Below are 46,574 nucleotides of genomic sequence, written 5' to 3'. Positions count from 1 at the left end.
GTCCGTAGACCAGCAGCAGACCAACTCCGTTGCCCAGCCAGAACAGCAGCGTCGCGGGCAGCAGCTTGGGGCTGAACAGCGCCTTGAGTCCGGACCGGCCACTTAGCTGCTTGTCGGTCGGGGCGGACTCGTCCAGTTCAAGGCCGAACCGGTCGGCAAGCGCGTGGGCTTGGTCGGCGCGGCCGCGGGCGAGCAGGTAGCTCGGTGATTCCGGTAGCAGGCGGAGCGTGAGCGGCACCAGGATCGTGCCGAGGGCCGCGCCGATCCAGAGCATGGCCCGCCAGCCGAAGGCCGGGAGCACTGCGATTGCGGTCAGCGAGGCGGTGATGCCGCCGATGGAGTAGCCGGAGAACATGATCGCGTTGGTCATCACGCGGCGCCGGGGGTGGGCGTATTCGACGGTCAGCGCGATCGCGGTGGGCACCACGCCGCCTAGGCCGAGGCCAGCGATGAACCGGGCCAGCCCGAACCAGGTCGGGTCGGGTGCCAGCGCGGCCAGTGCCATCGCGGCGGAGAACCAGGTGATGCAGCCGATCATGATGCGGCGGCGCCCGACGAGGTCGGTGATGGTGCCGACGCCGATCGCGCCGAGCAGCATCCCGATCAACGCGTAGGCGCCGATGTTGCCTGCTTGCTGCTTGGTGAGCGTCCACTCGGCGCTGCCGTCCAAGAGGGTCGGCAGCACGGTGCCGTAGACGATCAGGTCGTAGCCGTCGACGATGATCGCGGCGCAGCACAGCGCCACCACGACGAATCTGCTGGAGCGCTGCTCGGTGGCAGGCAATTTCTGGGTTGTCATTTGATCATTCCCATTCTTCGGGGCGGAATGCGCGCCAGAAATGCGTGCGCAGCGACGGGTTTTCACCGGTCTTCGTCGTAACCGTTGATCGTTTTTCTCCTGGCCAGTGACCGCATCCGCGGCTTCTGACCAAGCAGACTGCGCCTAGAAGTGGGCGAACTGGGCACTGGTCCTCCTCCGGGAGGCTGGACGTGCTGACCGGGCTGACGACGGTTGTTCTTGGGGGCGTCCGGGCCGCCGGTTCCATAGAAGATATGGCGTTCTTGTGACGTACGTCAATATTACGATAGCCATGGCCGCAGGAAAGAGTCGTCTTCGGACGGTGCGATCTTGTCTCCGGCAGCGGGCCAGGCCGGGGTTCAGGAGCGCCACCGAGGGCAGGTCGTGTCCGTCAGATACGAGGTGGTTGGCGTTGGCGAATGGATCAGCGCTCGGGCACGTTCGGGCCGAGAAGGCGACGCAGCGCTTAAGGTCTCGTTCGGCACGGTCTGTGGTTGCGGGAGACGTTATACGGTCTGTTCGACGACGACCAGCGCGCAGGTCTCGATGCACCTCGCCAGCGACCGGAGGATCTCACGGTGCTCCAGGCGGATCGGGATCAGGGCTGGGAGAAGGCCTATCGGGCGTGGGGTAATTTCACTCAACACTGACAGAATCCGAACATCGCCGCTTCAACGGCTTCCAGGTAGGTTTCACGCACCAGCACGGCGCCGAGAGGTGCGAGGCGGTTGGCCGCGGCGAGCAGCAGCGGTGGAGCATCCCGGCCGAGGATTACCGCGAACGCGATCCGGGCGCGCGGCGTCCAGCCTGGCCCGCCCGCGCCACTGGGCGAGGTTCGGGCGTGAGCTCGGTTGCAAGCGAGTAGAAGTCCGGTTCGCGCACATGTGTTCTGAGGGCGAAGGGCCATGTGACCGGGGCTTCGGCACGGGGAGCATCGGCGGGCGGGGAGGGATGTCTCATGGGGCAGCTCGAAGGGAAAGTCACCGTGATCACCGGCGGTTCCGAGGGCATTGGAGCGGCCACTGCTCGGCGTTTCGCCTTGGAAGGTGCGACCGTGTTCGTCACCGGTCGACGACAGGCCGAGTTGGACGCCACGGCGAAGGCGATCAACGCACAGAACGACCGCGGACAAGCCATCGCCGTGCGAAGCGACGTATCCTCACTCGAGGATCTCGACCGCCTTTACGCCCGGGTCGGGGACCACAGCGGCCGCATCGACGTGCTGTTCGCGAACGCGGGTGTGGCCGAGCTCGCGCGGCTGGAAGACGTCAGCGAGGAGCATTTCGACCGCCTCTTCGGCGTCAACGTCCGGGGGCTGCTGTTCACGGTGCAGAAGGCGCTGCCGCTGCTGGCGGATGGCGCGTCGGTCATCCTGACGTCGTCCATCGCCGCGTCCAAGGGCGTCGAGGCGTCGAGCGTCTACAGCGCCACCAAGGCCGCCGTTCGCAACTTCGCGCGGACCTGGGCGGTGGAGCTGGCAGGGCGCCACATCCGGGTCAATGCGGTCAGCCCAGGTCCGATCGAGACCCCGATGTTTTCCGGCGTCGCGGCCGATCCGGCTCCGGAAACCGACTTCAAGGATGCTCTCCTGGCCGGCATGCCCCTCGGCCGGCTGGGAGCCCCGGACGAGGTAGCCGCAGCCGCGCTCTTCCTGGCAACTGATGCCAGCAGTTTCACCACCGGTGCTGAACTTTTCGTCGACGGAGGACTTGCCCAGGCCTGAGCTAGCAGTCCCGCTCCTCACCTGAGTCCACTCCGGCGCGCATCATCAGGGATAGAACGCTGTCCCCCAACGTGCCTGTCCTTGATGCCGGTGGCGGGTATGGGAAAGGACCTCCGCTAGTGATCTGGACACCACATCGTGATCACGCGCCGTCGAGAAGATCACCGACGCGGGCGAACTGCTCGCGTTTTACGACTTCCCCGCCGCGCACTGGATCCACACGGATACCTCCACTGTGGACCCAACGGTGCCGGTCACTTCGTCAAGATGGTCCACAACGGAATCGGATACGGGATGATGGCCATCATCGCCGAAGGCTTGAGCATCAGCAGAAACGCCGACGGCGGAAAGCGGGGAACGCACCGTCGACACCGAAACAGCGCCGCTGCGCGACCCGGGCGCCTACCGCTACGACATCGACGGCGCCGAGGTGGCTGAGGTGTGGCGACGCGGCTCGGTGGCCGGACTACGACGTGGGCACCGAGTCCGGCAAGCGCGGTCGCGGTGGCTCGCCGATACCACTGGTGCCACCAGTCAACGCTGCGGTGTTCGGCAGCTCTGCCGCCATGATTCACCTCCTCGACGTGGTCGTTGATGTGTCCCGATAGGTCTCCAGCAGCCGCAGCCACACTTCACTGATCGTCGGGAAGCAGGGCACGGCGTGCCAGAGCCGGTCTATGGGCACCTGGCCGGCGACGGCGACGGTGGCCGAATGCAGCAGCTCGCTGACGCCTGGGCCGACGAAGGTCATGCCCAGCAGGGTGCCGTGGTCAGCGTCGACGACCATCCGCGCCCAGCCGCGGTAGCCGTCGGCGTACAGCTTCGCCCCGGCGACGGCCTGACCGAGATCGACATCGACCACCTGCACGCCGTAGCCGGATTGCTCGGCCTGCTCGGCCGACAGCCCGACCGCGACGGCCTCCGGGTCGCAGAAGAAGACCTGCGGCACCGCGCGGGAATCGGCGGTGGTGGCGTGCGCACCCCACGCGCTGGTGTCCAGCAGCTGCCCAGCGGCGCGAGCACCGATCGCGGCGCCGGCGATCCGCGCCTGGTACTTGCCCTGGTGCGTCAGCAGGGCGTGACGGTTGACATCGCCCAGCGCGTACAGCCAGCCATCGTCGACGCCACGCACCCGGCACGTGTCGTCGACCTCCAGCCAACTGCCGGGGGGTGAGACCCACCGTCTCCATGCCGATGTCGTCGGTCAGCGGTGCCCGGCCAGTGGCGAACAGGACCTCGTCGGCTTCCAGCTCACTGTCGTCGAGCATCAGCGTGACCGGCCCGGTCCCACCCGGGCGGCGCAGCCCGGTTACGGACACTCCGGTGCGCACGTTCACACCGGCCTCGGCGAGCCCGCGCGCAACTTCCTCACCGGCAAACGGCTCCATCCGCGGCAATGGGCGCGGACCGCGGACCAGCAGCGTCACCGAGGCACCCAGGCCATGCCAGGCGCTGGACATCTCCACCCCAACACCACCACCGCCGACGATGGCGAGCCGCCCCGGTACGGCGTGGGCGTCGGTGCCCTCGCGATTGGTCCACGGCCGGGCCTCGGCAATGCCGGGCAGGTCCGGCAACGCCGGGCGGCTGCCGGTGCAGATGGCCACCGCATGCCCAGCGGTGAGCACCACGCGCCCATCCTCACCGGTCTCGACGGCCACTTGCCGGGGCCCGTCCAGCCTCCCGTGGCCGCGAACCAGATCGGCACCGATCCCCCGCACCCAGTCCGCCTGCCCGTCGTCATGCCAGCTCGTCACGAACCCGTCGCGGCGGGCGAACGCCGCCGCCGTGTCGACCGGCGGGTTGACGATCTCCCGCGCGCCCTCGACTCGGCAGGTATCGGCTACCGAGACCACCGAACGCAGCAGCGACTTGCTGGGAATACATGCCCAATACGAACATTCCCCACCGACCAGCTCGCGCTCGACCACCGCCACGCTCAATCCCGCAGCACGGCTGCGCTCGGCCACGGTCTGGCCCACCGGACCCGAGCCGATCACCACCACGTCATAGCTACGCGTCGAAGAGCCTCCAGCAGACTCGATGCTCATGGCCTCCCCCTCCGTGCCTCCTCGGCGCCGCCGAAAAAACCTTTGGGAGGGCGCGGTTACCGGCGCCTGAGATCATCGCCTCGATTGCCACCAGCAGGTCTCATCAGCGCAGTCTTGGCTCCCGCACCCGAGCAGCGCCAGATTCGATGGCCCTCCCGCTGCCAGGGTCACCCAGGGTGCGCTGCTTCGCAGTTTTGCTCGAACGTCTTCGCGCAGGCTCGCGCACTGGCATTCGGCAAAACCGAGCTCCGAGGGCACCGAACCGGCGCTCGTGCCGCACCGCGTGATGGCGGGCAACCGTCCCACCAACGTGCTGCTCGCCGAAAAGCTAACCCGCGCCTGCTTGGCTGCCCGGTCGCACTCTACGAGCGGAAGTCGGAGTGGACTCTGTGCGCTGGATGCCGAGGAGCTCTAGCGGCGCGTAGACGTGCCGGTCATCGCGGAGCGGTACCGCTCGGGTGTCGCCGCCCCCGTGCGCACCCCGTGAATCAACTGGCGTCGACATGGCACGCCTTCACCGACGGCGTGTTGGTGCTCGACCGCACCACCAACGGTCCGACGCCGGTTCGAGCGTCATGGCGCGCTCCCAGTGCCACGCAACGACAGGGGCATTAGCCTCGGCGAAGCGGCCATCGCCGCCGGCAACGGGTGTGGCGTTCCACGGCTGCTGCGCAGGGGGTGCTGAGCCCGGGAGAGGGGGCCGGGCATGCCTGAGGTTTCGTTCGCGAACCTGTTCTTCGTTTCATTGATCGCCCTGTGCACGCCGACTTTTCTCGGCTTCTTCCCCCGCGTTCGCATCCCTTCCGTGGTTGTGGCCATCGCCGCGGGAATCGTGCTCGGTCCCTCCGGTCTGGAGGTGATCCAGGTTGACAGCCCGGTGCAGATCTTGGCGCTGCTCGGGCTGGCGTTCCTGCTTTTCCTGGCCGGCCTGGAGATCGACATGCGCCGCATGCGCGGCCACCTAGCCCGTGTGGCGCTGGCGGGCTACGGGATCACGTTGCTGATCAGTGTCCTTGCCGGACAGGTGTTCAGCTCGCTGGACTGGGTGCGCAGCCCGCTGCTGGTCGCCGTGGCGCTGTCGGCGACCTCGCTGGGCCTGATCGTGCCGGTGCTCATCGATGCCGACCAGATGGAGAGCAGAACCGGACTGCAAGTGATCGCCGCGTCCTCGGTGGCCGAGTTCGGCAGCGTGCTGCTGCTTTCCCTGCTGTTCTCCACGTCGGGAGGAAACATCGGCGAGCGGCTCGTCAGGCTGGTCGTGTTCGCGGCCCTGGTGGCGGCAGTCGGCGTCGCGGTATCGCTGGCCGACCGGTCGGTGCGGCTCGGCGGCGTGTTCCTCCGGTTGCAGGACACCACCGCAGAACTCCGCGTCCGGGCTGCGGTGGCGCTGCTGATCGGTTTCGTCGTGCTGGCCCAGCGGATCGGCCTGGAGACCATTCTCGGGGCGTTCGTGGCCGGCGTACTCGTCGGAACCATCGATCGCGACACCACCACCCACCCGAGGTTCCGGACGAAGCTCGACGCGATTGGCTACGGATTCCTGGTCCCGGTCTTCTTCATCACCAGTGGCCTGCAGTTGGACCTGCATGCATTGTTCTCCAGCACCTCGGCGCTTTTGCGGGTGCCCGTGTTCCTGCTCGCACTGCTGATCGTGCGAGGGGTGCCAGCCGTGCTCTACCTCAGGGTCATCGGGGTGTGGGCGTCGGTGGCGGCGGCGCTGCTCCAGGCCACCTCGCTGCCGTTGATCGTCACCGCGGCACAGATCGGGGTCGTGCTCGGTCTGCTGTTGCCGGTCAACGCGGCAGCGCTGGTCTGCGCTGGCCTGCTATCCACACTGCTCTTCCCCGCAGCCGCGCTCGCGGTGCTCCGGCGTCGGGACCTGGACAGCGCCGCACGACCGCGCAGATCCCAGTAATAGGCCGTATAACGGGCCTCGCCGCGCCGCCCGTAGCGCGGTCGGGAGAATCCCATTACTGATCACTGCTTGAAGTCGTTGGGCAAGGTGAATGACACCGAGGTGAGCCCAACGCCAGTAGAGCCGAGGCCGTAGCTCGATTCGCGGACATGCGCATGCACGAAATCCTGCCCGTCCACGTACGCGACTACCTCCCCCCGCCTCCGCGACCAGGGCACCTCCGCACACTGGAGAGCCAGGTCGGCGGAGGCGGCGGCATCGGCGCTCTCGCACTGTTCGCCTCGGTCTCCGGTGTCCCCTACGGAACATTGATCTCGAACTCGACCAGGGACTCCATGACCTCCTCCTTCAGGCCGGACAGCCGGCGTTCACCCAACTGCGAAAGAGCTCGACCCGCTCCTCCGGCCAAGGGCCGTCGCAGGGCATCGACCCATCCGAGAGCTTCGCGAGGATTCTGTCGGCGTTGGCACGAACGTCGTTGTAGGACGCGAGATCGAACGCCATTGACATCGAGCTGACGTCCTCTTCGCGGAACAGCGGACGGATATCGCGCTCGTACCCGACTACTTCTTGCTCCATCTCGACCTCCGTTCAGTGTCGTGTGTTCATGAGGAGACGAACTGCTGCCCACCATCAATGTCGTACGTCGCGCCGGTGGGCGCTGTGTTGGCCAGGAAGTCGGCCAGCACGCAAGTCACCTGTTGGCTTCTGCTCGGACGAGATCCACGAGCGGCTACCTTCTGTTGACAAGACCTGCCCATCGTGGATCACCTTCACTTGAAATGGGCATATCTCCGATTTCGAGTCTTCAATGTCCCGTCACTGGACGTAGCCTCACTACTTACTCGTTGTTCGTTCCGCTCGGGGAGGCGTCGTGGCGACCAGAAGCCAGAACGCGAAGTCTGAAGCCGGACGCTCCGGTGGTTCCCGTGGTGATCGCTCGCGGAGCGCCTCCGGGAAGGCCGACGGCCGGCGGCCCGCGACGGTGAGGCTGCCGTTTGTGACGGCGGAGTTCCGTCTCCCGGAGATGCACATCCCGGGTCAGGAGAATGTCACGAGCGTGGTCAACAGCGTGCGGGAGAACCTTCCCTCACCCGGGCAGCTGGCGTATTTCGGCGGCCTGGGTGCGCTGGCTGCGTTGTCGGTGATCGAGTGGCCGGTGGCGGCCGCGATCGGGATCGGCACGCTGGTCGCCCAGCGCGCCGCCAAGGGAACCTCAGGCTCCTCACCGGCGAGGTCCGGGGCTCGCTCGGACCGCACCAGCGCGTGACGCTGCTTGCCGGGTTGAGAACCCTGGCGTCGCAGCTCGCGGCACCGGCGGCGACTGTCGCGCGCGCCGTCATGGGCGGCGACGGTGGGCGGCGGGCATGGACCGCTGACGGGCGCGCGCACATCGAGGTACGGGGCGTGCACGAGCTGGGGACCGAATCGGCGGCCGAAGAGATCACCGGTCAGCTGAAGCAGCTGGCCGGTGTGCGGTGGGCCGAGGTCAATGCGGTGCTGGGCCGGGTGATCATCTCCTACGACGCGGAGCTGATCGAGCTTGCCGAACTGGTCAGCGCGGTAGAAGAAGCCGAGGTGGCCAGCGGGATGGCCGACCGTTCCCGCAGCGAGTCCAGCACTGTGCGCCCGGGCGATGTCGCCAGGGTGTTCGGCAACGCGGTCGTGATGGGGGCGAACCTGGCGGGCTTGGGTTACGCCGCGGCGGCCCACTGGCTGCCCGTACCCGCTCTGGCGCAGTCGATTCCGGCGTTGGTCTCCACCGCTGACTCCGTGCAGCGGATCCGCGGCGCTGTCCAAGCGCGGGTGGGCTGGGCGGCCACGGATCTGCTGTTCGGTCTCGGGAGTGCTGCAGCGAACACCTTGGCGCAGCGGCCGACGACCTTGTTGGCGGATGCCACCCATCGGTTCTGCCTGGTGCGGGAGTCCCAGGCGATGCAGCGGAGCTGGGCTCGGCGGGAGGCTGAGCTCGGGGACCGGCCCGAGTACCACCGGTGCGAGCCTGTCGAGGTGGGTACCCGCCCCGCGCCACTGCCCAACGGGCCGATCGAGCGGGTGGCGAACATTTCGGCGGTGGCCGGACCCGCAGCCTTCTTGGGAACCCTGGCAGTAACACGAAGTCCGCAGCGCGCGCAGGGGTTCCTGGTCGCGGGTGTGCCACGAGCGGCCGGGGTGGGCCGGGACGCGTTCGCGGCACAGCTCGGGATCGCGGTGTCCGAGCGCCACGCGCTGGTGTTCGATCCACGAGTTCTCCGCAGATTGGACCGGATCGACACGGTCGTGATCGACGCGACTGCCGTGCAGCCCGGAACGCAGCGGGTGCGCGACGTGATTCCGCTCAACGGTGAGGTCGACATCACGAGGTTGTGGGAGCGCGCACACGCTCTGGTCGGCGTGGTGGTGCACGCGGACGCGAAACGCGACGGCTGGGCGCTGTCACGGCTTGGCGACGAAGATCTGTCGCGCTGGGAGCGGGAAGGCACGTTCCGGCGGGCGGCCGGTTCGGGGGTGCGAACCTGTTCGCTCAACCGGGATGGGCACCCGGTTGCCATCGTGGAGGTCGAGGAGGAACTGGAGCCGCTGACCGGTGAACTCCTCGCGGCCGCCCGTGAGGTGGGCACCGTTGTGATCGCCGGAACAGACACGCGGCTCGCGGGGCAATTCGATGTCGATCGCGTCGTACCAGTCGGCGCGGACTTCGCAGCACTCGTGCGGGAGTTGCAGTCCGATGGCCGCAGCGTCGCCGTGGTCTCGGCGCGTAGTCGTGCGGGCCTGGCCGCCGCCGATCTCGGAATCGGCGTCACCGGCGACGGGCCGCCTCCGTGGGGCGCGCATCTGATCACTGGTCCCGGCTTGGGCGAGGCGTGCGCGCTGCTGCGATTGATCCCCACCGCGCGCACCGTCAGCCGACGCAGTGCCCAGCTCGCCGTCATCGGCTCCGCCTGCGGCGCCCTGCTGGCCGCACTCGGGCCTGCCGCGGGCAGCCAAGCCCGCGCGGCCGTGCCCGTTTCCACCTGTGCGCTGCTGGCCCTCGGCGCCGGTGCATATTGGGGCATGCAAGCGGGTCGACGCCCGGCACCGTCCGACACCGCCCGCACACCCTGGCACACCATGTCTCCGTCCACAGTGCTGGAACTGCTCCGCAGTTCACCGAACGGTCTGACCGACGCTGATGCGCAGCAGCGCGCACTCGGACGCCAGGACCACTCACAGCCGGGCCGGACCAGCCTGGTTCTCGCGAGCCTGGACGAGTTGGCGAGCCCGCTGACCCCCGCGTTGGCCGGCGGTGCCGGGATCTCCGCCAGCATCGGAGCGACCGCCGATGCGATCATCATCAGCGCCGTGCTGGGGTTGAACGCGCTGATCGGCGGCGTGCAACGGGTCAGCGCCGACCGCGCTCTGCGCAAACTCCTGGATGCCACGACGATCCCGGTCGCATTGCGCCGCAAGGAAAAACGCACCCGCGTGCCCGCCGATGAACTCGTAGTCGGCGACGTCATCGACCTGGTGGCAGGCGACGCCGTCCCCGCGGATTGCCGGCTGCTGGAAGCCGACGGGGTCGAGGTCGACGAGTCCAGCCTGACCGGCGAATCCCAGCTCGTGGCCAAGACCACCGCCGCCACGCCCGCGGCCGAGGTGGCCGACCGGCGCTGCATGCTGTACCAGGGCACCGCGATCGCGGCCGGGCGCGCCGTCGCGGTCGTCGTCGCCACCGCAGAGGCCACCGAAGCCGGCAGCGCGGCAGGCACCGACGACGCCACGGACCGGCCTGGAGGGGTGGCGGCGCGTTTGCGGACCCTGACCAAGGTCACCGTGCCGATCTCGATCGGAGCCGGCGGACTGCTACTGGTCGCGGACCTGATTCGGCGTCAGCCCTTCGGCGCGGCCTTGGGCCGAGCGGTGAGCCTGGCCGTCGCAGCAGTACCGGAGGGCCTGCCATTCGTTGCGACCGTGGCCGAGTTGGCCGCGGCCCGACGGCTGTCGAAACGCGGTGCCCTGGTGCACAATTCCTCGACGATCGAGGCGCTGGGCCGAGCGGACGTGCTGTGTTTCGACAAGACCGGCACCCTCACCGAAGGACGCATCGCCCTGCGCGGGGTATCCGATGGGGCCACCACCCGCACCGTCGCAAACCTATCCACAGTGGAGAGAAAGATCCTCGCCGCGGCGCTGCGAGCCAGCCCGCTGGCCGACAACTGCGAATTCCTGCCGCACCCCACCGACCGCGCGGTCGTCGAGGGTGCCCGCACCCTCGGTGTCCAGCCGAGCGAAGGCACCTCGGGATGGCAACTCATCGAAGAACTCCCCTTCGAACCCTCACGGGGCTACCACATGGTGCTCGGGCGGGTCGGCAGCGACCACCTGCTCAGCATCAAGGGCGCTCCGGAAGTCGTGCTCGCCCAGTGCACCCGCTGGCGCCGCGACGACGGGGACGTGGCCTTCGACGATGCCGCGCGCCGTGGTGTGGAAGAGGAATTCGACCGATTGGCGCGCCAGGGATACCGCGTGCTGGCCGTCGCCGAACGGCCCGCGACCGGCCGCCGCGACCTCGACGACTCCCGCCTGCGCGACCTCCACTTGACCGGCCTGATCGCCCTGGCCGACCCGGTCCGCCCCACCGCGGCCGCCTCGGTGCACCAGCTGCAGCAGGCAGGCGTGCAGATCATCATGATCACCGGTGACCACCCCAGCACCGCCGAAGCCATCGCCGCCGAACTCGGCATCCTGGGCGGCCACCAGGTCATGACCGGCACCGAACTCGACGCCCTCGACGACGACGAGCTGTCCGCCAAGGCCGCCGATATCGCGGTATTCGCCCGCACCACCCCAGCGCACAAGGCACGCATCGTCCAAGCACTGCAGCGCACCGACCGCGTGGTCGCTGTCACCGGCGACGGTGCCAACGACGCACCCGCGATCAGGATCGCCGACATCGGCATCGCGCTGGGAGAACGCGCCACGCCGGCCGCCCGTGAAGCCGCCGACGTCGTGGTCACCGACGACCGCATTGAAACGATCGTGGACGCCATCGTCGAAGGGCGCGCCATGTGGGCCTCGGTGCGCGACTCCCTGGCGCTGCTGCTGGGCGGCAACCTCGGCGAAGTCCTCTTCACCGTCGCCACAGGCCTGCTCACCCCCGGCGGCTCGATGAACGCCCGCCAGATGCTGTTGATCAACCTGCTCACCGACGTCATCCCGGCGATGGCGATCGCGGTACGCCCCCCACCGGAGATCACGCCCGAAATGCTCCTGGAGGAAGGGCCCGACGCCTCCCTCGGTGCCGCACTGCACCGCGACATCTACCGACGCGGCATCATCACCGCCTCCGCCGCGTTCACCGCCTGGATCCTCGGCCGCGTCACCGGCACCCGCAGACACGCCGACACCGTCGCTCTCGTCGCACTCGTCGGCGCCCAGCTCGGCCAGACCCTGGTCATCCGCGGACGCACCCCACTGGTCGTGGCCGGCGCGCTCGTGTCCATGGCGGCGCTGGCCGCGGTCGTGCAGATCCCCGGACTCAGTCACTTCTTCGGCTCCACACCCCTACTGCCGCACGGCTGGGCCATCGCCCTGGGGTGCACCGTCGCCGCCAGCGCCGCCGGCCTCCTCCTCCAGCCGCGGGCACGCGGCCACCAGACCACGCGGCCCGAACGCGACGAGAAAATCGAGGCCGTGGCCGATCACCACGACACAGACCGGGACGCAGCGCCCCGTAATCGCGAGGGCCGCAAGCCCCGCTCCGTCCGGATCGCTCGGGTTCAAGCGCCTACCCTGGCCGACCACACCCAACCCGAACAACACGACCGCCCCGACAACCGCGTCGAAGAAGATGCGCAGGACCACGCAGAGTCCGCTCCCGCTGACACCGACCTCCGGACATCCAGGCGTCGTCCGCATTACCTGCCACGTACAACCTGTGATCCCAGGTAGCAGCTGTGATCGCGATGCGGGAGCTGACCTCAGGGGATGAGGATGCCGCTCGCCGCGACTACGGATGCCGCCATGCCGCTGATCGTCACCGTTGTCGCGGCGGCCAGCGGTAGGCGGCGGCTCCACGTTCGCAGGCGGTGAGACGTCGATGCGCGCGTGAGCAGTGCGTCGCGGCCGCGGAGCACCGCCAGGCTGACAGCGGCGAGTGCTGCTGCCATTCCGATGCCGAAGGCAGCCACCATGAGCATTGCGGCACCGGCTCGACCGGCAAGCAGTCCGCTGAGGAGCACGAGGAAAGCCGAAGGCGAGGGCAGCAGTCCGCCTGATGTGCCGAGCAGCACGATGCCCCGCCAAGTCAGCAGCGATTCGGCCGGATGCCCGTGGCCATGCCCATGCCCGTGCCCGTGCCCGTGGCCGTGGCCGTGGCCGTGGTGTCGGGTGCGCAGGTGGCGGCGCAGGAGCGCCACGCCCACTCCGACGACGAGGAGCGCGCCGATCAGCTGCAGCCACCGTGTCACGGCGGCAATGTCCGGAACGTGTTCGGCGGCGATCCACCACCCGATGCCGAGCACTGTCACGGACACCGTGTGCATCAGGGCGACGATGGCTGCCAGCACCAGGGCGTCCCGGGTCCGGCCGCGTCCGCCGACGAGGTAGCCCGCCGCGAGTGCTTTCCCGTGCCCGGGGGCGAAGGCGTGGAAGGCGCCCACGAATGCCGCGATGAGCAGGGCCAACGGCAGGAAGACACCACTGTCCAGCAACTGGGTTAGATCGGTGGTCCAGATCGGCTGTTCAGTTCGATCGGTGGGCGCGGTAGCTGAAGAACCTGCGAGCACGAGCATCCGGCTCGGTTCGGTGGCGGTGTGCAGGCCGCCGTTCCCCGTTTCGGTCACCGACATCGTGCGATACGCGGGGTCGATGTCCGTCAAGGCGGTGATGGTGATCTCCACCGCACCAACGGTTTCCGGGCACGCATAGCGCAGCCGGGCGCCCTGCTGCGCGATGCCGCCGGTGTCCACTGTGTCCTCGCGGCAGGGAACACCGTTCTGGTTGACGCCGATGTGCGAACTCAGGTAGGCGGCCACGGTGGTCGATCCGGACAGCCGCTGGGCTTGGGCCGCGTTATCGGTCGAGACGTCCGAGGGCGGCAGGACCCCGGTCTTGCGGCCGAGCGCGACGAGGTCGTCGGCAGCGGCCGACCAGCTGAGCTCGACGACGGCATCGCGCGCTTCGACTTTGGCCACCGCCGGTGTGCCCAGCGGGTGTGCGGCGGCCTGGCTCGCGAAGCCCAGCAGTGCTGCGACGGCGAGCAGGCCGATGGCGGCTGCGCGAAGCGGCCTCCACGGCGCGTTGCGAGATTGCACGGTCGAACTCCTGGTGCGAAGAGTCGGTCAGAACGGGACAGGGCCTCACGAGCCGCGGCGGGCGCGGCTCGTGAGGCCGGGGTGTTGTTACGGGGTGCGGCGTGCTGCGAAGGCGTGGATCGTGCCGTCGTCGGTCAGGGCGTACACCCAGTCACCGCTGACAGACAGCGCCGAGGCAACGCCACCGCCGAGGTTGTGCTCGGCCAGCAGCTTGCCGGTACCGCGATCCAGGACGAGCAGGCGTCCGTCCCAGGTGCCCGCGTAAACCACGGTTTCGGTGGCCAGTGCGTGCATGGCCGGTGAACCGGCGGGCGGGGTGGTGCAGCCGGCATCGACATGCCACGCGTCCTGCGACGGGTCCTCCCCGGGCAGGTAGCCGACCGGCGTTTCCCACAACGGTTTGGTGGGATCGGCCGCGCGTGTGTCGTAGGCGCGGACGACGCCGTCGATGCTGGCGACGTAGGCGATGTCGCCCCACGTCGCCGGGCTGGTCACCGGCGGCGGGCCGGGCTCGCAGGACCAGGAGTGCGGGGCGGACTTCGCGTGCCAGGTCGCGGCCAGGCCGGCCTTCGGGTCGTGCCCACGCGCTCCGGACGACGTCATCGTCACCAGCTGGGGATCACCCTGGGGCGGGTCGGTGAACGCCGGCGAGGAGTAGCTGAAGAGATCGCCTTCGGTGTTCACCTCCGCCGTGCGGGTGCAGGTGCGCAGGTCCATCGCGATCAGCGACTGGCTGGACCCGGAGTGCAGGTAGGCGGTGTCCGAACCGGGCTGGCGGATTGCGGTGCTGTGGAACTCACCCCAGCCGCCCGGGGCGGAGAACCCGCCCGGCAGGCGTTGGCCGTTCCCGGCGTCTCGGCAGGTGACGCCGTCCCATTCCTGGTAGACGGCGACCGAGCGGTTTTCGGCGGGCAGGTCGAACACGCTGACCGGGCCGCCCGCACGTCCGTAGCGGCGGACGGTGTCACCGTGCTGTTGCTCGGCGTCGATCGTTTCCCAGACGACCTTGCCGTTGTTGGCGTCCAGCGCGTAGACCCGGCCCACGCCGGTCGTCAGGTACACCCGGCCGCCGTGGACGGTCGGGAACGACTCGGCGTCACCGTCCACATAGGTCCGCCACGCCTCACGCCCGGACTTCAGGTCGTAGGCGAGCACCATGTTGTACGGCGAGTCGAAGGCCTGCGATGCGACGATCGCCTTGCCGTCGACGATGGCGGCACCGTTGAGGTGGAACTGCTCGCCGGTGTTGGCCGCCCAGCGCAGGTCGAGCTGGGCGCCCGGGTCGTCGGCGCTGGCGGACCGACCGCGTTCATCGCCGCCTTGACGAATCCAGGACTGGCCGGTCTCGGCCTTCTTCACGTCCTTCTCCGGCACGACCTGGAACGTGGTTTTCGCCGCTGGCCAGGCTTTGCCGGTGGTGTCGACTGCGGTCATCTCGGCGGTGTAGGTGCCGGGCTTGAGCTCGCCGACGCGGTCGCTCACCCGTGTCCACGAGATCCTGGCCTCCGGACACGGTTCTGCCGTGCCGCCGGGTGCGGTGTAGCAGTTCACGATGCCCTGCTTACCGACCTTGGCGCCGAAGCGCAGGTCGCGTTCTTCGCGGACGGTCTTGCCGCGATCGTCGCGGATGGTCAGCGACGCGGTGGCCGGCGTGCGGCCGTTGTCCTCGGCGTAGAGCTCGACGGGGATGTCACGGCCAGTCGGGTGGACGCTGCCCTGCGCAGGGCTGACCAGCGCGGTGTCATCGTTCACATCGAACTGCCGGTGCGTGCCGGTGACGTAACCGGTGTCCTCGTTGGCCTTCGTGGCCGGGCTGTCGGTGATCTGTTTGAAATCGAGGATCTTGTAGTCCGGGTGGGCGCCGTCGATGCCATAGGTGCCCTGGTTGTTGACCTCGACAGAACGATCGAAGGCGCCCCGGCGGAACTCGGCCTGCTGGTTGTGCCCGGCCGCGAACATCCGGACGTCGTAGCGAGCCAGCTCGTCAACGATCGGCTGCATGCCGGCCCCTGGGCCCCAGCGGGTGAACAGTGACCGGTGGGCGAAGACGAAGACCTGCTTACCCACGGCGTGCCGCTTGAGGTCCTCGCGCAGCCACTCCAGCTGCGGTGCCAGGCCACTGGAGTCGTAGTTGTCCTCCAGCACGACGATGTGGCGGCCGTTGCGGTCGAAGCTGTACCACTCCGGCCCCATGTTGCGGCGCCAGTACTCCAGGCTCCCGCCGTAGCCCTGCGAGGTGGCGGTGCCACCGACGTCGTGGTTACCGATGACCGGGTAGAACGGCTGGCCCAGCGCGCCGTCGGTCAGGCCCTTGCGCAGCATGTCGTAGCCGCCCTGCCGGCGGGGCTCTGCGGCGTAGTCGGTGACGGTGAGATCACCGGTGGTGATCGTCATGGTCGCGCCGTCTACCTCGGACATCGCGTTGACCTGGCCGGTCCACTTGGGCAGCGCCGTGGTGGCCTGCTGGTCGGTGACGTTGCTGACCTCCGTGTCGGAGACCATCAACCACTTCTCAGTCGGGTTGGCCGCGTTCGCATCGGGTACGAGTGCGAAGTCGACGCCGGTCCGCGGGCCGTCACCGGCCGGGACCTCGCGGAAGAACTGCGGCACGAAGTCCGCGCGCAGCGCCGGGGTGTAGCCGTTGGGAGAGACGACGCTGACGAGGTCGGTTTCGCGCCGGGCCGGGTCGATGTCGATGCGGTAGGAACCGTCGGGTCCGCTCGTGGCCCACACCGCACCGTCGGTCACCGACACACCCGGCAGCGGAGCTTCACCGGGATCCCGCGCACCATTTCCGTTGGTGTCGGCGAAAATCGCGCCCTGAACGGGCACGGTCGCCGCCGTAGCCACCGGAGCCGCCGTAGCCACCGCAGGCGTCAGCGACGCGGTGGCCAGCACCCCCGCGATCGCCACGCGCACTGGGCGGCGGGTGTGAGCCACCAGTTCCCGGACCTGCGGCCCGTACCTGCGGATCCCGACGACACCCGCCAGCACCGCGGCAGCAAGCAGCACGGCCAGCAGCACGGGCAGCACCGGGAACTGCGGTGGTTCGTGGGCTCCGGTGTCATCGACGATGGGCAGCTGCGGCGTGGCGTTCGCGGTCGCGCCGTTGAACTCCACGACGACCTGCGACAACCCGCCCTTCTCCAACAACGGGGCCAAGTTGAGCTGCTCGACGGGGCAGTTCCAGGCCAGCTCGACGACGACACCTTCGGGGACGCCGCCATCGTCGCCCGGCACACCCGATCCGGTCACCGCGCAGGGCTGGGCCAGCAGACTCTGCGCCCACCCGCCCGCGTCCTGCGCCGAGACGACGTCGCGGTGCACGATCAGCCGACCGCTGGTGGTGTCGCCGTGGCTTGCGACCACGAGTTCACCATGCTGTGGGGAAACATGGGCGCCGGCTGGCGCTGCGCCCAGTCCGAAGACCGCCAACAGCGATGCGAGACCGAAGCTCGCCGCTGCGCGTAAGAGTCTGTTCACAACGCGGCACGCTATTTACGACAAATCACCAAGGGAATGGCTGCGGACGAGCCTTCACCCACTGGCCACACCAGTATCTGACCTGTTGTTGAACCGTGACATTAATTGTGTAACCTCCACCCCCCGGATCGATCCAGCTGGTCTCCTGGCCGCGCGGCGGCGGGAAGTGGGCGATTGGGTGGACGCGGTGACGCCGGGGAAGCCCACCGAGGTAACGGACGTGATCGAGCGAGTGACCCGGGTTCGGCACTCCCCTTCTGGAACGATTCTGCGTCAGCGGCTGGGCTGGAGCCGACAGCGCCCGGTGCGCCGGTCGAGCTCGTGGACCGGGTGTACCCGGGTGGCCAGCCGCTGCGGCAGGGCGCCGGTGACGATGGTGAGCACGATATCGTTCGTGGTGCCTCCCGCGGTCGTCCTGTAGCCAGGGCCATCTCGTCGTACATCCCCGATGCTGACGCAGCCGTCATGCGGTAGCCCTACACGACTTCCGCTGTGCATCGTTGGCCTCCGTGTCCGCCGAAGTGCTGCGGAGTTGGCTTCGTGGGCGCCGTGGCCAGCCCTGATGAACCGCGCTGTTCCCGACTCGCCGCGGTCATATCGGTGTGAGATAACTACCGGTGGGGTGGTGGAGGGTGCGAGGTCGAACGGGGCAAGAGCACGTTCATCGGCGCCCTGCTGGGCCGAGATGTCCTGACGGTCGGCTCACTTCGCCAACCGCGCTGGCGGCGTAGGCCATGGTGGGCTGCAACGCGCGGTCGTACATCTCGCCGACGGGCGAGCCAACATTGCTGTCGGGCGTTCGGGGAGCATTCCACCGAAAAAAAGGGGGGATCTGGATAACCGGCGCGGCATCTCCCGCGCCGGGGTACGTATGGATTTGCCCTTACTGGCCGCCGCCGAGGGCCTCGGCAGCTGCGGCGAGTCTGAGCGGAAAACCCGCCGGGCGCAGTTCGCCGCTCATGTCGACAAGCTGGCGTCCTTCGAACACGGCGGCAGCGTCGAGTCGTACCTGACTCCTGGTGACCTTCGCAGAGCCCGGCCGACCGGGGGTGACAGCAATGATCCTTCGTTCAGTGGCAAGGCTTTCTGTCACCGGTGTCGGTGTCGTGATCGGCACCTCGCTAGCAGTAGCTGATCAACTTGGAACCGCGGTTCAAGCGGCCAGAGGGGCCGTGAAAACCGCGTCAGGCACAGCGACATCCCCAGCTCGAGCGAGAGACGTCGTGCGTGACGCGATCGTGCCACGCACACACCCAGCGGTTTGGCACCGGGACGGGTGGGTGCACGTTCCCCTCGCCACACGCGGCAGGGACGGTGGGGAGGCACCGAAGCGCGAAGCTGAGGCGATAGCCCAGCAACTCGCCGGCCATTCGGATGTGCGCTTGGCATATTGGAACCCCGGCTTGCAACGCCTGGTAGTTCAGGGCGTCGACGACGCGGCCACGGACCGGGCCGTTGACACCATTGCCGCAGCTGCGAAGCAAAGCGGCTTGACCGTGCGGGAGCAGGACGGCGCCCGGCCGGCACACCCGGGCGATCTCGGTGATGTCCGGATCGCCGCCATGACAGTAGCGCTCAACACCGTTGGAGTGACCGCCGCGGTGGTAGGTCGGATGCTGCTGCTACCGCCGCTACCCCGCTGGGTCAAAGCCGCAAACGTGCTGCTGCGAGAGCATCCGGTGGCGCGCAGAACGCTGCGTCGAGCAGCGGGGCGGCGTGGTTCGGAGATCGTGAGAGCCACCGTGCATGCCGCGGTGAACGGCCTCGGTCAGGAGCCCGTGACACTGCTGTTGGATACGGTGTTGCGGGCGAATCAGTTGGCCGAGGCGGCGAATCGAGTGGCGGCCTTTCACGCCGTGCACGATGAGCTTTGTGCCCCAACGCGGGTCAGCGCTCCGGCACCACCACGGCGGCAACGGCCATCGCGAGAGTCGGCATCGGAGATCTACAGCAGAACGATAGTCAACGCCGGACTGCTCGCGGCTGCGGCCAGCTGGGTGGTGGCGCCCAACATCAGCGTGGCAGCCCAGGCGGTTTCGGCGAGCTCGCCCAGGGCGGCCCGATTCGGGCCGAGCGCGTTCCAAGCAGAGCTGGGCCGGTGTCTGGCCCAGGAGGGTGTGCTGGTGCGTACCCCTGAGCGGCTGCGGTTGCTCGCCACGGTCGACACCGTGGTGCTGCATCCGAGCGCCCTATGTGGGAAACGTCGCGTCGTGCGGGATGTCCAGCCCACCGCCGATGGATGGAGCCGGCAACGGCTGTGGCAGGCCGCGAGTGCCGTGCTGTCGCCTGTCGAATCGTCGGGCTCCTCCGCAGAGGCGCGGATGCGGCTGTCCCGCCTGCCCGATCTTGCGGAGACGGACTGGGTCACGGCGACAATCGACGGGACGACAACGGGCCGGGTGTTGGTCAGCTGGGAACTCGATCCGCTCGCTGACGCTGTGCTGCGCGCTGCGCACCAGGCGAACCTGCGGGTGGTGCTGGTGGGAGACCCGGACCGTCCGGAACTGGCGGCGCTGATCGATGAGGCCACCAGCCACTCCCTGGCCGAAACGGTGCACCACCTTCAGGACGACCACCATGTGGTGCTCACCATCGCCTGCCCGACCGGGCACACCTCCGGCGCGAAGGCCCGGTCGGACGTGGCCCAGGGGCTGGTGAACAGCGACATCGCGCTCGCCATCGCGCGCGACGACGGCTTGATCGCCTGGGACGCGGACCTGCTCGCCAGCAACGGATTGCCCGGCGCGTGGCGGGTGTTGACCGCTCTTCCCGAAGCCCGTCACACCGAAATCTCCGCCACGAGGTTGGCCAAAGCAAGCGCCGCAGTAGCCGGACTCCTACTGCTCACCGGCCGTACCGGCGGTCTGCTCTGGCGGCGTCTCACACTGGGACTCGCGATCAGCCCGGTCAACCTCGCCTCCGCCAGCGCCCTGGTTATCGGCTGGCTGGCCGCACGGAGAGTCGCCTCACAAGCCCTCCCACAACAACGACCGCAAGCCCTAACAGAATAACCACTGTGGACAGTGACACGTGGACACTCAAATGATGGGTGACCGGCGTGGAGTGGCCGTTTCCGATCAGCCTGCGAGCCCGGCGACGCGGGCGACGATGCCCAATTGCCACGCAACTGGAACATGGACGCTGCACCACGCAGCTGATCGTCACCCCCACGCCGCGCCCTGGCTGCGGTGATCTCAACGTGGTTTGGTCATGAACACGGCTCCTGCAATGTGGCCGGGCACGTGCGGGGCCTGGGTCAGCTGGTATCCGGCCCTTTGGTAGGTGCGGATGTTGCGCTGGCTTGCACCGCCTGTGAACAACACGAACCGGCGCACCAAGGTTGGGGCCTGGGCTTCAATCAGGGCCAGCAACGCGGACCCAATGCCGTTGCCGGCCAGGTCCGGGGCGACCATGAGACGGCCGATCTGCCAGTCCTGCTCGCCTTCCATCCGCCCTCGCGCGGCGGCGACCAGGCGTCCACCCTGGCGTACGACGAGGGTCGTCCAGGACTGCGCCCAGGCCAGGACCTCGTCGTGGGTCTCGTGAAGTGCGGGCACGTCCAGGGTGTTGTTCATGATGGCCTCGGAGACCCAGCAGCACCGCTGCAGCACGACCAGTTCGGCCAGGTCCTGCGGAGTGAACAGGCTCGTAACCGCCCCGGGCAGGACCTCGACCAGAGCGTCGTCCAAAGAAACGGCGAACATGGCAATGACCCTACGGGCGTCGGCTGTTCAGAGATCCACCGGACCTAGACGGCAAACGGCGGGCGCAGGAGGTGATCCGATGCCCAGGATCGCCCAGCCCGCAGCGCTGAAGCTGCTCAACGGCCGCGGCAACGGCACGGATTCGGGCGGCCGGAAGGTCGTGACGGGCCCGGCGTGCCGGCGACGCGCGCCAGCTCGCCGAGGGTGTACTGCCGATCCGGATGAGCCTGGATCAGGTCTACGACCCGCCGAACCGTTCGCGGACGCGTAGGAGGCTGCGTACGGGAAAGCTCGTCGGTGTAGTTGTGTTGTTGCGCGATCAGCAGGCCTGTGAGCAGTGAACGCTCCACGTGCCCCAGTACATCCGACGGGTTCACCACGCTGAACACGATCTCCACGATCGACGCCGTCATCTTGGGCGCCTCGATGCTGCCGTTCCTCTACAACGTCCTAAAGAGCTACCGCTACGGCGATCCCGTCGGAGTGGACGATCCGTGGGGATTCGGGAACTCGCTGGAATGGGCCACTTCCTGCCCGCCGCCGCGGCACAACTTCACCGAGCTACCCCGCATCCGCTCCGAGCGCCCGGCCTTCGAGCTGCACTACCCGCACATCTCAGAGCGGATGCGGCTCGAGTCGCACGTGAGCCTCACCGGTCGACCAGTACACGCAGGTGCCCGTACCGTCGGAGAAGGCGGCACAGGCGGTGGTGCCATCCGGGCAGGGCGAATGCGATTTCCGCAAGAAGTGACGCACCGTGCGCATGGCACCCGTGCCTCTGTCCATCCCTCCTATATCAAAGCACGTGACTACGGGGTCCTTGATCTCGCAGTCCCCGGGTGATCGCGAGGTCGCTCGCGTTGGGCTCGGTGCTCGGAAGAGCCGAAGATCGCACACCCGCTGAACTGGATCCGTATCGGCGCACTGACGATGATCGCGTTGCGGCCGGCTGCGACGGCAGGTGTCGGCTCGACCGGGTTCCCAGCGCTCGAGCTGATGCCTGGGCCCTCTCCAGCGTTGCGGGGTGCGCAAGGCGTACGAAGAGCACATCCCCCGGCTCTGACGAGTGGAGAAAGCAGACAAGATCGATTGGATATTTGTTCGCTCACGACAATGGGCACGGCCCAAGCCTCGGCCATCCTCGGCATGGAGCGGTTGCGTCGAATCACGGGAGGGCTGGTCATGGTCGGCGACATCGAAAACACCCGTCGTGGTCCGCGGATCGCGTTCGTGACCGGCGCACGCCCGGCCGACCATGCGACCAACTGGTTCAAACAGGCGCGCAACCGGCGGTGACCGCCCCTCTCGGCCGATACAGCACCGCGGCGGTAATACGCAGTCTGCGTATTACCAAGATCAGCGAGCCCTGAGCGGGCCGCCGGCTCCGGCACTGCGCGCCTGCACGCGCTACCGCACCGAGACATGTTCCGGCTTCATCCGCGTCGCGGAAGGTTGATCAACGAAGCGGACACGGGCTGCGATGCACGCGCCGCCACGCACCCGGGACATCCCTGATCACCACCGGCCTCGCTCGGGCAAGTCACCACCACCCCTCTAACCGCCGAACGCATTTCGGCGGTTAGAGATCCGCGACCAAACCAATCGATCGACACAGAGGAACACCATGACCACTACTCAACGCCGCTGGTTGACCCAGGATGCTTACGACCGGCTGCGGGACGAGCTCGTAGAACTGCTCGCCCACCGTTCCGCTGGTTCTGAACGTGGCGATGGCACGGTCGACAGCGAGTCCGACCAGTTCGTGGATGAGCGGCGCCGGCGCGCCCGCATCCGCGAGATCCAGGGGTTGCTGTACAACGCGGTGGTCGGTCAAGCACCACCGGACGACGGGGTCGCCGAGCCCGGCATGGTCCTCACCGTCCGCTTCGACGACGGCGAGACCGAAACGTTCCTGCTCGGCGCGCGTGATGGAGCCGACCTCGACGGGCTTGCGGTCTACTCGCCCGAGTCACCCCTCGGGGCCGCCCTGTCTGGGGCCAGACAGGGCGAGCAACGAACGTACAGCGTTCCCAACGGTGGGACGGTGCGAGTAACGCTCCTGCGGGCGGTACCCCACGGGCATCACCGTCCGTAGACGCCCGAAAAACAGCACGGGACCGCGCCACCGACACATGACGGGCGGCCGTGGTTCTGGGGGACGGCGTCGCAGGTGTGACGCATGAACAGCGCGTCGCCGTCACGGTCATCCGCTCGTCCGTGTCCAGATGTGAACCGTCGACTCAACAGGGGTGCGCCGTGCACGTGGGTACGTCCTCGATCGCTGCCTACGACGTAGTCGCTGGGTGCGCAGGTGTCGCGGTCAGTACCTGGATGCCTTCGATCGAGGCGTTGTCGGTGTTCGCCCGCGCCGCTTCCGGGGCTATAGCGACCCAGGCGTTGATCAACCCGTTGCTCGGGATCGACGGCTTGGAGCTGCTTCGGACGCATTCTGCCGACGAGACGTTGCGCAGACTTCTCGCTTCGGATCCTGGATCGGATTCCCGACAAGTGGCTATTGTGGACAAATATGGTCGTTCTGCTGCCCACACCGGTCCGGAAACGCATCCGTGGAGCGGTCGCAGAGCGGCACCGGGTTACGCGGTGGCGGGAAACATGCTCGTCGATATGCGAACGGTTGACGCCGCGTCGGCGAGGTGTCCGCGCTGGCCGGCAACGGCGTCCTGCAGACGATGAGCGTGATCGCGCACCTGCTCGCACCGTTCATCTCGGCCTGCGCGACTCCCCTGCCGATCATCGTCGTGATGCTCGCCCTCGACTGGCGGCTGGGGCTGGCCGCGCCGCTGGCCGCGCCGGTCGTGGCGGCGATCCAGATCTGGACGGGGCGATCGACGTCCGCCGCCGATGCGGAGCGCGCCGAACGCGACCGGGAGGCCACCGGGCGGTGGCAGGTGAATGAGTCGGTAGGTCGCCACACGATTGGCGCCGCTTCCGACAATTCCTTGCCGACCTGCCACCAGCTGCCTTCGTAGATCAGATATGCACCAATCCTTCCCATCGCGGATGATCAACGATGATTGGTGCAGCCAGCTGGACACTCGGGCCTGGGTGGGCCAGGGGCTTTGCCGGAGGGCCGAGGCCTGCCGCTGCGGTGCGCCACGGCGCGGCCCTGTGCCAAACTGGCTGTGTTGTCCTGGCGTGGTCTGGATCTTGAGCCGTGGCTGACCGCTTGGTCGTGCGTGGCGCGCGTGAGCACAACTTGCGCGGCGTGGGTGTCGACCTGCCTCGGGACAGCTTGATCGTGTTCACGGGTCTGTCCGGCTCCGGGAAGTCCTCCCTGGCGTTCGACACGATCTTCGCGGAAGGCCAGCGCCGATACGTGGAGTCGCTGTCGGCGTACGCGCGCCAGTTCCTGGGCCAGATGGACAAGCCGGACGTGGAAGTCATCGAGGGCCTCTCGCCCGCGGTGTCGATCGATCAGAAGGCCACCAGCCACAACCCGCGGTCGACGGTGGGCACCGTCACCGAGGTCTATGACTACCTGCGGCTGCTGTACGCCCGCGTGGGCGAGCCGCACTGCCCGGTCTGCGGCGAGCGGATCAGCAGGCAGACCCCGCAACAGATCGTCGACCAGGTGCTGGCCCTGCCCGAGCGCACCCGGTTCCAGGTGCTGGCGCCGGTGGTGCGCGGGCGCAAGGGGGAGTACGCGGAACTGTTTGCCCGCTTGCATTCGCAGGGGTACGCGCGGGTGTCGGTGGACGGCGAGGTGCACCACCTCGACGACGTGCCGAAGCTGAAGAAGCAGGAGAAGCACTCCATCGAAGTGGTCATCGACCGGCTCGTGGTCAAACCGGGGGCGAGGCAGCGCTTGACGGAGTCGGTGGAGGCAGCCCTGGGGTTGGCGGACGGGGTCGTGATCGTGGAGCTCGTCGACCAACCGCCGCGGTCGCGGGACCGGCAGTGGTCGTTCTCGCAGAACCTCGCGTGTTCCCGCGGCCACCCCATCGGCGTGCAGGACTTCGAGCCGCGGTCCTTCTCCTTCAACTCCCCGTACGGCGCATGTCCGGTGTGCACCGGGATCGGGGTGCACCGCGAGGTCGACCCGGAACTGGTGATCGCGAATCCCGAGTTGTCGCTGGCGGATGGTGCCGTGGCGCCGTGGCAGGGCGGTCAGACCAGCGAGTACTTCCAGCGCCTGCTGAGCTCCTTGGCCGACGCCCGGGGCTTCTCGATGGACACCCCGTGGCGGCGGCTGCCCGCGAGGGTCCAGAAGGCGGTGCTCTACGGCTCCGACGACCAGATCCACGTGCAGTACCGCAACCGCTACGGCCGACGGCGGTCCTATTACGCCCGCTTCGAAGGAGTGATTCCGTTCCTGGAGCGCCGCTTGGAGCAGACCGAGTCGGACTACGTGCGCCAGCGGTACGAGGGTTACCTGCGGGAGGTGCCCTGCCCGGAGTGCGCGGGCACCCGCTTGAAGCCGGAAGTCCTCGCCGTCACGCTGGAGCACAAGACGCTGGGGAAGCGCTCGATCGCCGAGGTGTCCGCGCTGTCGGTGGCGGGCTGCTCCGAGTTCCTGCGCGGCCTGGTGCTCGGCCGCCGCGAACGCGCGATCGCAGGCCGGGTGCTCTCGGAAACCCAGGCGCGCCTGGGTTTCCTGCTCGATGTCGGGCTGGACTACCTGTCGCTGGATCGCCCGGCGGGCACGCTCGCCGGCGGAGAGGCCCAGCGGATCCGCTTGGCCACGCAGATCGGCTCCGGGCTGGCCGGGGTCCTCTACGTGCTGGACGAACCTTCGATCGGTCTGCACCCGCGGGACAACCACCGCCTGCTCGCGACGCTGACCCGGCTGCGGGATCTGGGAAACACGCTGATCGTCGTCGAACACGACGAGGACACCATCCGCGCCGCCGACTGGGTCGTGGACATCGGTCCTGGCGCGGGTGAGCACGGTGGGACGATCGTGCACAGCGGTCCGCTGGACACCTTGCTGGCCAACCAGAAGTCGCTGACCGCCGAATACCTGACGGGTCGCCGCAAGATCCCGGTGCCGGCCGTGCGACGTGCGGTCGACCTGAAGCGCGTCCTGACGGTCCACGCGGCGCGCGAGCACAACCTGCGCAGCATCGACGTGTCCTTCCCGCTGGGCTGCATGATCGCCGTGACCGGGGTTTCCGGCTCGGGGAAGTCCACTTTGGTCAACGACATCCTCTACAACGGACTGGCCCGGAAGCTGCACGGCGCCCGCGCGGTGCCGGGAAAACACGGCTCCATCACCGGAATCGACAGCCTCGACAAGGTCGTCCACGTCGACCAGTCGCCGATCGGCCGCACGCCGCGTTCCAACCCCGCTACCTACACCGGGGCATTCGATCCCATCCGCAACCTGTTCGCCGCCACCACCACGGCCAAGGTCCGCGGTTACCGGCCGGGACGGTTCTCCTTCAACGTGCCGGGCGGACGCTGCGAAGCATGTGCCGGCGCCGGCACCATCCGGATCGAAATGCAGTTCCTCCCCGACGTGTACGTGCCGTGCGAGCAGTGCGGCGGGGCCCGCTACAACCGCGAAACCCTGGACGTGCGCTACAAGGGGAAGACGATCGCAGAAGTCCTGGACATGCCCATCGAACAGGCGCTGGAGTTCTTCGGGGCGTTGCCGGGCATCGCTCGCCGCCTGCGCACGCTGGTCGACGTCGGGCTGGGGTACGTGCGGCTGGGGCAGCCCGCGCCGACGTTGTCCGGTGGCGAGGCGCAGCGGGTGAAGCTCGCCACGGAGCTCACCCGGCGTTCGAACGGGGGCACCGCGTACATCCTGGACGAGCCCACCACGGGACTGCACTTCGATGACGTCCACAAGCTGCTCGACGTGCTGCAACGGCTGGTGGAAGTCGGCAACACGGTGATCGTCATCGAGCACAACATCGAGGTCGTCAAGACCGCCGACTGGATCATCGACCTGGGGCCCGAGGCCGGATCGGCCGGCGGTCGGGTGGTCGCCACGGGCACTCCCGAAGCGGTCGCCGACGACGAGACCAGCTACACCGGGCAGTTCCTGCGCCGTGCGCTCGCTTCCTGAAGCCAGATCAAGAATTTCGGGGGTAGCGATGTTCAACAGCCCGCAGGAGGTCCTGCGGTTCATCTCCGATGAGGGCGTGAAGTTCATCGATGTCCGGTTCTGCGATCTGCCGGGCATCATGCAGCACTTCGCCGTGCCCGCCAAGACGTTCGCCGCCGAGATCTTCGACGAAGGCATCGCCTTCGACGGGTCGTCGGTGCGCGGATTCCAGGCGATCCACGAGTCGGACATGCTCCTGTTGCCCGACCCCTACACCGCTCGACTGGACCCGTTCCGCGCCAAGAAGACGTTGAGCCTCAACTGCTTCGTGCACGATCCGTTCACGCTGCAGCCCTACCGCCGCGACCCGCGCAACATCGCGCGCAAAGCAGAGCAGTACCTCGCCGACTCCGGCATCGCCGACCTGGCCTACTTCGGGCCGGAAGCCGAGTTCTACATCTTCGACTCGGTGCGGTTCGCGAATGCGGAGAACACCTCGTTCCACGAGATCGACGCCGTCGAGGGCTGGTGGAACACCGGCCGCGCCGAGGACGGGGGCAACCAGGGTTACAAGATCAAGTATAAGGCGGGTTACTTCCCGGTCCCGCCCACCGACCACCTGGCGGACCTGCGCGACGAGATCGTGCTGAACCTCATCGATGCGGGTTTCACCGTGGAGAAGGCCCACCACGAGGTCGGCACCGCGGGCCAGGCCGAGATCAACTACAGGTTCAACACGCTGCTGCACGCCGCGGACGACCTGCAGCTCTACAAGTACATCGTGAAGAACACCGCGTGGCGGCACGGCAAGACGGCCACGTTCATGCCCAAGCCGCTGTTCGGCGACAACGGTTCCGGCATGCACACCCACCAGTCGTTGTGGAAGAGCGGAAAGCCGCTGTTCTACGACGAGACGGGGTACGCAGGGCTCTCCGATCTCGCGCGGCACTACATCGGCGGCATCCTGCACCACGCGCCGAGCCTGCTGGCGTTCACCAACCCCACGGTGAACTCGTACCACCGCATGGTGCCCGGCTTCGAGGCGCCGGTGAACCTGGTCTACTCCCAGCGCAACCGCTCGGCCTGCATCCGCATCCCGGTGACGGGCGCCAGCCCGAAGGCCAAGCGCATCGAGTTCCGCTGCCCGGACTCCTCCGGAAACCCGTACCTGGCCTTCGCGGCGATGATGCTCGCCGGCCTGGACGGCGTCGCGAACAAGATCGAGCCGCCCGAACCCATCGACAAGGACCTCTACGAGCTACCCTCGGAGGAGGCCGCCGATGTCGTCCAGGTTCCGTCCTCGCTGGACGCGGTGCTGGAAAGCCTCGTGGCCGACCAGGATTTCCTGCTGCGCGGCGACGTCTTCACCCCGGACGTGATCGAGACCTGGATCGCCTTCAAGCGGGAGCACGAGATCGACCCCCTGCGACTGCGCCCGAACCCGTACGAGTTCGAGCTGTACTACGACGTTTAGCAGCAGTTGGCCGCGTTCGCCGGGAATGCGGCGAGCCCGAGCTCCGGCGGGTCCCGACGCCTCGACTCCACGACCTCGAAGGCGCAACAAACCGACTCAGCACGCATCTCCGCGAGCCCGACCCCGTGTCACCCCCGCACGTTTGAACACCCCGTGAAACAACAACAGCTGTTGCACTCGTTTTGGAGCCGCTCAGCGCCTCTGAACTGCACAGATACCGATGCCCAACATCAGGGACACGACTCCACCCCAAGAGAAGCCGCATCCCGCTGGTGGATCTGGCGAAACGTCACTGACCGGCTTTCGGTAGCGGCTACGACTCGGACGGCGATCGAAATCAAGCCGAAGGCGATGTGTCCGGTCCAGATGGCCGACGGCATGCGAGCCCTCTTCCGTCACGGTTCAGCATGCCGTTGGCGGCGGGGCGTCAACCTGCGGCTTTGGTCCTCGTCGAAGGACGATCGGGTCGCGCTCACCGTCCGCGACGCGCAGCAGATCATCTACCTGGACCGCGGGACGATCACCGAAGCCGCCACCCACGACGAGCTGGCCAACAGCAACGGCTATGCCCACCTCAACCGGCTGCACCACCCGGAGCGTCCGGCCGGGCGGGGGCACCGGCCCAGCCGGACGGGCACATGCCAAGAACTAGGACACGGCACTAGCGCCAGGATTCGCCGCGCCTGCGCGCACGGAACCACCGCCGGCCGTTGCCGGCGAACCGTTGAGCCTTGCGCACCAACAGGTTCTGGCCCATGCGGTACTTCTGGTACCGCCACGGCGGATGCACGCCGTACCGACTGGCTATCGCGAAGGTGAAGTCCACGGCGCTGCTGTTGGCGTAGCGGTCGACGTCCTCGAACCAGGCCATGCTGGTGCGCGCGGCGGCTTGCGCCAGGCGCAACTGCGCGTGGCCTTGCTCGTCGAACTCCTTCAACGCCGTTGTCGAGTCGCCGTGGTCGAACAGATTCTGCGCGAGCGCTACCGCATCCAGCAGCGCCAACTTGGTTCCGGAGCCGATGGTGAAGTGCGTGGTGTGCGCGGCGTCGCCGATCAGGATCATGTTGTCGTGCAACCACGTCTCGTTGTAGACGTGGGTGAAGTGCTGCCACGAAGCGGGTTTCCCGCGGGACTGGCTGATCAGCGAACAGCCCTGCAGCGGGCGGGCGAAGATCCGCTCCAGCACCCGCGTGCTCTCCTCGTGGCCTAGCCGGTCCAGGCCCAGGTACCGCCAGGCCGGCTCCTGGCATTCGACGACGACGGTGCTGACCCCGGCGCTGCACGGGTAGGCGTGGAACCAGATCCAACCCCCCGGGGTCTCCTCGAAGTCGTAGGTGAACATATCGAACCGCCGGTCCGTGCCCAGCCAGATGTAGGGGTTGCGCCCCTGGTCCACCTCGGTGCCGAACTCGTCGGCGTACTGCCCCCGGATCCGGCTGTTCGCGCCGTCGGCCACCACGATCAGGTCGGCGTCGGAGAACTCGGACAGGTCGTCGACGGCGCGCTCGTACTCGATGTGCGCCCCGACGTCTGTCGCCCGCTCGGCGAGGATCTCCAGCATCGTGGCGCGGTTGATGCTGTAGCCGTACCCCCCGAGATACGCCTTGTCCTGGCTGCACATCTCAATGACCTGCTCCTGCCACAACGTGGACGCCGCGCGAATCCGCTCCGCACTTCCCCGGTCGTTGCGGTACAGGGTGTCCAGCAGGTCATCTCCGAACACGACGCCCCAACCATAAGTGGCACCGCGCGGATCGCGTTCGACTACCGTCACGTCGTGCCCGGCGTCCCGCAGCTTCGTCGAAATGGCGAAGTACAGCCCGGCGGGGCCGGCTCCGATGCACACAACTTTCACGGCACAGCACCTCCTGAAACAGGCGGGCAGCTGCGCAGGCGCACCAGGCGGCACGTCTTGTCCGCGTGACGCCCTCGTTGTACACCGCTGCCCGACTCGTCGCACAGCGGCTACTCGGCAGCGAAGGCGGCGGCACCGACCGCGGCGTGGGACACGGCGAGCTGGTCGCGGCCAGCGGACTGCGCAAACCGACCGTGCACCGGCTGCTGACCGCCCTGCTGCACAACGGGTTCGTCGAGCAGAACCCGCGCACCCAGCGTTACCACCTCGGGCCGGAGTCGCACGTGCTCGGGGTGCTGGCCGCCAGGCGGTTCGGGATCCACCGGCTGTCTCTGCCGTCGCTTGCGAAGCTGGGCAGGCTGTCCAGCGACGCCGCGTTCCTCACCGCGAGGTAGAACAGCACCCCGGCGAACAGCAGGCCCTTCACCACCGAGGCGAAGGTACTCGCCCGGACGCCTGCTGCGGCGGCCAAAGGCCGCTGGGCGTGCATAGGTCGGCCGCGTATGCGGGCAATCGCCGGGGTACCCGAAGCGCTGTGCACGTGAACGCGGCGACTTTGTTCCCTAGTGACCGGTTGGTCGTTTGGCGAAGCTGATCGCGTCGAGCCTGGAGGCGGGTTGATGGCTGGGTACGGTGCGAGTAGTTCGACGCGTCGAGCACTGGCGAGTGGTGTTGCGGCCCGGGTCGCCGGGGCGGTGCTCTGCGTCGCGGTGGCTGTCATCCACGTGCTTGACCAGGGCGGTTTCCCGGGCTCGAAGGAGCCTGCGTACGTGGGCATCCTGTATTACATCTTGGAGGCCGCAGGAGTATTGACGGCGCTGCTGTTGATCGCCGGTTGGGAACGGGTCGGCTGGATCCTGGCGCTGGGTGTCGCAGCCGGACCGTTCGCAGGTTACATGCTCTCCCGAGGTACGGGACTGCCGGACTACAGCGACGACATGGGCAACTGGGCGGAGCCGTTGGGCATACTGTCCCTGGTCGTCGAAGCTGGCCTGTTCGTGCTGGCGATCGTGATACTGCGGCGAGGTCTGCCGTCCGGCCGTTGAACAGCCCACGACCCGGGGCGGGGCGGGGCGGTCGCGCCGGGATTTCCAGTGGCGGTCATCCCCACCCCGATACGTCCACATGGACGCTCCACTCATACCAAAATATCAAGTGACTCAACTAAAACAACGACAATAGAAGACGAATGTCTTATTTGGACACATCGATTGGCTACGCCGTGCGACCGGGGATTGACGAGGCTCGTAACCCGCACTTCGAGGTAGCACGCCGGAGGGGCTACCGCCCCAGGGGACGTGATCATCCATTGCCCCGGCGAATGCGCACGACCAAGACCAACACGGCGACAAACGAAGACGAAGGCCACTGCGAACGGCACCCCGGCCGCGACCCAGCCGCGTACCTCGTTGCGCCACCACCCCAAATCCACTGCCCGGCGAACTTGTCAGGATCCTCAGGTCCACGCTGATCTCATCACTTGGCCGCAACGGTTGCAGGTCGCGGCGCATGCGGGCTTGGTCAGCGATGATCGCGGCGCCCTTGGCGTCGGTCTTGCCGTCGCCGCGATAGCCGGCCGCGGCGCGATAGACCGTGCGGCCGGGAATGTAGAGCAACCGCTGATCGTGGTTGACCAGCAGCGCCAGCAGCAGCGCCGCGCGCATGTCGCGCATCCCAATTAGCGGTCGAGTCGCCGCGGGGTGCCGGGCGGCCAATCACTCAGGGTCATCGGCGGCGGTGACATCAAAGCCATACCCGGCACCCCTGGGTGCCGGAACCCTACGGGCTGCTCCCGAACACCGACGACAACGGCAAGGAAGACATCTCGGTCAGAGCGAGCGATGCCACCGGCGGTCGTTCCGGTGGGGTGCTCTTCCCCATTTCCCTGCTTTAGCCCCGTCAGGGGGTTGGCGTTGCGGGCTCGCATCCCTAGCGTATGAGCGGAACATGAATCCTGCTCATATTTAAGGAGCTAGATGATCACCATTCAACCTCCGCGCCGCAGACTCGGATCCCTCACGGTGGTGTCACTGCTTCTCGCCGCGATGACCCTGGTACTCGGTCCGATGCCCAGCGCCGCGGCGGAGCCCGGCTGGTGGACCCCGACCGCGCGGCCCACGCCCGACGCTCAGATCAACGTCACAGGCGAGCCCTTCAAGGGCACCGACGCCCAGGGGCGCGTAAGGGGCTTCGTCGACGTCCACGACCACATCATGGCCAACGAGGGCTTCGGCGGCCGGCTTATCTGCGGCATGCCGTTCTCGGAGCAGGGCGTCGCTGACGCGCTCAAGGACTGCCCCGAGCACTACCCCGACGGCTCGCTCGCCGTCTTCGACTTCATCACCAAGGGCGGCGACGGCAGGCACGACCCCAACGGGTGGCCCACATTCAAGGACTGGCCCGCCCACGACTCACTGACCCACCAGCAGAACTACTACGCCGGAATCGAGCGGGCATGGCGCGGTGGCCAGCGGGTGCTGGTCAACGACCTGGTCACCAACGGCGTGATCTGCTCGGTCTACTTCTTCAAGGACCGCAGCTGCGACGCGATGACCGCCATCCGTCTCGAGGCGAAGAAGTCGTACGACATGCAGGCCTTCATCGACAAGATGTACGGCGGCCCGGGCAAGGGCTGGTTCCGGATCGTCACCGACAGCGCGCAGGCCCGCGAGGTCATCGAGCAGGGCAAGCTGGCCGTCATCCTGGGGGTTGAGACCTCCGAGCCGTTCGGTTGCAAGCAGATCCTGGACAAGGCGCAGTGCAGCGAGGAGGACATCGACCGCGGCCTGGACGAGCTGCACGAACTGGGTGTGCGCAGCATGTTCCTGTGCCACAAGTTCGACAACGCCCTGTGCGGAGTGCGCTACGACTCCGGCCCCCTCGGTACGGCCATCAACGTCGGCCAGTTCCTGTCGACCGGCACCTTCTGGCAGACGGAGACCTGCCGCGGCCCGCAGCACGACAACCCCATCGGCAACGCGGCGGCGCCGGAGGCGGAGAAGCAGCTCCCGAAGGGGGTGACCGTCCCCTCCTACGCCTCGGACGCGCAGTGCAACGCCCGCGGGCTGACCGACCTGGGTGCGTACGCAGTGCGCGGCATGATGAAACGCAACATGATGCTGGAGATCGACCACATGGGCGTCAAGGCCGCGGGCCAGGCCTTCGACATCCTCGAATCCGAGTCGTACCCGGGCATCGTCTCCTCGCACAGCTGGATGGACTCGGGCTGGACCGAGCGGCTCTACAAGCTCGGCGGGTTCATCGGCCAGTACATGAGCGGCTCCGAGGCGTTCAGCGCGGAGGCCCAGCGCACGGACGCGCTGCGCGAGAAGTACGGGGTCGGCTACGGCTACGGCACCGACATGAACGGTGTCGGCGGCTGGCCGGGCCCACGGGGCGGGGACACCCCGAACCCCGTGAAGTACCCCTTCCGCAGCACGGACGGCGGCTCGCTGATCGACAAGCAGACCACCGGCGAGCGCACGTGGGACCTCAACACCGACGGCGCCGCGCACTACGGCATGGTCCCGGACTGGATCGAGGACATCCGGATCGTCGGCGGCCAAGGGGTCGTGGACGACCTCTTCTCGGGCGCCGAGTCCTACCTCCGCACCTGGGGGAACACCGAGAAGCACAAGTCCGGGGAGAACCTTGCCTCGGGCGCGGCCGCCTCGGCGTCCTCATCGGAGTGGTGGAACCCGGTCGTCAGCTTCGCGCCCGGCAAGGCCGTGGACGGCGACACGGGCACCCGCTGGGCCAGCGAGTGGAACAACGACCAGTGGCTGCGGATCGACCTCGGATCCGATAAGCCGGTCAAGCGCGTCACCCTCGACTGGCAGGCGGCGTACGCGAAGTCGTACCGCGTCGAGCTGTCGGCAGACGATACGAACTGGAAGACGGTGTGGTCCACGGCCGCCGGTGACGGCGGCCTGGACACGGCACGCTTCACCGGAACTCAGGCGCGCTACGTACGAATCAAGGGGCTGGAGCGCGGCACCCAGTGGGGCTACTCACTTCGCGAGGTCGGCGTCTACGCCAACTGACGCACCCGTGAGGCGGTGCCCAGGGCCGGGGCCGGCCGGATCTGCTCTCCTGATCCGGCCGGCCCCGGCTGACTTCCCGGCGTGTTCGCCGACCGAGCCACGCAGAGCGCCGGGAACCGCACACCGCGAAATTCGATAGCCCCCGTCAGGGGCTTGGCGTTGCGGGCTCGTTTGCCTAACGTATGAGCAAAATATGAGCCCAACTCACGTTTGGGGGATTTGTGTGATCACTCACCACTCCGAAGCCCGCCTCTGGCTTCTGAGCACTCCCGGCACCTCCTACGCCTTCCGGCTGGACGCCGACGACGTCCCCCGGCACGTGCACTGGGGCCGGCCGCTGACCCTGGAGCAAGCCGTCGTGATCGCGGCCGACCTGCCCACCGAGGACCCCGGCAGCGATGACCCCGGCGGTGAGGAATACGTGGTCGAGGGTGGCCTGCGCTTCGGGGCGCCGTCGCTGACCGTCCGGTTCGACGACGCCGTCCGCGGCTTCGAGTGGCGGTTCATCTCGCACAAGGTCGAGGACGACCGGCTCACACTCTCCTTCACCGACCGCGTCCGCTCCCTCGGTATCGACCTGAACTATCGGATCCGGGACGGCCATGACCAGATCGAGCGCTGGGCCGTCCTCACCGCGGGCGAGCCGGTGGACGTCCTGCGGTTCGACTCCGCCGCCTGGACGCTACCCGCCCGCGACGACTACCGGGTCAGCCATGTGGTGGGGGAATGGGGCCGGGAGTTCCAACTCCAGCGAGACCGGGTGCCCGTCGGGGAGACCGTGTTCACCAGCCGCCTCGGCATCACGGGACAGCACGCCGGACCCTGGCTGATGCTCGACGCGCAGGACGCCGCCGAGGAGCACGGTGAGGTCTGGAGCGCGGCCCTGGCCTGGAGCGGCAGCCGCCGGATCACCCTGCGCCGCGACCCCTACGGCCGTGCCTCCTGGACGGGCGGGTTCGGACACGAGGGGCTGGTCTGGAAGCTGCGCGCCGGCGAGCGTCTGGAGACCCCCGTTTTCACCGGGCTGTATGCCCCCGACGGCTTCGGCGGCACCAGCCGCCGCTGGCATGCCTACGTCGAACGTCAGGTGCTTCCCGCCCGTCCTGCCGAACGCCCTTTGATCTTCAACTCGTGGGAGGCGACCGAGTTCGACATCACCGAGAAGCAGCAGACCGAACTGGCCGAACTGGCCGCGGGTCTCGGCGTCGAGGTCTTCGTCGTGGACGACGCCTGGTTCGGCGCCCGCACCAGCGACATGGCCGGGCTCGGCGACTGGTGGCCCAACCCCGACCGCTTCCCGAAAGGCCTGGGCCCGCTTGCCGACCACGTCCGCGCGCTGGGCATGGGCTTCGGCCTGTGGGTCGAGCCCGAGGCGGTCAACCCCGACAGCGACCTCTTCCGCGCGCACCCTGACTGGATCCTCTGCCAGGACGGCCGTGCCCGCACGCAGCGCCGCAACCAGCACGTGCTGAACTTCGCCCGCCGCGACGTCCGGGAATGGGCGGTCGATTGGCTGGCCAGGACCGTCGCCGAGCTGGACGTGGTCTTCCTCAAATGGGACATGAACCGGCCCTTCAGCGAGGCAGGGCAGCCTGGGGCCGCCGACCCCGACCGGGTCTGGATCGAGCACACGCGCGGGGTCTACGAGGTGATGGACCGGCTGCGCGCCACCCGTCCCGGCCTGTACCTGGAGTCGTGCGCGGGCGGCGGCGGCCGGGCCGACCTGGGCGTGCTGGCCCGCGCCGACCAGATCTGGACGTCGGACAACACCGACGCCGCCGACCGGGTCGCCATCCAGCACGGCCACTGCCAACTGCTGCCCGCCCGGACCATGGGCGCCTGGGTCACCGACAGCCCGCACAGCTTCACCGCCCGCCCGACCTCGGTCCGGTACCGCTTCCATGTCTCGATGGCGGGGGCGATGGGCATCGGCGGCAACCTGCGGAACTGGAGCGAGGAGGATCTGGCCTGGGCCCGGATGCTGGTCGAGCAGTACAAGCGGATCCGACCCGTGGTGCACGGTGGCGTCCAGTACCGCCTGGGGCACGACGCCGTGCAGTACCTCACCGAGGACGAGGTCGTCGTCTTCCAGTTCCAGCCGTCCGCGCTGGCCCGCTCGGTCGCCCGCACCCGGCTGAAGGGCCTCGACCCCGACGCCCGCTACCAGGATGAGGCCACCGGCGCCGTCCACGAGGGCGCCGTCCTGCTCAGCCACGGTCTCCCGCCGCTGCTGTCCTTCGACTGGACGAGCGAGCTCGTCCACCTCAAGAGAGTGCCTCGATGAGCCTCGCCCCCCAACGGCCCGAGGCCCTCGCCGAGCCTGTCCGCAAGGTCGGTCCTTGCTGGGTCGCCCTGTACGTCCTAGCCAACGTCGGGATGTTCATCCCGCTGCAGGCGCCGACCACGTTCCTGATGCCCGAGCAGATCGCGCAGATCGACCCGGTGGAAAAAGTCGGCAGTTACGCCTGGGTCAGCATGATGGGCGCAATCTCGGGAATCGTCCTCGCGCCGCTGGCCGGCGCCCTCAGCGATCGCACCACCAGCCGGTTCGGCCGCCGTCGGCCGTGGCTGATCGTCGGCTCGCTGGTCTGCATGGCGGCGCTGGTCTGCATCGGCATCCAGACGACGGTCACCGGGGTCGCGATCGGCTCTCTCGTGCTGTCCGCCGCGTTCATGATCATCGGTGCCGGACTCTCCCCGGTGGTGCCCGACCAGGTCCCGGCCGGACAGCGCGGTGTGGTGCTGGGCTGGGCCATGGTCCCGCAGGCCGGCGGCATGATCGCGGGCGGGCTGCTGCTCGGGCTGGTCACGGGCTTCTCCGCGCAGTACATGCTGATGGCCGCGTTGCCGCTACTGATATTGCTGTTCGCGACCACCATGAAGGATCCACCGCTTCCCCACCGGCACCGCGAGCCGTTCTCGCTGCGTACCTTCCTGGACGGCTATCGGATCAGCCCGCGCGAGCACCCCGACTTCGTCTGGGCGATGAGCTCCCGGTTCATCATGGGGCTGGGCTACGGGATGGGCACGCTCTACCTGCCGTACTTCCTGGACGACGTACTGCACTACGAGCAGTTGTTCCCCGGCCAGTCGACCGAGGACGGCCTGCTCATCGTGATCGGCGTCAACTGCCTGGCCACGATCTCGACGGTCGTTCTCAGCGGCTGGCTCTCCGACAAGCTGGGCAAGCGGCGCATGCTGGTCTTCCTCGGCGGCGTCACGATGGCCGTCGCCGCGGTCCTGCTCGCGCTGTCGCCCACGTGGACCATGACGTTGGTCGCAGCCGTCGTCCTGGGCCTGGGCTACGGCGTGTACCTGGCCGTCGACACCGCCCTGGTCACCGAGGTGCTCCCTGCCTCGGCGGACCGCGGCAAGGACATGGCCCTGGCCAACCTGATGACCTCCCTGCCGTACGTACTCGTTCCCCCGGTCGCCTCGGTCGTGCTCAGCAGTCTGGGGGGCTACCGCTCGCTGTTCCTCTGCTCCGCGGCCATGTCCGTGCTGGGCGCGGTATTGGTCTGGAGGGTCAAGACCGTCCGCTAGAGGACGTAAATCCGGTTGCGATCAAAGAGTGGTTCGCGTGAGGTCCTTGATCCAGATCATGGCGGCGCCGGATATGCGGGCCGACGCGGTAGCTCTCGGGTTGCTTGTCGTAGCGGGTGGCGATGCCGCGTCAGGCTTTCAGCTGTTGATCAGACACTCGACGGTATCCCTATCCTCGTCGAGACGGGCGTCGTAGCCGATGGTCGACCGCCTCTTCGGTTGCCAGTCACCGGAGTCGATCGTTCAGATAGCTCTTGAGGACTCGTTTGCACTCAGCGATCAGCTGGGTGTCGCCCTGCGGATTGGTACGGAAGGCGAGTTTCAGCACGCTGTCCGCGCACTCCAGGGCCACCCGCACCGCGATCTCCAGTTCGGCGTTGTCCTGGGCCCCGGCCAGGGAGGCGGTCAGTGAGCGCAGCCTTCCGGCGACCGCGGTGTTGTTGTCCAGGGTCGGCTCCAGGATGTGGTCCTGCCCCGCCGCCCCGAAGTCGACCACGCCGAAACCGGTGATCGTCTGGCGCATGGTGACGAACTCGTCGACGGTCACATCCACGATGCCCGAGATGCCGTCGGGCTCCTCGCGCTCCAGCCGGTCCGCGACCCGCACCAAGAAGGACTCCAGATTGCGGGCGGCGAGCGCGCCGATCAGCCCCTCCCTGTCGGGGAAGAACTGGTAAAGGGTGCCGATGGGCACCTCGGCCCTGCGGGCCACCTCCTTGGTGGTCAGCGCGGCATAGCCGACCTCGTCCAGGAGTTCGGCGCAGGCGTCCAGCAGCCGTTCGACGCGTTCGGCGCTGCGCTTCTGGACTGGCAGCCGGCGCAGCGTCCCCGCATTGCGATCTTGATTCACGCTTCCATCATCCCATCGAACAAGCTAACATGAGCACTGCTCATGTTTCAGGAGGTTGGACGTGACACTGGACCATCTCCCCGCGAACTTCGTCTGGGGCGCCTCGACGGCGTCGTATCAGATCGAGGGCGCCACCAAGGAGGACGGCCGCGGACCGTCGGTATGGGACACCTTCACCGCCCGGCCCGGCACAGTCCGCGACGGGCACACCGGTGACGTGGCCTGCGACCATTACCACCGGTACGAGGAGGACATCGCGCTGATGGCCGAGGCGGGCCTCACCGGCTACCGCTTCTCCATCGCCTGGCCCCGGATCCAGCCGACCGGCACAGGCGAGGTCAACCTTCGGGGCCTGGACTTCTATGACCGGCTGGTCGACGGCCTGCTCTCATGCGGCATCGAACCTGTCCCGACCCTCTTCCACTGGGACCTCCCGCAGGGCCTCGAGGACGACGACGGCTGGTTGAACCGCGACACCGCGCACCGCTTCGCCGAGTACGCCGCCATCATGGCCGACAGGCTCGGCGACCGCGTCCAGAAGTGGATCACACTCAACGAGCCGTTCATCCACATGGTCTGGGGCTACGGTCTCGGCACTCATGCGCCGGGCCGCGCCCTGTTCCTGGACTGCCTGCCGGTCGCCCACCATCAGCTGCTCGGTCATGGCCTGGCGTTGAGGGAGCTTCGGGCGCGCGGCCTCCAGGTGATGATCGCCAACAACTGCACCCCGGTCTGGCCTGCCTCGGACGCCCCCGCCGACCGCGCCGCCGCGCGAGCCTATGACAACCTGCACAACCGCCTGTTCAACGACCCGATCCTCACGGGCGCCTACCCCGACCTGTCGGCCTTCGGCGCGGACGCGACCCTCGGCGGCTCCGTCCGGGACGGCGATCTCGAACTGATCTCGGCCCCCCTGAACGCGCTCGGCATCAACTACTACAACCCGACCCGGATCCAGGCGCCGGCGTCCGAGGGGCTGCCGTTCGAAGAGGCCCCCATCGAGGGCTATCGCCGCACCGCCTTCGGCTGGCCCGTCGTCCCCGACGGCCTGCGGGAACTGCTCGTCGGCCTCAAGGAGCGTTACCCGGCACTCCCGCCGGTTTACATCACGGAGAACGGCTGCTCGGTCGAGGACGTCGTCAACACGGACGGCACCGTCCTCGACCTCGACCGCATCGACTACTTGGACACCCACCTCCAGGCCGTCGACGCCTCCGTGGCCCAGGGCGTGGACGTGCGCGGCTACTTCACCTGGACCCTGATCGACAACTTCGAATGGGCCGAGGGCTTCCACCAGCGCTTCGGTCTCGTCCACGTTGACCACGACACCCAGGTCCGCACCCCGAAGGCGTCCTTCGCGTGGTACCGCGACCTCATCCGCGCTCAGCGCGGTTGAGCCGCCCGCCCGACCGTCCGATGGGGACCGCAGTTTCAATTGAAACTGCGGTCCCACTGCGCCGAGCTCGCGCGGATTCCGTACGCGCTCCGGCGTATCCCGGATGCCGAACTCGCACCCGATCCGGATCAGCAGGACCATCACGTCCATCTGCCGCAAGGCGACGGTCAGGTGGGAGTTGTCAGCCGGGACCGGGCTGCCGCATACCCGACCACCAGGCGTCGACGAGCCGTCGACCCACACGACGGGACGTCCTGGGATGACCGAGACATGGAGCAATTGGGCAGGCAACGAAGAGGTCCGGCCCGGAGCACGGCCGAGGTGACCGAAGCCGTCCGGGACGCGGGCAGCAACCCGGTAGTGATGAAGCAGGTCGTCGGCCGCGACGGTGAGGTGGCGACGGTACCGGCAGCGCGGGCGAAGGACGCCCGGCCCAGCAACGTGCATTCACTGGTTGGCACCTCAGCATCCGGTTGGCAGGCCCAGTCCCGGCACCGAGGTCATCCCGATCAAGGGACGGCGGTCACCCGAACCCGATAACCGACCACGCGGCTGGCGGAGCACATGTCACACCTCCGACCATCCGGACCCGCGCGTGCTCGCGACCCTGCGCAACCTGGCCATCGACGCCCTACGTCTGGCCGGACGCAACGACATCACCGAAGCCATCAGACGGGCCAACCGTCACATGACCGCCCGGATCGGCCTACGCGGCGTAGACCTCTGGGATCGCGGCTTTGATCCGTCGTACGGTCTCGGCGACATCCAGGTCTGTCGTATCGATGCCGAGGTAGCGGTAGTCGGCGTCGGGCGCCTGCCGGATGGTCACGTCCTCCGGGATCAGGTCGACCCTGTCCCGCCACTGCTGCGTGGTCTGCTTCGCGCGAGTGACCCGTCGCCGGTCCCGTACGTCCTTGGCCACCAACAACTCCACCAGAAACACCGCAGACGGCGGCGGCAGCAACCGCCGGAAGGCCAGATAGTCCGAGTATTCGCGCAGGAAGCTCCCCGCGATGACGTTGGCGTAGCCCGCCCTCCAGAAGTTCTCCACGAGAAGGGCCACGTTCCGGCGGATCAGGCCGAACAGGTCGTCGTCCATCAGGCAGGGATTGACCTGTCCGACGTCCTCCGCGTCGATCCGCGCACCGCGCGGCGTATGTGGCAGCAGGGCGCGGATGATCGTGGACTTTCCTGCGCCTTCCTCGCCGTTGACAACGATGAGCCGAGCCTCTCGCGGCGAGCTGGCGTGCTGGTCCGAATCAGGCATTGACGGAGTATTGCTGATCTACCGAGGGGTTGACACGGCCATATTCCGCACGTCTTGGCTTCGCCGGCCCGAGGGAACGCAGAGAGCCCTGCCGCGTACCGGCCTGCGGGGTTCCAAAAGTTGGTCCGTGTCTACGATTCGCCCGACCTCATCCAGCGCTCCCACACCGACGCCTCGGCGGCATCCTCCACGAGTACGAGCATGCCGCTCGACCTGCCCGGACGAAGTTTCCGGCAAGGGCAGGGCTGAGCCTGGGACGAGGGCGCACACGGAAACCCCGGTGCACCGGGGCCGGACACCCCGGCCAGCACCAGGAGCGCGTCCGGTTCCAGGACCGCGACCCGAACTCCGGTGAGCCGGCGTCACGGCTTCCGGCCAACACCCCCGACGATAAGGTGCTCCGCGTCGGTCACCGGGCGTAGGCGAGGGCCGTCGGGCCACCAGTCGTGGAGGTAGACCAGGCCGGGTTCCACCATCTCCAGGCCGTCGAAGTAGGACTGGATCTCCTCGCGAGTGCGCCAGAAGCCGCTGCCCAGGTTGGCGTCGTGGAAGGATTGCTCGGTGCGGCGGGCGAGGTCGGCGTAGTAGCCATTCTCGTCCTGCGGATTGAAGAAGTGCGTCAGCGCGAGGTACGAACCCGACGGCAGTGCCTCGATGTACGTCCTCATGATCTCGTGTGGGCGCAACTCGTTCGGGACGTGGTGGATCGTTCCGCACTGGATGAGCGCCAGTGGCGTGTCGAAGTCGATGTGCTGTCTGACGGCCGGATTCGACAGCAGCTCGTCCGGCTTGGTCAGGTCGGCGCTGACGAAATGGGTCAGGCCGTTTTCCTCGAGCAACGCCCGCCCGTAGGCCAGGCACGCGGGATCGTTGTCGACGTAGACGACCGAAGTTTCACGCTCGATCCGCCGTGCCACCTGGTGAGTGTTCTCCCTGGTCGGAAGACCAGAACCGACATCGAGGAACTGCGTGATGCCTGCCTCGCGGGTGAGAAAGCGGATGACCCGCGTCAACCAGTGCCGGTTCTCGATCGCCAGCAGCCTGGCCTCCGGCAGCACCTCCATGGCCTGACGCAGCACCGCGCGGTCTACCTCGAAGTTGTCCTTGCCACCAAGGAAGTAGTCGTAGGCGCGGGCGACGCTGGGTACCGAAGTGTCGATCTCCGGCGACGGCGGGGTCTCACTCACGAAGGTGATATTGACACACTCCGCTCACGCGGTGGACCCCTGCATCCGGATGAGTTGTGGATACCTCTATCAGGATCTCCGATCCCGCCCTCGCACCGGTACCCGGCACTCACACAAGGCGTCTCACCTCATCCGGACAAAGCGGGAGGATCCCTCCGGGACGGCCAGCGGATGGCGCGAGGTCGTCCTAGGCGCATGGCTTGGAAGCGACCGCATAGCTCGCTCGTGCTCGGCACCAGCTTCTGACCATGCGCACGTCCGGCTGCCCGCACTCTCGAACATCCGCTATCGCCGATGACGCGACCTTGCCCCAGCCAGTAAGCGCCGCGCGATCCCGCGGCGTTGCCATGCGGTCGCAGTCCAGATGTGGCCTACCGACTCCGTGGTGGGCATCCGCACCGCACCCACCGGTGACTACCTCGTCGACGCCTCGGGCCGGACTCTGTACCTGTTCACGAAGGACGAGCCCGGCACCTCGCGGTGCGTCTACCCTGGGACGACGAGTTCTCCCGCATCGATGCAGCAGCCGGACGGCCTTGCGCACGTCGTGCGCGACGACGTCACGACCAGTGTTCCCAATCGTGTTTTCGACGAGTCATCGTTTCGGCCGCGTGCTGTGCCAGAAGGCCATGCGGTCGAGTAGGCCGTCGCGTAGGACGAGCGCGTGGAACAGCACCGCGCACATGTGGGCTGTGAAGGCGAAGAAGAGCAGGTAGGCCAGGACGGTGTGGGCTTCCCGGAGCGTCGAGTACAGGGATGCGCTGGGTGGGAGGATGGCGGGCAGATGGAGCGGCCCGTAGAGCACGACGGGGGTTCCGGCGGCCGAGGTCATGGCCCAGCCGATGAGTGGCTGGGCGAACAGCAGGGCGTAGAGCAGGTACTCCGACCCCGTGGCCACGACGCGCTCAGCGGGCGACATGGTGGCTGAATGTGCCGGCGGTCGGCGCAGTAGCCGGTTGACGAACCGGACTACGACCAGAGCGAGGATCGCGATTCCCAGTGGCCGGTGGAGGAACAGCAGCGCATGGTAGGCACTCGGGGAGGCCACCATGGCGACCCCGATGAACAGCATGGCGATCACCATGACCGCCATCACCCAATGCAGCACTCGGGAAAAGACCGTGTAGCGGGCGGGGCTGTGAGGCGAGTTGTTGTTCACTGTTGCACCTTTGAAACGTCGACCGCGCTGGGCTGCTTGGGTTCGCTGGATCTGCGTGTGAAGGACTGGGAGTAGACCGCCGAGCGCGCACTGAGCAGTGGATCGTCGGATGGCGAGATCCCGTCCGGTAGCACGAGGGGGTCGAAGTTGACGTCCCGGGCGTTTCCGACTCCCTCGGTCTGCACCGAGTCGATCGTCAGCGTCCCCGCAGTGATCTTCTGGCGGCTCTCGGGCCAGGGCACGGTGGGGTCGTCCGTCGGATCATCGGGTTCCCCGACGGTAAGCACCAGGTTCCACTGCAGCGGATGGGCCGAAAGCTGGACGATGAGCGAGTCGAACAGGTAATTCTCGTCGGCGGGTTTCGTCGTGTTTCCGGGGCGGGCCGGCTGCGCGGGCACCAGGGACCAGCGTACCGGGACGGTCACGCCCGTCTCGTTGGTGGCGAGGAAGGCGTTCAGGCTGTTGAAGGTGCTGTCGTCAAACCCGGATGTCGGCGGGTGCGTCTTGATGATCTTCTGCGCCCTGGCGGTTTCGGGATGCTTGGCGAGGAATTCGGCCATCTTCTGCGGATCCGGCTGGCCCGTGCCCGGAACCGGTTTTGACGCGAGGAGCCGGTCGTAGAAGCCCTGCACTGTGTTGTCGGGGAAAACCGGGATGTTGATCAGGGCGGTGCGCCACTGCTCCCCGTTCGACAGCGCGAAGACCAGTCCGAGACCCCGGATGGTGTCGTTGGCATCGGTCGCCTGCGGTTTGCCGCCGGACAGTGAGAATCTGCCAATAACCGGGGTGCGGCCTGGGCGGAAGACCGACGCCTTGGATACTGAGGTTCCAGACCCGTTGCTCGTGAAGTATCCCGATACGCACACGCCTTTGGCGTGGTTGCGACGGAATCCGGCATGCTTGCCGTGCACCTCCTCGAAGCGATCCGCGATGCGCACCGGTGTCAACTTCTCGGAACTCAACCAGCCGCCCGCGTAGAGGAACCCACCGGCGCTCATGACGCCAACGCCACCTACGGCAACGAGCCCGAGCAAAGTGCTCCGGCGACTGACCATGGGACAGCCGGGCGAAAGGGGCGGGTTGGTGTCTTCGTCCATTTCCCTCTCCATATCAGGACTGTGATCACGAAGCCGGAAGCTTCGTCCGCTGCAAGTGAGACCTACGTGCGAAGAACCCGACACGTTCAACCATCGAAGAGTGCTCTCGGTCACAGAGCTCGGGCTTCCTTGATCCGGCGCGGTCGAAGAGGTTGCGCACTCAGCGTCGATGTGATCCGCCACGACGCGGCGACGCGCGGTCTCGAGGTTCACCGCGTTGATCGGCATCCCGCGCCGCACCTACACCCGTTGGATCGCCGAGCAGCGTGCTGGGAACCCTCCGAAGGGCCCGTGGCCGGCCCCGGTGGTGGAGAAATACGCCCAGGACTGGCCCGCCCGGGGCCACCGCAAGATCCACGCCTCAATGCGAGTCGACGGCTACGACGTATCGGCGTCTACTGTGGAACGTGCGATGTGGCGACGGAACTTGTTGCAGCCGGTGGAATATCAGGCACAGCGACGTGAGCTGACCAGCGCACGTCAAGCGGCGTTCGCGGATCCGCCGACGCGGCCGAATCAGGTGTAGCAGCTGGACTTCAGCGAGTTCGAGACCACCGTCCGCGAACGCGCGCTCGGGTCGCTGAAATACGACCACCTCTACCGGCTCGAGATCGGCGACGGCCAGGCCCTCGCCGTCAAGGCCGAGTACTACCGCCAGGTGTTCAACCACGTCCGACCGCACGAAGCCCTCGGCTTCGCGCGCCCGGTGGACATCCACCAACCAGATCAACAGGCACAACTTTCAACCTAAGAAGATCGAGCCAAAAACTTGACGCGGGACAGCTGCCTCGCTCAGACCTGGGCCAGGCCTCCGTCGACGAAGAGCTCGGCGCCGGTGGTGAAGCTGCTGGCATCCGTTGCCAGGAAGACCACGGCTGCGGCCACTTCGTCCGGGGCTCCCAACCGGCTGAGGGGCATGCCGGTCAAGAGAGCGTCCCTGAAGTCGGTTGCTCGGGCTGCATCGGTCCCGCCGCCGAAAAGCCCGGAAAACCCGGGAGTCTCGATCGGGCCTGGGCTGATCGCGTTCACTCGCCCACGTCCGCCGGAGCAAATGTGGTGCTGATCAAGCGGCACGCATGAAAAGGTCCAGCCCGGCTGCGGCACCGGAGCAGGCGTTCGTAAACGGACTCGTGCTTTCTCCTGTGTTGATCGCGTTCCCGCAGTGTTTTGCGGGCTGGCAGCGTCCAGGCGTCTGGCCTGCTCGCGGGCCTGGCGATATCGTCCAGCCGCCGCCGGAACACGATGGCATGAAGCGCTCACGGCCCCACGGAACCACGTTGTCCCGTATGTCCGCGGTCACACTCGTTGGAAGCAACCACCCACGGGGTCGCACGTCTATGTCATCGAAAGAAGGTTGCAGACCAGATCTTTTAACAGCTCGTTTCAGAATGACGTTGGTAGTTGGCGGTAGCAGATCAGGACGCATCCGAGTTGGAGGAGTCCGAGATGGATGTCGGCTCGTCGTTCGTAGCGGGTGCGGAGTCGTTTGAACTGGTGCAGCCAGGCGAAAGTGCGTTCTACGACCCACCGGACGGTGCCGAGTCCGGAGCCGTGGTCGGTGTTCTTGCGGGCGATACGCGGGACGATTCCCCGATCACGCAGGGCTTTCCGGTGGTGGTCGTAGTCGTAGCCGCGGTCGCCGTAGAGCCGGCGCGGCCGCTGCCAGGGCCGTCCGCGTTTGCCGCGGATCGTGGGCAGGGCTTCGACAAGCGGGATCAGC

At 67.6% G+C, this 46,574-nt stretch carries 35 protein-coding genes and 5 pseudogenes; 20 read left to right on the top strand and 20 right to left on the bottom strand.

The genetic code is table 11. The features are described from left to right. Positions 1-799 (bottom strand): MFS transporter (locus BLW84_RS40345; RefSeq protein ID WP_218157667.1); only part of this gene is annotated, 799 nt, incomplete at its 3' end. Between the two features lie 958 nt (positions 800-1,757). Here BLW84_RS40345 and BLW84_RS40340 point away from each other — a divergent pair. After that, the gene (locus BLW84_RS40340; RefSeq protein WP_093276965.1) at positions 1,758-2,522 is read left to right on the top strand and encodes an SDR family NAD(P)-dependent oxidoreductase; all 765 of its coding nucleotides are present in this window, start codon (positions 1,758-1,760) and stop codon (positions 2,520-2,522) included. 231 nt (positions 2,523-2,753) lie between these two features. After that, a pseudogene (locus BLW84_RS50560) lies at positions 2,754-2,867 on the top strand (phosphogluconate dehydrogenase (NAD(+)-dependent, decarboxylating)); the annotation flags it as partial. A 226-nt stretch (positions 2,868-3,093) separates the two neighbouring features. Here the strand turns inward: BLW84_RS50560 and BLW84_RS50225 are convergent. Together BLW84_RS50225 and BLW84_RS50220 are read right to left on the bottom strand one after the other, a co-directional pair. Next, positions 3,094-3,654: a hypothetical protein gene (locus BLW84_RS50225; protein WP_342743223.1), complete on the bottom strand. Its 561-nt coding sequence runs from the start codon at positions 3,652-3,654 to the stop codon at positions 3,094-3,096. A 100-nt stretch (positions 3,655-3,754) separates the two neighbouring features. Continuing rightward, positions 3,755-4,573 (bottom strand): annotated as a pseudogene (locus BLW84_RS50220) (FAD-dependent oxidoreductase); the annotation flags it as partial. Positions 4,574-5,279: 706 nt separating this feature from the next. On the opposite strand from BLW84_RS50220, the gene BLW84_RS40325 reads away from it, so the two are divergent. Then, on the top strand, positions 5,280-6,488 hold the full coding sequence (locus BLW84_RS40325) for a cation:proton antiporter (protein ID WP_093276962.1): 1,209 nt from the start codon (positions 5,280-5,282) through the stop codon (positions 6,486-6,488). A 348-nt stretch (positions 6,489-6,836) separates the two neighbouring features. Here the strand turns inward: BLW84_RS40325 and BLW84_RS40320 are convergent, their stop codons facing one another. After that, complete coding sequence (locus tag BLW84_RS40320; protein ID WP_093276959.1) at positions 6,837-7,067, bottom strand: hypothetical protein; 231 nt, start codon at positions 7,065-7,067, stop codon at positions 6,837-6,839. Between the two features lie 421 nt (positions 7,068-7,488). On the opposite strand from BLW84_RS40320, the gene BLW84_RS40315 reads away from it, so the two are divergent. Together BLW84_RS40315 and BLW84_RS40310 are read left to right on the top strand one after the other, a co-directional pair. Further along, positions 7,489-7,758: a hypothetical protein gene (locus BLW84_RS40315; protein ID WP_245761724.1), complete on the top strand. Its 270-nt coding sequence runs from the start codon at positions 7,489-7,491 to the stop codon at positions 7,756-7,758. After that, complete coding sequence (locus BLW84_RS40310; protein ID WP_093276955.1) at positions 7,755-12,419, top strand: HAD-IC family P-type ATPase; 4,665 nt, start codon at positions 7,755-7,757, stop codon at positions 12,417-12,419. The genes BLW84_RS40315 and BLW84_RS40310 overlap by 4 nt, the downstream gene beginning before the upstream one ends. 29 nt (positions 12,420-12,448) lie before the next feature. Here BLW84_RS40310 and BLW84_RS40305 read toward each other — a convergent pair whose 3' ends face one another. Together BLW84_RS40305 and BLW84_RS40300 are read right to left on the bottom strand one after the other, a co-directional pair. Beyond that, positions 12,449-13,783 carry a nickel/cobalt transporter gene (locus tag BLW84_RS40305; protein WP_218157666.1) on the bottom strand — a complete coding sequence of 445 codons (1,335 nt, stop codon included), beginning with the start codon at positions 13,781-13,783 and terminating at the stop codon, positions 12,449-12,451. An 87-nt stretch (positions 13,784-13,870) separates the two neighbouring features. Beyond that, on the bottom strand, positions 13,871-17,152 hold the full coding sequence (locus BLW84_RS40300) for an outer membrane protein assembly factor BamB family protein (protein WP_218157665.1): 3,282 nt from the start codon (positions 17,150-17,152) through the stop codon (positions 13,871-13,873). 1,517 nt (positions 17,153-18,669) lie between these two features. Here BLW84_RS40300 and BLW84_RS46865 point away from each other — a divergent pair. Beyond that, a complete protein-coding gene (locus tag BLW84_RS46865; RefSeq protein WP_143061278.1) occupies positions 18,670-20,277 on the top strand; it encodes a hypothetical protein in 1,608 nt (535 codons plus the stop codon). Positions 20,278-20,460: 183 nt separating this feature from the next. Here BLW84_RS46865 and BLW84_RS40285 read toward each other — a convergent pair whose 3' ends face one another. Together BLW84_RS40285 and BLW84_RS48070 are read right to left on the bottom strand one after the other, a co-directional pair. Then, positions 20,461-20,970 carry a GNAT family N-acetyltransferase gene (locus BLW84_RS40285; RefSeq protein WP_093276942.1) on the bottom strand — a complete coding sequence of 170 codons (510 nt, stop codon included), beginning with the start codon at positions 20,968-20,970 and terminating at the stop codon, positions 20,461-20,463. Between the two features lie 116 nt (positions 20,971-21,086). Further along, the gene (locus BLW84_RS48070) at positions 21,087-21,383 is read right to left on the bottom strand and encodes a helix-turn-helix transcriptional regulator (protein ID WP_177226967.1); all 297 of its coding nucleotides are present in this window, start codon (positions 21,381-21,383) and stop codon (positions 21,087-21,089) included. On the opposite strand from BLW84_RS48070, the pseudogene BLW84_RS49605 reads away from it, so the two are divergent. The 7 genes and pseudogenes from BLW84_RS49605 to glnA form a co-directional block, all read left to right on the top strand. Continuing rightward, positions 21,334-21,636: pseudogene (locus BLW84_RS49605) on the top strand (cytochrome ubiquinol oxidase subunit I); the annotation flags it as partial. The gene BLW84_RS48070 and the pseudogene BLW84_RS49605 sit on opposite strands and share 50 nt — an antisense overlap. A 447-nt stretch (positions 21,637-22,083) precedes the next feature. After that, entirely contained in the window at positions 22,084-22,266 is a 183-nt protein-coding gene (locus tag BLW84_RS40270) for a hypothetical protein (RefSeq protein WP_093276940.1), read from the top strand. 328 nt (positions 22,267-22,594) lie between these two features. After that, a complete protein-coding gene (locus BLW84_RS40265; protein WP_093276935.1) occupies positions 22,595-23,065 on the top strand; it encodes a GreA/GreB family elongation factor in 471 nt (156 codons plus the stop codon). A 50-nt stretch (positions 23,066-23,115) separates the two neighbouring features. Then, positions 23,116-23,664: a DUF1028 domain-containing protein gene (locus BLW84_RS50555; protein WP_218157664.1), complete on the top strand. Its 549-nt coding sequence runs from the start codon at positions 23,116-23,118 to the stop codon at positions 23,662-23,664. Beyond that, positions 23,625-23,960, top strand: a complete 336-nt coding sequence (locus BLW84_RS40255; protein WP_218157663.1) for a hypothetical protein — start codon at positions 23,625-23,627, stop codon at positions 23,958-23,960. Before BLW84_RS50555 ends, BLW84_RS40255 begins: the two co-directional genes overlap by 40 nt. Positions 23,961-24,145: 185 nt before the next feature. Further along, the gene (uvrA, locus tag BLW84_RS40250) at positions 24,146-27,004 is read left to right on the top strand and encodes an excinuclease ABC subunit UvrA (protein WP_093276931.1); all 2,859 of its coding nucleotides are present in this window, start codon (positions 24,146-24,148) and stop codon (positions 27,002-27,004) included. 28 nt (positions 27,005-27,032) lie between these two features. Further along, on the top strand, positions 27,033-28,457 hold the full coding sequence (glnA, locus tag BLW84_RS40245; RefSeq protein ID WP_093276928.1) for a type I glutamate--ammonia ligase: 1,425 nt from the start codon (positions 27,033-27,035) through the stop codon (positions 28,455-28,457). Positions 28,458-29,118: 661 nt separating this feature from the next. On the opposite strand, the gene BLW84_RS40240 is transcribed toward glnA, so the two are convergent. Further along, entirely contained in the window at positions 29,119-30,312 is a 1,194-nt protein-coding gene (locus BLW84_RS40240) for an FAD-dependent monooxygenase (RefSeq protein ID WP_245761723.1), read from the bottom strand. 65 nt (positions 30,313-30,377) lie between these two features. On the opposite strand from BLW84_RS40240, the gene BLW84_RS40235 reads away from it, so the two are divergent. Together BLW84_RS40235 and BLW84_RS48670 are read left to right on the top strand one after the other, a co-directional pair. Then, positions 30,378-30,707: a helix-turn-helix domain-containing protein gene (locus BLW84_RS40235; protein ID WP_093276921.1), complete on the top strand. Its 330-nt coding sequence runs from the start codon at positions 30,378-30,380 to the stop codon at positions 30,705-30,707. A 375-nt stretch (positions 30,708-31,082) separates the two neighbouring features. Then, positions 31,083-31,358, top strand: coding sequence for a hypothetical protein (locus BLW84_RS48670; protein WP_218157662.1), 276 nt, complete (start codon positions 31,083-31,085; stop codon positions 31,356-31,358). 396 nt (positions 31,359-31,754) lie between these two features. Here BLW84_RS48670 and BLW84_RS40225 read toward each other — a convergent pair. Next, positions 31,755-31,985, bottom strand: a pseudogene (locus BLW84_RS40225) (IS110 family transposase); the annotation flags it as partial. Between the two features lie 303 nt (positions 31,986-32,288). Between BLW84_RS40225 and BLW84_RS40220 the strand changes: the two are divergent. The 3 genes from BLW84_RS40220 to BLW84_RS40210 all read left to right on the top strand — a co-directional run bounded on the left by BLW84_RS40220 (position 32,289) and on the right by BLW84_RS40210 (position 37,898). Then, positions 32,289-34,355, top strand: coding sequence for a discoidin domain-containing protein (locus BLW84_RS40220; RefSeq protein ID WP_177226966.1), 2,067 nt, complete (start codon positions 32,289-32,291; stop codon positions 34,353-34,355). Between the two features lie 193 nt (positions 34,356-34,548). Beyond that, a complete protein-coding gene (locus BLW84_RS40215) occupies positions 34,549-36,639 on the top strand; it encodes an alpha-galactosidase (protein ID WP_177226965.1) in 2,091 nt (696 codons plus the stop codon). Further along, a complete protein-coding gene (locus BLW84_RS40210; RefSeq protein WP_093276912.1) occupies positions 36,636-37,898 on the top strand; it encodes an MFS transporter in 1,263 nt (420 codons plus the stop codon). Before BLW84_RS40215 ends, BLW84_RS40210 begins: the two co-directional genes overlap by 4 nt. Before the next feature lie 21 nt (positions 37,899-37,919). Here BLW84_RS40210 and BLW84_RS50215 read toward each other — a convergent pair. Further along, a pseudogene (locus BLW84_RS50215) lies at positions 37,920-38,116 on the bottom strand (IS5 family transposase); the annotation flags it as partial. Positions 38,117-38,124: 8 nt separating this feature from the next. Then, a complete protein-coding gene (locus BLW84_RS40205; protein ID WP_093276910.1) occupies positions 38,125-38,748 on the bottom strand; it encodes a TetR/AcrR family transcriptional regulator in 624 nt (207 codons plus the stop codon). A 61-nt stretch (positions 38,749-38,809) separates the two neighbouring features. Here BLW84_RS40205 and BLW84_RS40200 point away from each other — a divergent pair, with 61 nt between their 5' ends. Continuing rightward, positions 38,810-40,144, top strand: a complete 1,335-nt coding sequence (locus BLW84_RS40200; RefSeq protein WP_093276907.1) for a GH1 family beta-glucosidase — start codon at positions 38,810-38,812, stop codon at positions 40,142-40,144. A 706-nt stretch (positions 40,145-40,850) separates the two neighbouring features. On the opposite strand, the gene BLW84_RS40195 is transcribed toward BLW84_RS40200, so the two are convergent. From BLW84_RS40195 to BLW84_RS50680, 3 genes are all read right to left on the bottom strand, one after another. Next, entirely contained in the window at positions 40,851-41,411 is a 561-nt protein-coding gene (locus BLW84_RS40195) for a hypothetical protein (RefSeq protein ID WP_093276904.1), read from the bottom strand. 362 nt (positions 41,412-41,773) lie between these two features. Then, positions 41,774-42,598 (bottom strand): SAM-dependent methyltransferase, encoded by an 825-nt coding sequence (locus BLW84_RS40190; protein ID WP_245761722.1) that lies wholly within the window; start codon positions 42,596-42,598, stop codon positions 41,774-41,776. Between the two features lie 285 nt (positions 42,599-42,883). After that, complete coding sequence (locus BLW84_RS50680) at positions 42,884-42,997, bottom strand: hypothetical protein (protein ID WP_483880108.1); 114 nt, start codon at positions 42,995-42,997, stop codon at positions 42,884-42,886. On the opposite strand from BLW84_RS50680, the gene BLW84_RS50550 reads away from it, so the two are divergent. Further along, positions 42,963-43,241, top strand: a complete 279-nt coding sequence (locus tag BLW84_RS50550) for a COG4315 family predicted lipoprotein (protein WP_143061277.1) — start codon at positions 42,963-42,965, stop codon at positions 43,239-43,241. The two genes, BLW84_RS50680 and BLW84_RS50550, sit on opposite strands and share 35 nt — an antisense overlap. On the opposite strand, the gene BLW84_RS40185 is transcribed toward BLW84_RS50550, so the two are convergent. The 5 genes from BLW84_RS40185 to BLW84_RS40165 form a co-directional block, all read right to left on the bottom strand. After that, complete coding sequence (locus tag BLW84_RS40185) at positions 43,194-43,757, bottom strand: cytochrome b (RefSeq protein WP_093276898.1); 564 nt, start codon at positions 43,755-43,757, stop codon at positions 43,194-43,196. The genes BLW84_RS50550 and BLW84_RS40185 overlap by 48 nt on opposite strands. Continuing rightward, positions 43,754-44,854 carry a catalase family peroxidase gene (locus BLW84_RS40180; protein ID WP_093276892.1) on the bottom strand — a complete coding sequence of 367 codons (1,101 nt, stop codon included), beginning with the start codon at positions 44,852-44,854 and terminating at the stop codon, positions 43,754-43,756. The genes BLW84_RS40185 and BLW84_RS40180 overlap by 4 nt, the downstream gene beginning before the upstream one ends. Before the next feature lie 361 nt (positions 44,855-45,215). Continuing rightward, positions 45,216-45,584 (bottom strand): hypothetical protein, encoded by a 369-nt coding sequence (locus BLW84_RS48065; RefSeq protein WP_177226963.1) that lies wholly within the window; start codon positions 45,582-45,584, stop codon positions 45,216-45,218. 62 nt (positions 45,585-45,646) lie between these two features. Next, positions 45,647-45,883 (bottom strand): SDR family oxidoreductase, encoded by a 237-nt coding sequence (locus tag BLW84_RS49600; RefSeq protein ID WP_245761721.1) that lies wholly within the window; start codon positions 45,881-45,883, stop codon positions 45,647-45,649. A gap of 354 nt (positions 45,884-46,237) precedes the next feature. Further along, positions 46,238-46,574, bottom strand: a 337-nt coding sequence (locus BLW84_RS40165) for a transposase (RefSeq protein ID WP_143061276.1), incomplete at its 5' end; no start/stop codon positions are given.

This window comes from Saccharopolyspora shandongensis (assembly GCF_900106995.1).
GTDB classification, from domain to species: Bacteria; Actinomycetota; Actinomycetes; order Mycobacteriales; family Pseudonocardiaceae; genus Saccharopolyspora; species Saccharopolyspora shandongensis.
The sequence above is the reverse complement of the archived record's forward strand: the minus strand, read 5'-3'. Positions and strand labels throughout refer to the sequence as shown.

Excerpts from the sequence above, each read along its gene's own strand:
- BLW84_RS40215 (WP_177226965.1), top strand. The coding sequence starts at position 34,549 with ATGAGCCCAACTCACGTTTGGGGGATTTGTGTGATCACTCACCACTCC.
- BLW84_RS40270 (WP_093276940.1), top strand. The coding sequence starts at position 22,084 with ATGGGCACGGCCCAAGCCTCGGCCATCCTCGGCATGGAGCGGTTGCGT.
- BLW84_RS48070 (WP_177226967.1), bottom strand. The coding sequence starts at position 21,383 with ATGACGGCGTCGATCGTGGAGATCGTGTTCAGCGTGGTGAACCCGTCG.
- BLW84_RS40325 (WP_093276962.1), top strand. The coding sequence starts at position 5,280 with ATGCCTGAGGTTTCGTTCGCGAACCTGTTCTTCGTTTCATTGATCGCC.
- glnA (WP_093276928.1), top strand. The coding sequence starts at position 27,033 with ATGTTCAACAGCCCGCAGGAGGTCCTGCGGTTCATCTCCGATGAGGGC.
- BLW84_RS50550 (WP_143061277.1), top strand. The coding sequence starts at position 42,963 with ATGTGGCCTACCGACTCCGTGGTGGGCATCCGCACCGCACCCACCGGT.
- BLW84_RS40265 (WP_093276935.1), top strand. The coding sequence starts at position 22,595 with ATGACCACTACTCAACGCCGCTGGTTGACCCAGGATGCTTACGACCGG.
- BLW84_RS40320 (WP_093276959.1), bottom strand. The coding sequence starts at position 7,067 with ATGGAGCAAGAAGTAGTCGGGTACGAGCGCGATATCCGTCCGCTGTTC.
- BLW84_RS40210 (WP_093276912.1), top strand. The coding sequence starts at position 36,636 with ATGAGCCTCGCCCCCCAACGGCCCGAGGCCCTCGCCGAGCCTGTCCGC.
- BLW84_RS40285 (WP_093276942.1), bottom strand. The coding sequence starts at position 20,970 with ATGTTCGCCGTTTCTTTGGACGACGCTCTGGTCGAGGTCCTGCCCGGG.
- BLW84_RS40340 (WP_093276965.1), top strand. The coding sequence starts at position 1,758 with ATGGGGCAGCTCGAAGGGAAAGTCACCGTGATCACCGGCGGTTCCGAG.
- BLW84_RS40180 (WP_093276892.1), bottom strand. The coding sequence starts at position 44,854 with ATGGACGAAGACACCAACCCGCCCCTTTCGCCCGGCTGTCCCATGGTC.
- BLW84_RS40220 (WP_177226966.1), top strand. The coding sequence starts at position 32,289 with ATGATCACCATTCAACCTCCGCGCCGCAGACTCGGATCCCTCACGGTG.
- BLW84_RS40195 (WP_093276904.1), bottom strand. The coding sequence starts at position 41,411 with ATGCCTGATTCGGACCAGCACGCCAGCTCGCCGCGAGAGGCTCGGCTC.